Below are 51,144 nucleotides of genomic sequence, written 5' to 3'. Positions count from 1 at the left end.
ACTAGGACGGCACAAAACCGAGCATGGGTATTGAGTCAATTTGGGAATTTAAGAGGACCAGGTTTTAATAGCATTGATGAATTTCCATATGCTTCTACGCTTGAAGGTGGATGGCCATTTGCAAAAGGATGTGCGGTACCATTGAAAGAAAACTTGATTCAAGGCGGTTATCTGAGAGCACATTATTATGGAATTCTTCGAAAACCAATGACGCAATTCCTTGTGCTTCCTGTGCCCAGATAAATTTTGTATTTTATAGAAGAAATTGAGAAAGAAATAGGTGATACATGAAGAAGTATGAAGACGAGAGAATTAGTTTCTTTTATCCGGAAGAATTCAAAATAACTGATGTTAAGTCGAAATATGGTTCATATACTCTTATCAAAAGAAATAAAAAATTATACATTACGATCGATTTAATTTCTTCGGATGCTATCGGTTCCGTGAAGAGGGTAATTCAAAGTCAACCTCCTCCAGAAGTTAGTGATACTGCAAAAGTAAAATATATGGAGTCTGTTGTAATCGGTGAAAAACAAGGGATTGGACATTTCGCAGAAACATATGATCACTCACGTAATTTGTGGGGGAAAATATACCGAATTCTTTTTAAAAGTAATACAGGAGGTTTGTATATAGAAATTAGTAGTCGAGAAGATTTCATTATAGATTCATATAAAGATATATTGGAGTCTATCAAAGTTAAAGAATAATTATGACGGCCTGCATCGGCAGATTTCGCGGACGGTTCCGGGCTGCGGCACGGAATACAAGGGCTATGACAGTCATAACCGGCTGCTGTGGGAGATGGACTTCAAGGAGCAGGTGACGGGGTATGCTTATGATGCCCTCGGCCGTCTGGAATACAAGCGTTATTATGCGGCTGATGCGACGCCGGGCGATTTCTTCCGGAAGCGTTTTAACACGTCTTTGAAAATCTTGCTCTCGGGTTGTTGTTTCTCGATAATATGATCGTTGGGGGACATGTCCTTATTTTAGTATAATATTGTCCAGTGCCCAGGTTGCCTGTTTTGACATTTTGAGATTTGTTGACATATTTCCGTGAACGGTTACGAAAATTGTAACCGATACATGCATGAAGCCATCAAATCATATGATAAATATCTTTTTTTATCATGAAAGGGAACACATGGAACGCAGGCAGGCAGGTATTGACATTTCGCGGAGGGATTTTCTCAAAACATCGGCCGTGGCGACGTTTTCGCTGGCGGGTCTGCATAGCGCCTTTGCCGCAGGCTCAGACAAGATTCGAGTTGGCGTCATCGGCTGCGGCGGCCGGGGTATTTACGACTCGACCAATTGCGTCAAGTCGGCAGACAATGTCGAGATTGTCGCCTTAGCGGATGTTTTCCCCGAACGGCTCGCGTCATTTCAGGAGCATTTCAAGACCAACCTGCCCGACAAAATCAACGTTACGCCGGAGACTTGTTTTTCCGGTTTTGACGCTTACCGCAAGTTGCTGGCCTGCGAGCTGGACCTGGTGATTCTGACGACTCCGCCCCACTTCCGTCCGGCCTATTTCCGTGCGGCTATCGAGGCTGGTAAGCACGTCTTCATGGAAAAGCCCGTGGCAGTCGATCCGGTCGGCGTGCGGTCAGTCATTGAAACGGGGGCGCTAGCCGACCAAAAGAAGCTGACGGTGCTGGCCGGCACGCAGATGCGTCGTTTGGAACCGCTGGTGCAGATTATGAAGCGCATCCACGACGGCGATCTGGGGCAGATGACCAGCGGCCAGTGCTACCGCATCGGCGACGGCATGACCGGCTGGGGACCGACCCGACGTCTGCCGGAGTGGTCGGATATGGAATGGCATCTTCGCCGCTGGCTGTTTTATACGTGGCTGTCGGGCGATTTTATTGTCGAACAGCATGTCCATGACCTGGACCTGATGAACTGGGCGATGAATTCCCACCCGGTGCAGTGTATTGCCCTCGGCGGCAGGCAGGCCCGGACGGATGCGATCTTCGGAGACGTGTACGACCATTTCGCGGTCGAATATGTCTATCCAGACGATGTACGTATTGATTACAAGGGTGCCCAGATTAACAAGATCACCGCACGCCACGAACATCGGATTTTCGGTACCAAAGGCTCGGCATTGTTCGATTTCGGCCAGGCCAGCATTAAGGGCGAAAAGCCGTTCGTATTTCAGGGCGACATGCCTGACCCGTGCCTGCGTCAGCATGCCGCACAGATTGACGCTATTCGCAATAGCAAGCACCTTAACGAAGCAGTGCAGATTGCCGAAAGCACGATGACGGCGATTATGGGGCGGATGAGTGCCTATACCGGCCGGGCGCTGCGGTGGGACTGGCTGATGAAGGCTTCCAAGCTCGACCTGACGCCGGAAAGCTACACCTTCGGCCCGCTGCCTGAACAGCCTGTGGCCGTTCCCGGAGTAACCCAGTTAATCTAACCCGCAATCCGAGGACAGTACTTGTGAATGCAATGGACCGACGCGATTTCTTGAAATATATCGCTGCCATCGCCGCCGCTGCAGGACTGACCGCTGTGCCCGCAGCCGCCCAGCAAGCCAACACCCGAAATCCCCTGCTCAAGGCGGTGCAGATTCAGATGCTGCCGGGGAATTTGTCGGATGTGGATAAATTCAAGCTGGCCAAACGCTGCGGCTATGCCGGCGTTGAGGCTGTGCCGCTGGAGTCGCTGGAGGCGTGCAAAAAGCAGGCCGATGCGGCGCGTGAGGCGGGCATTACGATTCACAGTCTGCTGTACGGCTGGTGGCCGCCGTTTTTGAACAAGGACGATGTGGCAAAGAAGGCAGTCGCGGAGATGGAGCACGCTCTTCGCTGTGCCAGGGTAATGGGGGCCAGTGCCGTGCTGATGGTGCCCAGCCGGGTGACGGACGACTATGCGTATGGGGATGCGTACCGGGATTCGCAGTCGCTGATTCGCAAGCTGATACCGCTGGCCAAAGAGCTGGAGGTGGTCATCGCCGTGGAGAACGTCTGGAATAAGTTCCTGCTCAGTCCGCTGGAATTCGCGCGATATATTGATGAGTTGGACAGCCCCTGGGTGAAGGCCTATTTCGATGTGGGCAACGTCATTATTTATGGGTTTTCCCAGGACTGGATTCGCACGCTGGGCAAGCGGATCGCCAAGGTCCATTTAAAGGACTTCAAACGCGATGGGTATCAGTGGGTCGATCTGGGCGAAGGCGATGTGAACTGGAAGCAGGTCAGCGCCGCACTGAATGAGATCGGCTACTGCGACTACCTGACCCCCGAAGTCCGCGGCGGCGACGAAGCCTGGCTGATGGAGCTGTCGCAGAGAATTGATAAGCTGGTCAAGATAAGCTAAAACGGTATCGTTAAAAGTATAAAGTAGGGATGCAACTGGCCTGCTGCCCGACAATTGGTCCGGTATGAGTGAGAGTATAACCGATACGCAGATTCTTGTTTGGGCTGTTCAGCACGTCTGACAACCTGGACAATTAAACCCCTGCCCATTTTCAATACCAAGATTTCTTTTGTATAAGATGGTGGTTGTAACGATATTTCCAATATCCTCTTTTGACAGCTTTCCGTTGACGTCTGATGTCCGATCATGCCAGGCCGTGTGTGGCTCGGACTGGCGGCCGGACGAGAATGGGTCACCGGCAAGCTCGTCGGAGTTGGCCGTTGCAGCTGGCAAGAATTCAAGAGCCTCCTTCTTCCCCTGGGCCTCCGGCGTGGAGTGAACCCTTATAGAGCAACGCGATTTGATTGACGGTCTATTGACTCTTGATGGCTTTTATGGCCAGCTTGGCCATGAAGGCCGCCGGAAAATGCCTCCGTTGCGTCATAATTCATACGTCCTTTCTTCTCTAATTGCCGACTGAATTATACCACAACCACCATCTTATACCCTGGTACTAAATTCGGGGAGTAACCTACGGCACGAATCTGGCAAATTTAGGCACGCCCATTCATACATTAAAATCTTTGATGGGGCACTCCAACATCCAGACCACGATGGAGTATTACATTTTCAGCTCGGACGAGAATAAGAAAAAGGCTGTGGAGGGGCTGAATGGGATATTGGGGGAGTAAGAAATAACAGGAGAGCAGTCCATTGCTGAACTGCCCTCCTCCGATATAAATGACCTGTCAGCTCGATTAGGAGCCGAAGGGGTTACATCTACCGCTGAAACAAGATAAATTGATCAAAACTCTATCTGTTTATTTTTGGGGTACTTTGCTCAGGGGAATACCTAATGCTTTGGCGACACCCTCACCATAAGCAGGATCTGCCTTGAGGCAGTTTCCAATGTGGCGAATCTTGATCATTTCGGGAGCATCTCCCATAGCACGAGCCGTGTTGCCAAACAGGGCTTCCTGTTGTTGCTTACTCATAATCCGAAACAGTTTGCCGGGCTGGGTGAAGTAATCGTTATCGTCTTCGCGGTAATTCCAGTGATCGGCATTGCCGTTAATCTTGAGCGGGGGTTCGGCAAATTCCGGCTGCTGTTGCCATTCACTGTAACTATTGGGTTCATATCCTCGTGTGCTGCCGTAATTTCCATCCACCCGCATAGCACCATCACGATGATAGCTGTGGAAGGGACAACGGGCTGCATTGACTGGAATCAGATGGTGGTTGACACCGAGACGATAACGCTGAGCATCACCATAGGAGAAGAGCCGACCCTGCAGCATCTTGTCCGGCGAAAAGCCGATACCCGGCACGATGTTAGCAGGATTGAAGGCGGACTGTTCGACCTCGGCATAATAATTTTCCGGATTGCGGTTCAACTCCATGACACCGACTTCGATTAGCGGGTAATCGCTGTGATACCATACCTTGGTCAGGTCAAAGGGATGATACGGCAGTTTTTCGGCATCGAGTTCCGGCATAACCTGAATATACATTGTCCACCGTGGGAAGTCTTTTTTCTCTATGCTTTCATAAAGGTCACGCTGGTGGCTCTCTCGGCACTTGCCAATAATCTTCTCTGCTTCTTCATCTGTCAAGTTCTTGATTCCTTGTTGTGTCTTCAGGTGGAATTTGACCCAGTATCGCTCATTCTTTGCATTAATCATACTGAAAGTATGGCTCCCAAAACCATGCATGTGGCGATATGTAGCTGGGATTCCACGGTCGCTCATTACAATTGTTACCTGATGCAGGGCTTCCGGAAGGGATGTCCAGAAATCCCAGTTGTTCAAAGCACTCCGCAGATTGGTGCGGGGGTCACGTTTAACTGCATGGTTAAGATCGGGGAATTTCAGCGGGTCTCGCAGAAAGAATACGGGTGTATTATTGCCTACCAGATCCCAGTTGCCTTGCTCTGTATAGAACTTGATGGCAAAGCCCCGGATATCTCGCTCGGCATCAGCAGCACCACGTTCTCCTGCTACGGTAGAAAAACGAACAAACAAATCTGTCTTTTTGCCAATTTGAGAGAAAATCTTGGCTTTGGTATAACGAGTGATATCATGGGTGACGGTGAAGTTACCGTAGGCTCCGGATCCCTTGGCGTGCATTCTTCTTTCCGGAATGACTTCCCGGTCAAAATGGGCAAGTTTTTCCAGAAACCAGACATCCTGCAACAATTGTGGCCCCCGCGGCCCGGCAGTCAGGACATTCTGATTATCAGGGACAGGAGCTCCGGCATTGGTAGTTAATTTTTTCTTTTCTTCCATAAAATTACTCCTTTGCTTAGTCTAATTATGTTTTTTGCAACATTTTTTGCAGAAGCCCTCAATCGTAACACGCAAATTTAAGACTTCACAATTTTTGGAGATATCTTCCGGAACATCGATTCCGTCATAATAGTCTGATGTAAAATCGATTATGTCCCCGCATTTCTTGCATTGAAAATGATGGTGTTTTTCAAGTTTGGGATCAAACCGTCTGGCAGTTCCATATCCTTCGACCTGATCAATCAGCCCCATTTCCTGAAACGAGGTAAGGGTTTGATACACGGTGTCCAAAGAAAGATGATGGAAGGTGCTTTTGAGTCTGTTGAATATCTGTTCGGGTGAGGGATGGTCGGTTGATTTAAGCAGTGCTTTATAGATGACAATCTTCTGATGTGTTACCCGCATCCCATGCTCTTTGCACTTTTTGCGAAAAAAGAGAATTTCATCTGGTTCATTCTTTATTGTCACGTAATTCCTAATAAGGCATTATGACAGGATTGTCAAGTGAACTTTTGTATTTTTGGGATAAGGCGGACAATAAGAGAACATATCTATAGGCAAACTGGCAATGATAGGAAATACAGTAATGCTAATCAGCACTCATTTCCCACTCAAATTCATTCACTACTTTTTTCTTGGCGACGCAAAACATACGCATTGGAGCATTTTTAAGGGTAAAAAGGGAGTAAAAACAGGTGCATGGAATCTCCCTAAGGTGTTATATTGAAGGGAGTTAAGAGAAATGGGCAGGGGCGGATTTGAACCGCCGACACACGGATTTTCAGTCCGTTGCTCTACCAACTGAGCTACCTACCCCTCAGCGTTAAGCTGACAAGGTATAGTAGTGTATCGAAAAAAACGGAAGTTGCAAGAGTCTGTCTGTCAAAAAGTCCTATTTTTTATATTTTAATGGCTGTAAGTTGCCAGACGACGATGCTTAACAGAATTAAGGCCAACCCAATCAAGATTGTCAGCTTGAAAATGATAGGGAACAATCGATAGGGATTGCGATGATTGATACATTGTCCCTCCGGCTGGGGATCGTCACTGGTCAGGGGGGATTCTTTGTCGTCTACCAGACGGTATAAGGCTCGAATCATGGCATATAAGCTCAATGAGCCCAGATACATTACAGACCAAAGCAGTCCATAACTAGCAGCTCCTGCTCCGATTGCCCCAGCCGCAGTAAGGACATTGAGCTGTAAAGGCGAGATATTCCCGAGGATGCTGTTGAAGGCCTCATCTTTTGGCAATTCAGGCTCTATAATGTCCTCTGATACGGTTTCTACCAAAGCAATTTGTTCTGGAATGATACACGCTTCTTTGAGCTTATCCAAGGCTCCGGCCTGCTGCATCAGCTCGGTCTGCTGAGTCCGGTAATGGTGTTGTTTTTCCGGCAATTTCTGGAAAAACAGCACTGAAGCCAGGGCCGCCAGGATTGCTCCCAGCAGCGCCACACCCTGTATAATTGTTTTATCCTGTTTGCGTATCGTCATTTTGAGTCGGTCTTTAACTGTATCTATGTTAAAATATAGAAAATAGTCGGGCGGAAGAAAAATCCCTTAGATATGTGAATTAGGATTGGGATAGAAAGAGGATGCCCCGAAGTCTGCCCAAAGGCCGGCTTCGGGGCATTGCCTGCGCGGCTCTCCAGGAGAGCCACTTGTTATGACAAGCTCGCAGGCATAGGTCAGTTATAACACGTGATTAAGCCTTTTAACGGGGTAAGTTAAGGTCTGCTCTACAGTCGGTCCGCCCCATTCCGGCAGGCCATCGAAGATACTTTGACACTTTAATAGTCCCAAGCTACTCCTTGACCGACAGTTGGTTGAATATGTGTAACCAAGAATATGTATTGCAATTTCAGGTTTCACGATATTTATCTGCATTCATTCTGCTGATCATATCCACGTGCCATCCATTGGCTTGCGATGAATGCGAAATCAGCCAAATCCATTTTGCGGTCGTTGTTTAGGTCTGCACTTGGCTTATTGCCGCAAATTGGCGGCACTATCGGCAGTTCTTCCGAGTCGGGACCAGTTGTGCTGCCTTTCCTGGCAAGCGCCAACCGCTATCATGACTGATATAGAGATGTGTCCGTCATTGAGATTAGGTTTGCAGCCTTTGCTGTCGGCTGGGTTGCCTTTGTCGGTGCAGGAGCTGGTCTGGCCGTCCAGCTCCCATACCTGCTGGCCGTATTTTACAACCCCTCCGGCAGAAACCGATAATAGGCATCGTACTCCCGAAAACCGCCCGTGTCGGTAACGGCTTGAGGGCTACCTCAACGATTTGTCACAGGAACCACCGTTGGGTCGGATGGCCTTTGGAGCGATGTTACACGGCAGCATCTTTTTTAACGAAGTCCCTTAGGCTCCCGGCACAGGGGGGACTTGAATGTCTTCTGTCAGCCATTGTTCGGCCAGAATGGAAAAATCCTCGAGGGCAACGAGGCCGTCACGATTCAAATCCGCAGACGGACGCGTGCGAATATACGGATAGGTCTGATGTTCTCCCACCTCCCACAAATGCACAAAATCCCATCCGGCGTGAATGTAGGTTATGGCCTGTTTCATCTCGGCCGTGGGCTTACCGATGCCGCCGTTGCTGGCCATCTGGCCGCTGGCTTCGATGTCCCAGAAGGAATCGACAACGGTTGCGCTGTCGTTCAGGCCCACCAGACCGCCGATGTGGTGTGCCTCGGGACTGACCGCGGTAACCGAACCTGCTGCATAGCATTTTGATATGGTCGAGACAGCGCCGGGTTCGTGATGGATCCATCCAACCAATCCGCCGACCATTTCATACGGGGGTTCCAATTCCATAATGCTGGAGACGGAGGCCTGTGAATAGCAATAATTCAAACGTCCACCCCAGAGAAAACCAACCAGCCCGCCCAGATAGCGGCTGCCGACAACCCGACCCATCGTATAACATCCCCGAATCATATTGTACGCTCCGCCGGTAGCTCCGACAAGTCCGCCAACGTACGAAATCCCCTTGACGGTACCCTGGTATGCAACCGCTTCAAGCGTTACCGTATCGGTACGTCCTACCAGCCCCCCAACCCAATATCGGCCTTCCACAAAAGCGTTTTCCAGCCGGACATCCCGCACTTTGGCCCCGCCCCAAAGATAGCCGAATAATCCCACATTATCGACGCCCGGCTGAGAAATGACGGCATTCCGGATGGTCCAGCCGTCTCCGCAAAACTCGCCGGTAAATTTGATTGTGCTGTTGCCGACCGGTGTCAGCGTCAGGCCCGCCAAATCCAGAGATCCGGTCAGCTTGAAATGCTTGTCCCAATCCTGGGGTGTGGTCATTAAAACCTGCCAGTCGGCCGGGGTGGATATCCGATAAGGATTGTCGGCGGTTCCGCTGCCCCCGCCGCTGTAGATGCCCGCCCAGGTAATACTTGCCAGACATAAAAAGCCTGTGATGACGATTCTCTTCATAGCCTCTTTCTCCGATATTAAAGGAATACCCTGTTAAGAAATCAAAACACTGCCTCTGTGTTCTGCTGATTTATGGTCCGATATCCCCCGTTGCAATTCCCGCCAATAATGGGATAATTATACTATTTATCTCCTGAAAAATCAAGCAAAAAGTGGGGTTGGGACAGCTTTAATCCCTGGAACAACCGCTGTCCCCGTGTGGCAATTGGGCAGATAGCCTCCGGGGCCTGGCGGTCAGGCAATCCGAGATTTGGGGGCAATAGAAATGTTATACAAAACAAGGTGAGTTCAACCCGAATACAAGCTGAACTCACCTTGTTCATTTGGTTTTAGGAGCAGCCCATCGAGTTGCCGCAGTTGAAGCACTTGTAACAGGTGCCGTTGCGGACGGTGATGGAGCCGCAGACATCGCAGGCAGGGGCATCGTCCTGGAAGTGGTCAAACTGGGCATTGAACTGCTGCATGATTTGGGCATCGCCGGTGCCGGGTTCAGTGAGGACCGAATTGACCAGTTCGGCGACTTTGTCGGCTAATCCTTCACCACTGAAACGGCTGGACAGGGGCGATCCGGCCTTGGGTGTCGGGGCGGTTTCGCCATTACCGCCTTTTTCACCCGGGGCAACGGTTTTTTTCTGGATGGCCCGGGCCTGGTCGATTTTTTTGGCCAGATCCTGGGTCTTTTCGACAATCTGCTTGGCTGTTGCGGCAGCGGGGGATTCGGTGGCTGCTGAACCGCCGCGATTGGGGGTATTCTTCTCGGCATATCCGGGAATGAACTGACAGCCCATCCAGCAGAAGATATAGTCGATCAAGCTCTTGGCAAACGGAATATTTTTGTTGGAAGTCATCCCGGCCGGCTCAAAGCGTGCATGACGGAATTTTTCCACCAGGGTAATCAGCGGCACGCCGTATTGCAGGGCCATGGATACGCAGGTTCCGACGACATCCATCAGGCCGCCGACGGTGCTGCCTTCCTTGGCCATGGTGATAAACAATTCACCAGGCTGGCCGTCTTCATACAGGCCGACGGTGAGATACCCTTCGTGGCCGGCAACCGAGAACTTGTGGGTGATACTGTGACGCGTCTCGGCCAGACGTCGGCGGAACGGTCTTTGCGGGGCTGCTTCCTCGGTTTTGGCGGTTTTCTTGTCGGCTTTGTGGGCCTTGCTGTCGGTATTGACCGGCTGGAGCCGCTTGGACCCGTCGCGATAAATGGCGACCGCCTTAAGCCCGCGTTTCCAGCCTTCCATATAGGCCGACATAATTTCTTCGGTGGTGCTTTCCTTGGGCATGTTGATGGTCTTGCTGATTGCACCCGACAGAAACGGCTGAACGGCAGCCATCATTTTAATATGAGCCATATACATAATATGCCGCTTGCCGTTTTTAGGCTTAAAGGCACAGTCGAAGATGGCCAGATGTTCCGGACGCAGCTTGGTGGAAGTCTCCACGGTATCGTCTCGGTCGATGGTATCGGTGATTTCCTTGATGTCTTCGGGGCTGTATCCGAGGCGTTCGAGAGCCATGGATACGGTTCGATTGACCAGCTTAAGCATTCCGCCGCCGGCCAGCAGTTTGTACTTGACCAGAGCGATATCCGGCTCGATGCCGGTGGTGTCGCAATCCATCATAAAGCCGATCGTGCCCGTTGGGGCCAGGACGGTTACCTGGGCATTACGATAGCCATACTGGCTGCCGAGGGTGAAGGCCTGATCCCAGGCATTCTTGGCGGCATTGAGCATATAGTCAGGGCAATGGACTTCGGGGATATTGTAGGCATGTTCCCGGTGCATCGAGATGACATTGAGCATGGGCTGACGATTCTTTTCGAATTCGGAGAACGGGCCTTTAAAGGAGGCCAGCTCGGCACTGACACTGTACGCGGTGCCGGTCATGATTGCGGTAATGGCTGCTGCCCAGGTGCGGGCTTCGTCGGAATCGTATGGCAAAGCCAGGCTCATGACGAGGCTGCCGAGGTTGGCATAGCCCAGCCCCAGCGGGCGGAATTTATGGCTGTTTTCAGCAATTGCTGCTTCCGGATAACTGCCGTTGTCGACAAGGATTTCCTGGGCGATGATATAGAGCCGAATTGCCTGCTTGAAGCTTTCAATGTCGAAAGAGCCGTCTTCGCGGCGGAATTTCATCAGGTTCAGGGAAGCCAGGTTGCAGGCGGAGTTGTCGATGAACATGTATTCGCTGCAGGGATTGGATGCATTGATCGGACCTGAGTTGGGACAGGTATGCCACTTGTTAATCGTGGTATGATACTGCAGGCCGGGGTCGCCGCAGATCCGGGTGCCTTCGGCAATCAATTCCATCAGTTCGCGAGCGGAGTGCTCTTCGACGGGTTTACCGGTGGTAACTGAAATGGTCGTCCACTTGCCATCTTTTTCGACGGCTTCCATGAAGTCATCGGTGACACGGACCGACAGGTTGCTGTTCTGGAACATGACACTGTTATAGGCCTCATCGGGGCTGAAGCCTTCTTCGATTAAAGCCCAGACCTTTTTCTCTTCTTGGGTCTTGCAGGTGACGAACTCCCGAATGTCGGGGTGATGGATCTTCAGTGACTGCATCTTGGCAGCACGGCGGGTTTTGCCGCCAGACTTGATGACGGCGGCAATCTGGTCATAAACGCGCATGAAACTCAGCGGACCGGAGGGTTTGCCGCCGCCGGACAGCTTTTCCCGGCTGCTGCGAAGGGTGGACATGTCGGTGCCGGTACCGGAGCCGTGTTTGAAAAGCATGGCTTCACTGCGAGCCAGCCGCATGATGTCGTCCATCGTGTCCTGGACCGACTGGATAAAGCAAGCCGAAGCCTGGGGGAATTCATAGCTGCTGGGACAGGGCATGGGTTTGTTTAACTTCTGATCCCAATAGAAGTTATGTTCACTGCCCTTGATGCCGTACACATCATACAACCCGACATTAAACCACACAGGCGAGTTAAATGAGCCATACTGATTGACGCACAACCAGGTTAATTCATGATAGAAATTGTCTGCATCGGCATCGGTTGCAAAATACCCATCTCTTTTGCCGCGATCGGCAATCGCTCTGCAGACGCGGTGGATGAGCTGTTTGACCGAATTTTCCCGCTGGCCGGTGGACACATCACCATAAAAATATTTACTGACGACAACTTTTGTCGCCAATTGGCTCCAATTGGCCGGTACTTCGACATCTTTTTGTTCAAAAATAGCTTTGCCGTTTTCATCGCTGATTTTTGCGGTCCGATGTTCCCATTCAATCTGGTCAAAAGGATGCACGCCTGGTGTTGAAAAATACTGCTCTATTTTCAAGCCGCGTTTTCTTTGCCCTGTTGAGCCAACCCAGGGCTGAAAACCCGACACTGTGGTTCCTAAATCTGGTTTTGAAATCCGTTCTTCTGACATGGACGAGGCCTCCGTGTATACCACTATATATTGTTGTAATTCAGTGATCAATATCAATATGTTGCCAATAATTACTACGACATCATAACGTTCCAGGCTTGAGCTTCAAGCTGAAAAATCAAAAAAAATATGAGGTTTTTATTAGTCCTTGTTTTTAATGAACCTATGAAGAAAAAGTTTTTTTGTTTATTTTTTTTATCTGCCTGAAAAACCGCCTCAAAAAACAAGACAATCCTGATCGTAATTTCTTATCCTATTTGAAATAAAAGAGATACGCGAACTCAGATCGGCGGATGCTCAAAATCGTTTTAAACCAAAGCACAAGCGGATGATTTTTGGAAAAGAAGGGCGGGTTGAGGGGATTAATAGTAATTGTAATAGGTTTATTTCAGACTTATATAGTCTTGATATGCAAGTTTGGAAATCGGGTAAACGCCAGGATCGGAGTCTGGGGTATTGTAAGATAAGTATAAGTATAAGTGGAAAAATAGGTGCCGCTGTCTGTAGTCGCGTTATACCGGCTTGTATTGCAAATGAAAAAGACGATGTATTATGATGGTATATTATCGTTATCGTTGAACTTTTCAAAACGCTCTTATCCTGACCAGTTCTGCCTTGTTTCTCAATTCCCAGGTTTCCATGTCGGGCAGAATAGAACAACAACATACCGGGCAAAACAAGTTGCCGAAAAAAGATGGAACATCGGGAATTCTTCTGCTACAATAGTTTGACTATAAAACAGAAATGTGGAGTAAAGCATGGCCAGAAATTCAGGTTCAAATGGACGACGTGAGATGTGTAGTTTTTGCGGCCGTCCCAAAAAACAATATGAGGTGTTTGTCGAGGGCCCCGGCGGGGTGTTTATCTGTCCGGAATGCGTGGATTTGTGCTCGACAATTATCAAGCAGGAACAGCGTCGCGGCAAAAGTAAGGCCACGACCAAAGATGTTCCAAAACCCCGCGAAATCAAGGAATTTTTAGATCAGTACGTTATCGGTCAGGATGACGCCAAAAAGAAAATCTCCGTGGCGGTGCATAACCACTATAAACGGTTGCTGCATACGGACAGTAATGATAACGATGTCGAAATCGAAAAATCGAACATTTTGCTGATTGGGCCGACCGGATCCGGCAAGACCCTGCTGGCTCGTACTCTGGCCCGGATGCTCAATGTACCATTTGCGATTTGCGATGCAACAACTGTGACCGAAGCGGGTTATGTCGGCGAAGACGTCGAAAATTTCCTGCTGCGTCTGCTGCAGAATGCGGATTATGATATTGAGGCTGCCCAGCGGGGCATCGTCTATGTCGATGAAATCGATAAGATTGGTAAGACGACTCAGAATGTCTCAATTACACGAGACGTATCCGGCGAAGGTGTGCAGCAGGCTTTGCTCAAGATGCTGGAAGGAACCATTGCCAACGTGCCTCCGCAGGGCGGTCGCAAGCACCCCGAACAGGCCTATATTCAGATTGATACCAGCCAGATTATGTTCATTTGCGGCGGTACCTTTGTGGGGCTGGATAATATTATCAAAAAACGCCTGGGCAAACGGCTGATTGGGTTTGACAGCGAACAGGGCGGCAAGCGTGAGGATAAGAAAGTTGACTATAGTACGGTTATTAAACAAGTGACTCCGGAAGATATCATTGAATTTGGTATGATTCCAGAGTTTGTAGGTCGTCTTCCGATTATAACAGCTCTAACCGCTCTCGATGAGCAAGCCCTTGTGCAGATTCTGACCGAACCCAAAAACGCTCTGGTTCGCCAGTATCAGAAGCTTTTTGAGATGGAAGATGCCACGCTGGAGTTTACTCCGGAAGCACTTAAGTTATTGGCCCATAAGGCGATAGCGAGGGATACGGGAGCCCGTGCCCTACGGGGTATTATGGAAGACCTGATGGTCGAATTGATGTATCGTCTGCCGGAAGAGCCCAAGCCGGGGAAATATGTGGTTACGCCGGAGATTGTTGAAGGCAAAGTCGATTTATTTGGTAAAGGACAGAGCCTGAAAGAATCCGCATAAACGCGAAACGACAAATCACATCCATACAATGGCTGTTTAAACGGATGACATCATTGTCATCCGTTTTTTTTGTATCAAAAGCATACACTCGGAGTTTCCATCTTTTTTTTAGCCCCGCAAGAGGCTGTTTTTTAGGATTTAATGGTGGTTTGGGTAAAATGGCATAAGGGTTGCATTATGGAGTTTGGCCGGCATAGTGCGCCGATCATGTAAAAATGTTGAACAATGTAAGCAGACAGTGGTTCAAGGATGAGCCAAAACGATCTTTTTATTGACAATCTCGAAAAAGGCCCAGGCAGTTCGGAGCCGTTTGGTGCGGGTGTAAATATGCATCCGACACAAGACGAATTGTTTGTTGGCGATTTTTCGTTTATTAAAGATCTGACTGTCCAGACCTCGTCCCGCAAAAAAACAGGTGTATTAAACGCCAAAAGCAATCTGAATCCATTGTATGCTATTTTGGGAGTAAATGTCCTGATTACAATTGTGCTGGCTGGTATGATTTGGCTGCGTCCGGTGAGTGTTGTGGGGCCGGTCCCCGTCCAGGCAGAGCAGCCTCCACAACCCCTTTCTGAGCCGATTTCCGAGCCAGCAGTACAGACCCCGCAGCCGCAAGCAGCCCTGGTGATACCAAGTACTCTGACTGAAGGGGAACGTGCTCAGTTGCAGCAGGGGGTTTCATTAAAAACGGCAGATGCCTATTATGCGGCCAAAGACTATGCCAAGGCCTGTTATGTCTATCAGCAAATCAGTTCGAATCTGTCGCCGTCCACCCTTGAAAATGAATATCTTCTGGACTATCTGAAGCTCCGCATGGCGGTCTGTCTGCAGCGGCAGGGCGAAGCCGCCGGACAGGATGGCTTATTTAGCGCTGCGATGCAGAGTCGTTCGGCGATGGTGCGTGGGCTTGCCAGCTATTATATGGCGACAACCCATTACCAGAATCGTGAATATCTCTCGGCCCGCAAGTATGCCTATCAGACTGCGGCGCTGCTGAAGGCATTTGAAGGGATTTTGCCGGCCAGTCTTGAAGAAGACCTGTATTTCCTGGCGGCTGAATCGCTAAGCCGTTATGTAATGGGGCTTTATGCCAGCGTAATCGAGCTGCCCGGACATTTGTGGTCGGACAGTCTTGGTGATATCTGGCCCAGCGATATGGATCAGCCGGCCCTGTGCGAGATGCTGACCCATGCAGGCCGCAAAATCAGCGAAGGGGCTGGCACGCCGAGAATTGTGTATGATACTTATCGTACTGTCGGTTCACAATGGTCGATTGTTTGTCTCCAGAGTCCGCTGGAAGAGATCCTCGTTAAGATGGCGACCCAGTCCGGTACGGGGTTGAGGTGGAAGACGATTGATTTGGTGGTTCGCAGTCGCCCCGTCACGGCGTACCTGCTTTATGTGCCGCAACAATATGCCGCCGAAGTGGTCAGCGGGGCAGCTGGACTGATGTGGAAATTTGATGGTCAGACTGCGTATGTGATTAATCCGGAACACTACGATGACATCGACAGTTACCGGAAGGATCTGGTTGCAGAATCGATTTCCATGTGGCAGCGTTTTCTGCTGCGGTATCGCGGGGATCATCGGGCGCCCAATGCCCACTATGTTCTGGGGCAGATGTATCAGCTGGACCATCAGTATGCGGCCGGTCTGGGGGAATATAAGCTGATTCAGAGTCATTTTGGTCATAATCCGCTGGCTCCGTTTGCTTATCTGGAAGCCAGTAAAATCCGTACGGTGATGAAGGATTATGCGGGGGCCAGAACGGATTTGAATGAAATGCTGCTGCAGTATCCGGATTGCAAGGCAGCAGATCAGGCAACGCTTTATCTGGCTCAGGCCACCCTCGAAAGCGGGCAGATTGCTCAGGCTGCGGATTTATTCAAGAAAGTGTTTCAGTTGGACTTAAACCGTCCCGGCAAGATTGATGCGGCCTATGGTCTGGGACGCTGTGCCTATCTGCAGAAAGACTGGATGGCCGTCAGAGAATGGCTGGGACGGGCGATGGAGCTGATGACGGATCAAAATGATTCCCGCATTGTGTCGATGTGTTCGATGCTGGGAGCAGCCTATATTGAACTGGGACAATATCAGCAGGCTTCCCGGGCATTGCGTATGGCGCTGGGCAGCAAAATGTCCAACAGCGATTATGTGCAGATTATCCGGGAGCTGGCAGAGGCTGAGATGCGGCAGTCGAATTATCTGGAAGCACTGACGATTCTGGAAGGCATTCCGATGGATCGTCTGAATCAGACCGACTCCTGTGAGATTTTGATGACACGGGCCAAAGTACTGCGGTCGATCGATGCGGCGGAAGCTGCGGTGTCGCTGCTGCGGCGCAAGATAGAATTCATTGCCGATTCGCAGCTTCGGGCCTGGCTGACGCTGGAACTGGCCGAATGCTATTTTGTACAGGGCGATTATGCCCTGGCCCGCCGGGAGCTGAATGAAGTCATGGCTGATATTCAGGATGTCTATCGGGCTCAGCAGGCCGGGCTGCTGCTGGCACGAATTGCCGAAAAGCTCAAGCAGCCCAAACAGGCCGAAGCGATTTGTCTGACCCTGTTGGCCAACCCCGAAGGGGATTCCGAGATACGCAAACAAACATTTGAAATGCTGGGACGCTTGTATACCGAGCAGAAGGAATATGACAAGGCGGCACTGGCTTTTGCGGGTATCAGTCCGCAGGAGGTCAAGCCATGAGTATTGGATTGCATATCATTCTGTCGCTGAGTGTGCTGGTCTGTGGCAGTGTGGATGTTTCGGTCAATCCCAATCCGGATGTCATCGAAAAATCCGGTCAGCTCCAGCAGCAGATCAAAATGCTCCAGGTGTCGGCAATGGAGCCAAATCAGCCGGTTAAGCCCGGTATGCTCAAAGATATGATCCAGCAGCTCCAGTCGCTGCGGCTGCCGAAGCTGGCTGGCCAGGCGGCTTCGGTGCAGGAAGCGGCAACCGGGACAGACCAGGACCATACGGATTCGGCTCAAGCCAATTCCAGCAAGCCGATTCAGCCGTCTTCTGCTGCGGGGCCTGCTGACCCTAATCTGGCCTGGCTGGATCAGGTGACAACGCCGCTGAATGCAATTGCCGCCGCGGATGCCTTGTACCGGCTGGGTGATTTTGCCCGGGCCAAGCGATTTTACGACATGGTGACCGCGGATACCACAGGCTCTGCCCATTCGATTCGGTCCTGGGCGTTATATCAATCGGCCAATTGCCTACGCAAGCAAAATCCTGAGCGGGCTGTGGAGCTGTACAATCTGCTGATTGCAGAATTTCCCAATTCGACCTGGGCAGCGGCGGCCATGGCCCAGCGAAAAAAAATAGAATGGCTGAAAAAAAATCAGTTCGAACTGAACCAACGGATTACTGGCAATGACCCCAATGCCCTGTGAAACAGTGATGTCCAATGTGCTGATTCTTGAGCCGGATTCCCGTCAGGCCGCCCAGCTGCTGGAAGAGCTTGCGCGCCGCGGTATCCGGGGAACGGTTGCCGTCAGTGATACCCAGGCAACCAGCCGCATAGAGCACATCCGCTGGAATCTGATTTTTGTTGCCGAGTCGTTTCTGGACCTGTATTCTCACTGGACCCAGCGCATTCTCCGCACCATTCGGACTGCGACCCCGGAAGTCCCGCTGATTCTGGTGGCTTCGGAGGATTCCTCCCGCAAGGCACTGGAGGCCCTGCGAAAGGGGTATGCTGAATTTCTGGTTAAACCTGTGGATCGCCGCAAGGCCCAGGAAGTGCTGGACTGCTTTATTCCGGCTCATCGGTATGCAGCGATGGAATATATTTATCCAACCGGCACGGCGGTCTGCATTGCCGGCCAGAGTGCCGCACTGCGTCAGACTGTGGATTTGGCCAAACGTGCCGCGCCGACCTCTGCCCCGATATTGATTGAGGGCGAAAGCGGCACCGGCAAGGAATTGCTGGCCCAGTTGATTCATGAAAACAGCCGCCGCAGTGATGGGCCGTTCATCAAAGTCAACTGTGCGGCCCTGACAGAGTCGCTTCTGGAAAGCGAGTTGTTCGGCCATGAAAAAGGGGCTTTTACCGGTGCCCTGTTCAGCCGCAAGGGGCGTTTTGAAGCCGCGCACGGCGGTACGCTGCTGCTGGATGAAATCACCGAAACTCCGGCGGCGTTTCAGGCCAAATTGCTCCGAGCCATCGAGCAGATGTGCTTTGAACGGGTTGGCGGCAATGATCCGGTGCAGGTTAATGTCCGCATTCTGAGCACGACCAATCGTCCGATAGTCCGAGCGGTGGAACAGGGGACTTTTCGGGCTGATCTGTATTATCGGCTTAGCGCTATCCGTCTGATGGTGCCGCCGCTGCGTCAGCGGCAGGAAGATATAGTGCAGCTGGTCTGGCTGTTTGTCAATGAATTTGCCGCCGAATCGGCGCGCAGGATTACCGCCATCGACCGGCAGACGCTCCATTTGTTTGAGCAATACCGCTGGCCGGGCAACATTCGTCAACTGCGCAACATGGTGCGGTCGGCGATGATTCTGGGCAGCGGAGAGGTATTGAGCGTTCAGCAGATTCCCTGGCTGCTGGATGAGATTCGGGAAGGCCTGGCAACCGAAATGACTCCATTTCATCGTGAACCGGACTTGGCCGGGGTATCGCTGGAAGAGTTGGAACGCAGAGCGATTCTGGAGACGCTGGATCGTCACCAGGGCAACCAGGCAAAGGCGGCTCGTATTCTGGGGATTAGCGACAGAACACTGCGGGAGAAAATCAAACGCTATCGTGGACAGCAGGAACTGGCGTCGGCAGTGTTATGATAGGATGATCAATAAGGCGGGAGAAAAACCGACGTATGGCAGACGAAAAAGAAAAACAACAGGATAAACAGGCTGAGCAGGGCAAAGACTCTGCTGGCGGCAAGAAGATGGGAATTTTCATCTGGCTGATTCTGGGAGCTGTCGTGGTGGCAGGGGCTACCGGCGGATTTGCTCTGTCGCAATTACTGGGCGGTCAGCCTGCCTCTCCAGCTCCGACAGACAAGGCCCAAGAGGAACAAGAGAAGATATTTGATCCTGCTGCCGCCACACCGGGCCAAAAGAGCTGGCCTTATGACAAACTGGATCCGATTGTGGCCAATCTGGATGAACCGGGCGTTACTCGCTTTGTCCGGGTTTCAGTGATTCTTGAGATGAGTCCCCAAATGGATCCGGTCAAAGGGCCGGAATTTCTGGATGAAAAAAAGGTGCTTTTGCAGGACTGGCTGACCACGTATTTTGCCGGCCTGAGCCTCGACGACGTCCGCGGGTCGCGCAGCCTCAACCGGATCAAACGTGAGATTCAGGACCAGGTCAACCAGCTTTTGTTTGGTCATGATAAGTCCTATGTTGAACGGGTTTTGTTCAAGGAGTTTGCTGTTCAATGAGCCGCCCGTCGATTGCTGATAAAAGTATTTCCCGCCAGCGTCTGCTGCAGATGCTCAGCCGCCGTCGGCCGGAACCGCAAGACGGCCCGTCTGATGGTGCAGACGCACCGCTGTTTGACTGGACCTGTCCGCATCATTTCGGCCCGCAGGAATGGCTTTTGATGAAAAACCTCGGCAAGAAAATCGCTGCCTATATGGAAAAGGCGATGGAGCTGGTCTGTCTTGAGGAGCCGAAGGTTACCTTAAATAAGGTGGTGCAGGAATTTGCCTCGGTGATGGCCGAGCGGACCCTTCGTCAGGAAGCAACGCAGTATTTTCTGCCGCTGCAGGTCCAGGCTAAAGGGCCGGACGGTTTTGTGAATGTTCAAATCGAAGCCGCAACGGTGCTGGTGGGTCAGCTGCTGCGGGACAACGAAGCGGTCATCGGACAAAACGGCGAATTATCTGTCCTTGAGGAAACCATTCTTCAGGATGGCATCCTCATCCTTGCGGACGCGATTATTCAGGCCATCCAGGAATATGGCGAAATTACGGTCAAGCGGTCGGATCGCCTGGTTCGCGGCGACTGGCCGCTGGATGCCCGCCAATTGGAGGATCTGGTTGGTTTTTCATTTGATGTGGCATTTCCCAAGAAGACGGTGGAAATCGTCGTTCAGATGCAGGCGGAGTCTCTTGATCCGGCGGTGGGGATCATGCCCCGGATTCACAAGGCTGTCAATCCCGCCGAGTTAAGCAAAATGATTATTCGCCAGCTTTCGGATGTGCCGGTCGAGGTTACTGCACAGTTGTGTACGGGTTCGGTCCGGATGGAAGAGTTAATGCACCTGGAGGTGGGGGATGTGCTGGTGCTGGGTAAAAAAATCCAGGAACCGGCGGACGTACTGCTGAACAACCGGCTTTGTTTCCAGGCCTGGCCGGCAGCATGTGAAGGCAAACAGGCTCTGGTGATTGCCAATATAAAAAAATAATCTCGTAATGAAAACAAACAGGAATTGAGGACATGGCTCAAACGGACACTTTACCAAACCAAACCGCCCCGGAACAGGGAACTGAGGTTCGCAATGTCGAATACGAAGCCGTCAGTCCGACTGCCCCGACCGGTCAGGAAAATCTGGATTTGCTGCTGGAAATCAGCCTGCCGATCACCGTCATTATTGGCAAGGCGAAAATCCCGCTGAAGAAACTGCTTCAGCTGGGGCCTGGTGCCGTTTTGAGTCTTGACAAGAGCATTGGCCAGCCGGTGGAATTGTATGTGCAGGATATTCCGTTTGCCACGGCCGATGTGGTTGTGGTCAATGACAACTTTGCCGTACGCATCCGGGAATTACTGGGTACCGAGGAACAGAAACCGACTGCAGCGGGAAAATAACCTCAGCGAGTGAAAGCCGACATGCCTGCATCTGAAAAAAATAAAGCTTCAGTAAACGGATTGCTGTCCGGGATCGCCACCAACAGCAACCTGATTTTTGCCGTGCTGCTGGTGGCTGTGCTGGCGACGCTGCTGGTGCCGCTGCCGACGATTATCCTTGATGTTGGTCTGGCATGCAGCATTTCGCTGGGTGTGGCGGTGCTGATTATTGTGCTGTCCACCAATGAACCGCTGGAGTTGTCAACGTTTCCGTCGCTGCTGCTGATTACAACTCTGTTCCGCCTGTCGCTGAATGTGGCATCGACGCGTTTGATTCTGACCCAGGGAGATGCCGGCACAATCATTGAGACCTTCGGCAGCTTTGTTGCCGGCGGCAATCTCATCGTGGGCCTGGTGATGTTTTTGATTCTGGTGGTGATTCAGTTTGTGGTTATCACCAAGGGTGCCAGCCGTATTAGCGAAGTCAGCGCCCGTTTTGTACTGGATGCCATGCCGGGCAAGCAGATGGCCATCGATGCCGACCTGAACGCCGGCATTATTACGGATAAAGAGGCCAAGGCTCGTCGCGATGCGATTGTCAAGGAGAGTGAGTTCTATGGCGCCATGGATGGTGCCAGCAAGTTTATCTCCGGCGATGCCAAGGCCGGCCTGATTATCACGGCCATCAATCTGATCGGCGGGATTATGCTGGGCTGGACACGGGGCATGGATGTGGCAACAGCCCTGCAGCATTATGCGATTCTGTCCATTGGTGACGGTCTGGTCAGCCAGATTCCCTCGATTATTATTGCCGTCAGCAGCGGCTTCCTGGTCAGCAAGATTCGCTCGGACAACACGGTCAGCTTCGATATGACCCGGCAGATGATTCGCCATGCTCAGCCGATGATGATTAGTGCCGGTATCGTGGCGGCGTTTGCGTTTGTGCCGGGATTGCCGAAAATTCCATTTATTGCGATTGCGGGTGTTTTTGGTATTTTGTCCTATCTGCTGCGGGCAGAACATAAAAAGGAATCCAGCGCCCCCTCCGAGACGCCCGTGGAAACCACAGGGGATGATGCCGTGCCCCCGGAAGAAATGCTCCATGCCGATATTCTGTCGATTCTGGTGGGCGTACGGCTGATTAATCTGGTCGATCCCCGCCGCAAAAGTGGTGTCTTTGAGCGTATCGGTGCTCTGCGGAAAAAAATAGCTCAGAAGTATGGTTTTATCATGCCGCTGGTTCGACTGCGGGACAACCTGAACCTTGATCCGACGACGTATGAAATCCGCCTTTATGATCATGTGATTGCCTCAGGCAAAATTGAGCCGGATAAATTTCTGGCCATGGATGCCGGTGGGGTGCAGACGCCGATAAAAGGCATTCCTGCCAAAGAACCCGTCTATGGATTGCCGGCGCTGTGGATTAGTGAAGCGGATAAGGAAACCGCGGAAATCAATGGTTATACTGTGATCGACCCCGAATCGGTACTGATTACCCACTTGTCTGAGACCATTTCTCGTCATGCTCATGAATTTCTGACTCGTGAAGATGTTCAGCAGCTTGTCGAGCGGCTCCGTAAAAGTCAGCCATCCCTGGTGGGTGAGGTGGTTCCTGAAGTGGTATCGATTGGCCTGCTGCAGCGGGTTTTGCAGAATCTGCTCAAGGAAAACGTTCCTATCCGGGACCTGCCGCTGATTCTGGAATCGCTGGGCGAACACGGCGGCAAGAGCAAAAGTGCTGTGATACTCACGGAGTTTGTCCGCAAGGCCATCTCCCGCAGCATTACCGAGCAGTTTTCAACATACAAGGGGCTGGAAGCGATTACGCTCGATCCTGGGCTTGAACATTATCTGCTCGGCAAGGTCAGCCAGACCGCCGATGCGATTAATCTGTCGATTGCTCCGGATACGGCCGGCCAGATTACTCAGGCGGTGGCAGCGGCCTGGCGGGCAGCCATGGAAAAAGGCCTGGAGGGAGTCGTCGTGCTGTGCGATGCCCGTATTCGCTGCGGCCTGTATGCCCTGCTGAGCCGATCCATTCGCCGGCTGCCAGTCCTGGCATATGATGAAGTTGTGCCGGGCACGGCAGTCAATATCCTCGAAACAATCTCGGTTCATACGACCGAATTGGAATCCGCTGCGGCATTGGCAGCAGTATAGAGCGGAGTCAAATATGGATAGATCAATTCTGAAAACAGCACGGATTGCGGCAATTATGGCATTTTTTGTGATGGCGCTGGTCGGCTGGTTCAGTCATGGTGACCCCGCGGTTTGTGCCTGGCGAGGGGTGATCGGGGCAATCGTGATGTATGCTGCCGTTCGAATCGCAGGAGCAATGTTCATCAAAATACTCATTGATGCCATGGTGCGTGATGAAATGAAGAAAAACAATCACGGAGATAAATCGTGATGGATCCGCTGGTGGAACAACAAGCCCCGATGGCTCCGGAGGCTTCAGTCCAGCCCCTCGATTCGCGTGCGGCGCTGGCTGCCGAATTCCTTGAGCCGCAGTTGTCGGCGGAGCAGGCTGCCCGGATATACACCAGCCACAACCGCAAACAGCGGGAAGATGAGCTGATTGTCAAGTATCTGCCGCTGGTGCATAAGATTGTCAATAAAATCGTGACCTATCTGCAGCCGCCTCTGTCCAAAGATGATCTTGTGTCCGCCGGCACCGTCGGCCTGGTCAAGGCCGCCCGTGATTTCGACCCGTCCAAAGACGCCGAATTCAAAACCTATGCCTATATCCGTATTCGCGGGGCCGTGATCGATGAACTGCGAAGCTGGTCGTTTGCTCCGGCCAACATCAAAAAACAGTTCGACCAGGCCCAGGAAATCTCCAGCCAGATGCTCGAGGAGCAGGGGACCGTACCCGACGATGCGGACCTGGCCGATCGGCTCGGCATGACCACCGAAAAGATGTATCGCATGTTCGAAACCGCCCGTGCCAGGCATTTCCTGTCTATTCATGGCGCCGATGAAGAATCGCCCATGCTCGGCAATCTGCTGACCTGCGGCGGCTCTGGCGTCTCGGATGCCATCGAAATGGAGGAATTGATTGAAAAAATGACCCGGGCCATTCAGGAGCTTCCTGAAAAACAGCGTCGTATCGTGGTCATGTACTACCAGAAGGAGCTTACCATGAAGCAGATTGCCGAGGTGCTCGACATCACTGAATCCCGCGTCAGCCAGCTTCATGCCGCAGCCCTGTTCAAGCTCTCGGTGCAGTTGAAAGAGGAATAGGAACGTGCAGGAGCCTATATGATGGAAAATCAGCCGAACATGGAAATACGCACGCCGATGGAGCATGTCGAGCAGCTCGCCACCATTGGCCAGCAAAGCCAGGATAAACGCAAACCGCAGGGACGGCCTTCGGGACGATCCCGAAAACCGGATATTGATCAGATTCTGGAGCAGGAACAGCGGTTGCGTGAGTCGCAAAACGAAGGGCATATCGATTATCACGCTTAAACCACAGGATCTCCCTATGCTTGCCGGAACAATAGAAATTATTAAAAAAGATAAAATCAAACTGAGCGGAACCGTTCGCGTTATTCCCGGAGAAAGGAACGCCCCTGTCAGGCCAACGACTCCAAGAACGGTTCCGCCGGGGCCGGTTCAGGCTCGCATTGTTGAAAGCAGCAGGGACTATGCCATTATTGAAGTTGTATGTTCCTGCGGCTGTAAAACCCATATTCAATGTCAGTATGCGGCGGCCAAGCCGTAAAGGAGTATTCGTTATGAAAATCAACTATCTGTTGTTAGGCACCATTCTTGTTCTGGCTGGATGTCGATGGGCCCAGGAACGGATTATTCCGCTGAACACCCCTCAGACGGAAACGCCGAAAGAACCAGCTCCCTTGACCGTCCAGCAGGATTCCGCTTCCCTGGAACGACGTTTTACCAGTGCTGTGGATTCACAGCCTGATCCGGTGCAGACGATTACCCTGTGGGCTCAGCGTTATGAAGAAGCTTCTCGCCAGAATGAGCAGCTTCGCGAAAACAGCAGTAAGCTGGTTCTGGAAAACGCCCGTCTGATGCAGGAAAATGAAAAGCTCAAACTTGAGCTGGCCCAGTGCCGCAAGGATATGGAACAGTCCAATGCCCTGCTGGAGCAGGCTCATGTGGAATTGAGCAAATGGAAAGCCGATGTGCTGGGATTCCGTGAAGAAATTCGTCAGGCCCAGGCGGCCCAGCTTTCTGCGTTGACTCAAATTCTCCGGGTGCTGGGGGCTGAATCCGCTGCCGTTCAGACAGATTCGGCTCGGGAGACAAAACCATGAAAACCACAATCTTCTTGGCAACGGTGATGGCCGGATGTGCCATGATGGGCTGTTCCAGAGCCGTCGAACAAAAATCTGTGCCGCCTTCCGGGCATTTCTATCTGGATAAAACAGCAGACTTTTCCTCGGTTGGACGGGTGGCCATCCTTGAACTCGATAATCAGAGCGTCTCGCAGGCTGAATTACCCAGAGTCCTGACTCAGGAATTGAGCGACGGTATTGGTAAAAAACATCTGTTTAGTGTCCAGATAATATATAAAAGTGATACGGAGTGGCAAAGTCTCGAATTAAACCGGATTAAGTCCTTTTCGCTTCAGGATTGGGCGGCTGTTCGCAAGCAGTTGAAAGCGGATGCCCTAATTTTCGGCACCATCAGCCGTTATCGTTCCTATCCGCAGTTCCTGGTTGCTTTGAATATTAAAATGGTGGATTTGCGAGACGGAAAACTGCTGTGGGCGATTGAGGATGTCTGGGACAGTACCGATAAAAACACCGAATTGCGCATCAAGGAATTTTACGAAACACAGATGAGAACGGGCTATCAGCCGATGGAGTGGCAGGTTGTTTTAAACAGTCCCAAGGCCTTTCATAAATACGTGATTTATGAAGTGACCCGGACTCTTCCGGAGAATAAATAGGGATAATTCCGGACGCAAAAATGTCAAGTTCCACGGCCAAAGGTACGATAACATTATTTCACTAAAAATGACTGAATTTTCCTTTAGTTTAACCTGCCGACTGCGACAATAAACACGATATGAGACTGTTGTTTTTTGTTGCAGAAAGGTGAGGGGAATGACCTATATAGATCCAACAATAACCATTGCAGCAGGCACTGCGGCCAAAGCTGCGACTCCCGAAAGTAAGCGGAGTAAACGAAAAGATGCTGAAACCCCAGCCGTTGATCTGGGACAGGATTATAAACGGATTATCGAAAAAGCATTGCAGGATAATCCGGATATGGATCAAGGATTGATTCAGGAGGTTCGGGAGCTGATGCTCAGCGGGCAACTGGATACGCCTCAGGCAGCCAGGCAGGCCGCGAAAAAAATTATCGAATATGGCATCTAAGCAGAAGAATCAGAACCAGGGACGGTTCTGTAAAACTGGATAAAGGATTATCCAATTTCTTCCGGCAGGGCCGTCGCTTACGGCCCTTTTTAATGCGCATAGGTTCATGCCAGGACATCCAGAAACAATCCCACGGGATAGGGCTTTGGAGATTTGATTTCTGGTTTGATATCGACGATTTTATGGGACCTGGGGCGAACGAACCGCCGGGGGTTCTGATTTAAAAAATCATTCCTGTCCCGATGCGGGCGCTCATCCGCCGGCCGGCATGCTCCCAGCGGCCTGGATTCCAGGACTGTTATTTCAATATGTTTGGACATAAATCCCCTCTGCCAATTCTAACTGCAAGAGTATTGTTCCGGTCAGAACATAACGTAACTTTGTTTTCCCAAACAAATTATAATTCTATACGCAGTTTTCAGGCAATAGAAATTGTCGAAATCAAATCAAGGGCCGATAAAAACAGGGTTTGCAGTTTAGGACAGTAAATGGATTAAACTTGCAATTAATTGTTTTCTGTTCAATAATCACAGAAAAATGTTAAGAACTGAATCCGGTGTCCTATTCCGGGGTGGTGAGAAGTAACGCGATGCGAATCAAAGCCAAATGTCCGGTCTGCTCAGAAACGGTCGAACTGACCATCCATCATCTGGATCGGCGTCAGTATTGCCCTAAGTGCGGACGCATGTTCAAGATTCCGGATGCGGACAAACTGCAAAAGGCCATCGAGACCGCAAAGCAGGCCGGCAATTCCGTGATAGTCGATGAAAACGGACGAATATATGGATAATGCGGCGACGAATCCCGCAGACAATGCGATTGTTATAGATAAACTCACGCTGGAATACGGCACACAGGCCCTGTTCCGACGGTTCTCGCTGACTGTTCCGGCCGGGCAAAAAGTCCTGCTTGTCGGCAGCTCCGGCAGCGGCAAGTCATCTTTGGTTCGATGTCTGCTGGGTTTTGTCACCCCGCAGGAAGGCACCATCGCGATTGACGGCACCATCCTCGATGGCAAAACCGTCTGGTTCCTCCGCCGCAAAATCGGTTATGTCTCGCAGGAGCCGCAACTGGGCACCGGCAAGGTCAAAGACCTCATCCAATTACCTTTTACCTATCACGCCAACGCCCATCTGAAATATGATTCATGCCAGCAAGCCCGGCTCTTCGAGCAGTTTCGTCTGGGCGGGGCACTGCTGGATAAAGACATCAGCGAACTGTCCGGCGGCGAAAAGCAGCGGGTGGCTCTGGTGATTTCTCTGCTGCTGGGGCGGTCGATTTATCTGCTGGACGAAGCCACCAGCGCGCTGGATGCCCAGGCCAAAGCCGCGGTGCTCGATTATTTCAGACAGCGGCCGGATTTAACCGTACTGATGGTCTCACATGATACCGCCATCGCCGCGATTGCCGACCGCACCGTAACGATGCCGGCGGTCATAGCAGGGGAGGCTGCACGATGAATCCTGCCGATACCATTCATCCCATTGCTCTTGCAGCGGGCTATCTGATGCTGCTGATTCCGCTGGCGATTATCCATTGGTATCGTGTCCCGATGCTGGGCCAGACGATCTCTTCCGTCCTGCGGATGACCATCCAGCTTATCCTCGTCGGCCTGTATTTGCAGGTCGTCTTTCGCCTGAATAATCCCTGGCTGAACATGGCGTGGCTGCTGGTGATGATTACCGTTGCGGATTTATCCATCCTCAAGGGGGCTCAGTTTCGTTTCGGCCGGCTTGCGGCATGGCTGTTTGCGGCACTGCTGGTGGGCACCGCGATACCGTTGTTTATTTTTGTGGGGGTGATTCTGACCCGGCCGGAAATTCTCGACGCCCGCTATGTCATCCCGATTGGCGGGATGATTCTGGGGAATTGTCTGCGGGCCGATATCATCGGCATTCGCACGTTTTATCAATCCATCCGCACCGGGCAAAAGGCTTATGAGCTGGCCTTGTCGCAGGGGGCGACGATTGCCGAAGCCGTGCGTCCTTACCTGCGGGAAAGCATCTATCAGGCCCTGACCCCAACGGTGGCGACGATGGCCAATGTCGGCATCGTCTCATTGCCGGGCATGATGACCGGCGTGATTATTGGCGGCAACGACCCGCTGACTGCAATCGGCTATCAGATTGCGATTATGCTGTCCATCTTCACCGGCACGGCCATTACCGTCTTTCTGGCCATCCTCCTGTCCGCCCGCAGCGCCTTTACGCCCTATGGTATTCTGAAACAGGCTATCTTTAAATCGTAGGATGATAATGATAGATTAAATTGTAGGGTGGGCCATGCCCACGCGGTGGTTTTTATGCCCGCGCGATTTCATTCAATCCCTTCCAATGCCTGTTCCTCTCCCTTGACCTCAAACAAACTCCAATCAAAATGCTCATAAATACCCTGTTTGCAAAATCGGTGATAGGTCGAATACGGCCAATCTGCAACCTGTGCAACCAATCCGTGTTTAATCGGGTTGTAATGAATATAATGCACATGGTTCCAATAATCATCCCTGTCCTGAATCCGGTGTTCCCAAAACCGCCGCTGCCAGATTCCCAATTCACGTTTTTTCAATCGGGATTCGGTTTGTGCAAGCCCCGTTCCGCCGGCGGCAATATACCCTTTTGAAAATGTCCGTTTGATAAATGCCCACCGGGTCGAATAATCACAATCTCCCTCCGGCATCTTCCAGATGCAATGCAGATGATTTGGCATCAGGCAAAACGCTGGCATATCGAAAGGACGCTGGGCTTTAGCTTGACGGAAGGCCTCCTTCAAAATCGGTCGGGCAGCTTCTTCGGTCAAAAGCGAACGACGCTGATAGGTCACGACTGTGAAGAAATACCACGCCGCATTGATCTTTGCTCTGCGATAGTTCGACATAAAGAAAATTATATGCAATTACCCAAAGAACACAAGACGATAAATATTCCGCGTGGGCGTAGCCCACCCTACGAAAAATTGGCAATCCTCCGCGTGGGCATGGCCCACCCTACAGAAAATCGACAATCTTCGGCGTGGGCATGGCCCACCTACGAAAATCGACAATTATCCGCGTGGGCACGGCCCACCCTACGGAATTACCTGCCCATGTCTTGTCGATTTCATCCGGCGTATTTGACCGGGTCGGTCAAGCCTGCTTCGGCGAAGCCTTTGAGACGTAATTGACAGGAGTCGCAATGGCCGCAGGGCCGGCCCTGTTCGTCCGGGTCGTAACAGCTATGCGTCAGAGAATAATCCACCTTGAGCTGTGTGCCCGTCTGGATAATCTGTGCCTTGGTCATCCGGATGATGGGGGTGTGGATTTTGAATCGCCCCTTACCCTCCACGGCAATCGCGGTCGCCAGGTTGGCCATCTTTTCGAAGGCCTCGATATACTCCGGCCGGCAATCCGGGTAGCCGCTGTAGTCCATCGCGTTGACCCCGATAAAAATATCAAAGGCCCCCAGCACCTCCGCGTATGCCAGGGCATACGACAAAAAGATGGTGTTGCGGGCCGGCACATAGGTGATGGGTATCCCCTGCGACATATCCTGTCGGTCCTTAGGGACATCCAGTGCCGTATCGGTCAGGGCCGATCCGCCAATCCCGGCCAGGTCGATATCAATAATCCGGTGTTCCTTTGCTCCCATCGTGGTTGCCACCCGACAGGCGGCGGTCAGTTCCACCTCATGCCGCTGGCCATAACGGAACGACAGGGCGTAGCAGGTGAAGCCCTCATTCAGGGCGATGGCCAGCGTGGTGGCCGAATCCAGACCTCCACTGACCAGAACAACGGCTTTTCGGGTATTCGTTTGGGGCATTTGGGTCTCAACTTCTTGCAAAAGTCATAATTTTCAGTACAATAACCAATATTACTATACCAGTTTTTGAAAAAAAGGGCAATCGCATGAGCGAAAAACCGCAATTTGAGCTGTTTGATAACCCCCGGCCGGGACGGGATTATAAAATTACTATCCGATGTCCGGAATTTACCAGCGTATGTCCCAAGACCGGGCAGCCGGACTTTGGGGTGATCACTATTGAATACATTCCCGACCAGTCCTGTATCGAGCTGAAAAGTCTGAAGTTTTATATGCAGAGTTATCGCAATAAGGGTGTCTTTTATGAGCGTCTGACCAATGAGATTCTGGACGACCTTGTTGCATCCTGCAAGCCGCGGTGGATGCGGGTAACCTCGCAGTTTACCCCGCGCGGCGGGATTACGACGGATGTGACTGCAGAGTATCGCGCCGAGAAATAAAGGAGTACAACGATGCCGATTAGTTTCCATTGCGAATGCTGTAAGCAAAAAATCAAGGCGCCGGATACAGCCGGGGGCAAGTGGGGCAGTTGTCCTTATTGCAAGCACCGTTGCTATATCCCGCTGCCCAAATCGGAGGATGAGCCGGAACTCAAGCTGGCGCCCATCGACGAAGGTGAAGAAACTAAAATCGGGATGATGATGAACCAGACCTATGCCCTGACGCGGGAGCTGCTGCATCAAAAAGATATCCCGGCAGAGCCTGCCGGCGTTGGCGGTGACAAGGCGGTGGATGAAAAAGCCGTCATCAAGATGTGTATTCTGTATCTGCGGCAGATGGCGGATGCGGAACTGGACGGCGCGGAAAAGTCGATTGCCAAAATGAAGATTTATAAGCGAACGGCCCTGCGGGTGCTGGCGTCCATGGCCCGGGCGGAGAGACCCGAGCCGGAGTTGTCGGATATCCCGGATAAGATTTTACAGGGCCTGATTCACGACGCGGAAGCCAAGCTGTCGTCGTAAATGGGACCGACTGCATTGTCTGTGACCATGCCTGCACAATGGATTGTGTGGGCATTTTTTATTGCATTTTTAATTGGCCAATTCGTCGGGGTGTTCAAGCTGTTTTTTGACATAGTCGAGGAACTGGGCCGCATCAGCGCCGTTGGCGATACGGTGGTCAACGGACAGATTCAGATTCATGATCTTGCGAATCAGAATGTCCCCTTTGCCCGAGGGGATGGGAGTGCTGATGATACGGCCAACACCCAGGATGCTGCACTGTCCCGGCACTACAATCGGGATAAATGAATCAATTCCCATGCCGCCCAGGTTACTGATGGTGATGCATCCGCCGGCTAAGTCGTCGGCGGTTAGTTTGTTCTCTTTGGCGCGGGCGATGAGGTCCCGGGCGGCAGCGGCGATTTGCTCAAGCGTTTTGCTGCCGACATCCCGCACGACCGGTGCGACCAGTCCATGGTCGACAGCAATAGCAAGGCCGATATCGATGGTGGGCGACAGGATGATACAGTCGCGGCTCAGCTGGCCGGTCATGATAGGATATTGCTTCATGCCTTTGGCCAGTGCAGCCATAATGAAATCATTGAAGGAATATTTTTCCGCAGCGGTTTTGTTGAGACGATCCCGCAGGTCGGACAGGTCTGTGATATCGGCCCGGATATTCAGGTAAAAGCAGGGGATCTGCTGCTTGGATTCGAGCATTTTATCGGCGATGATTTTCTGCCAGCGGTTCAGGGGGATTTTGATCCCGGCGGCAATCTCCGGCAGGGGGGCTTTGGCCTCGGCAGGCAGGGTCTCAATGGTGCTTAGGGGGCCGGTTGCGGGGCGGATTTTACTCAACACTGAATCAACCGGGGATGAAGCCAAAACAGACTGGCTTGGAGCACAAACACCGGAATCCAGAGGTTGATTTGCCGCTAATTCGGCCTGCAACTGGTTCAGGATAGCAGGGTCGATGACTTCATTGGGCTGGCCAAGTATGAAAAGCGGAGCTCCGACATCAAGAGTCTGACCTTCGGCACAGAAAATATGGCGAATGGTTCCGGCGGCCGGGGATTCAAGTTCAAGAGTCGCCTTATCCGTTTCCAGCTCGCAGAGAATCTGCCCCTTGCCGACGGTGTGATTTAGGCCGACTTTTAAGGCGACAATTGTGGCCTGTTTCATCGCCTTGCCTAATTGCGGTAATCTGACTTCCTGTGCCATAATGATTCAATCCTGATTCAGCTTCATTTCCGGGGGGATGGACGTTCAAGAGCGAACACCCCTGCCCGCATGGGGTTAGAAACACGAAACATAGTCAAATCCCCTGGATTTTGCAAATCCTTTTTATTGTTTCTTGGCTTTGTTTTACACTGTGCATTCCAGCAGTGTCTTGGTTGACCAGAAATAGATACCTCTCGAGCAGGCTATATATGTATAATTGCTGTATGTCCATCTAAAATATCCAAAACAGAAAAATTTATTTTTCTCAAATATTTTAGCCTAATTTGGGTCAAGGTTTGGAATTAATATATGAGAGATGGTGGTTGGTTAGAGAAGGGTGATTATGGAATCGATAAGACAGGAGCCATCTAAGGATTTGCGGCATACGGAATACATCCGACTGCTGATGGCCAATCACAATTTGATTCTAACCTACATCCTCATGCTGGTTCCCAGCGTGCCGGATGCCGAAGATATCCTGCAGGAAACGGCGGCGGTATTGTGGGAAAAGTTTGACCAGTATGAGCCAGGTACAGATTTTGCATCGTGGGCGGTGACGATTGCCCGATATAAAATCATGCATCTCCAGCGAGAAAAATCCAATTCACGAATCAAGTTCTCCTCGTCTACCCTGGATACGATCTCGGAGTATCTGTCCAGTAAGGAACAAAATGACTTATCTCATGAGCTGCTGCACAAATGCCTGAACCGGCTCAATGACAAGGATCGCAAACTGATCATGATGCGGTATCAGCTTAATATATCGGTTAAGGAATTAGCCAAACGGATCGACAGGCCGGTGCAGGGATTATACAGCACATTAACCCGCATTCATACTTTTCTGATTGCGTGTGTCCAGCGGACTCAGCAGGAGGAGTTGTCGTGAACCATTTGAAAGACAATCATGAATTATGCCTTCTGGTTCTAAAATCGCTGGAGCAGAGCATCTCGGAGGAACAGACGGCGTATCTGGAACATCGCATTGTCAGCGATCCGGAGGCCCTGGATTATTACTGCCGGTGTATCAGGCTGTATGTCCAGTTGAAAAATCCGGGCTATCGACAGTATGCCCGACAAACGGATGGCGGTGAACACCTGCTGGATATCAATCTCTGGAATCAGTTGTCGGAATATGAAAAAAACGCACCGGTTGTCGAAAAGGTGCTGCCCGCTGCGGCTGCGGTGCCGGCTGCTGTTCCAGCGGCACCCAAATCCCGTCATTCCATTCCTCTCTATACGGCAATCGTTTCCATGGCAGCGCTGATTCTGATGATTGTATTTGTACGCATGGCTCCGCCGCCGGCCAGTGAGGTAGCGACGCTGACGGACAGTATTGATGCCAAATGGCTGGGATCGAATACGACATTCAGGCACGGCACGCGGTTGTCGACCCGGCGGGAACCTCTGGTTCTGGATAAGGGGTTTGCTGAAATTCTGTTCGATAATCAGGCCAGGATTGTCATTGAGGCCCCGGCCCAATTTGAGATTGCCACTCCCGATCAGGTCAACCTGATGTATGGTCGTGTTTATGCCAGCGTACCAAAGGAGGCGCTGGGGTTTACGATTTACACGCAGCATTCCAAAATTATCGACCTGGGAACCGAGTTCGGCGTGGATACGGCCCGAGATGGAACGGTTGAACTTCATGTCATCAAAGGACAGACCATGCTGATTGCTGGCAGCCGGTCTGAAAAAACCATGCACACGGTTACCAAGGGGAAAGCCTGGCGCATTTCCGGACTGACTGCAACGGTTTCAGAAATCCCCTGCAAGACGAATTCTTTTGTTCGCCGGATTGATTCCGACAACCATGACATCTGGAAAGGCCAGCAGGTGGTCAGCCTGGGCGATCTTGTCATGGGCGGCAGCGGTTTTGGAACCTCAACCGCTGCGTATGCCAATTTCGATCCGATCACCGGCCAGAAAAGCGATTTTCCTTACGGAGATTACCATCCTGCTCCCAACACCTATCGGACCATCCCGACCTGTCCCTTTATAGACGGCATTTTTGTGCCCAATGGCAAACATCAGGTTGTCAGCTCGGAGGGGCATGTGTTTGCGGATTGTCCCCAGACGACGGGCATCTTCCATAATGAACTGAGCTTTAATAACGATTCACGCTATTTTCCTGAGATTCAGGAACGCTATATGAAGACCCGCCGGCTGGATTTTGTATTCTCGTCGCTTTTTATGCATGCCAACCTCGGTGTAACGATTGATTTAAATGCGGTGCGGGCACACTTTGCTGGGCGGGAGATTTACCGATTTTGCACAACGGCCGGAACGGCGTATTCGGTCAGTTACGGAAAAATCATGGGCGTTGAGGAGGGGGCGCCTGCCAGTACTGAGTTTGATGTCTGGATTGCCGTGGATGGCCGGCTCCGTGCGAAGGCAGAAAAGGTGCGATGGGACAGCTTGATCAATCTGGATGTGCCGCTGACATCCAAAGACCGATTCCTCTCTATTCTGGTGACCGACGGCGGTGCGATTCGCGTGGCCGGCTTTAATGCCAATCATTATGATTTGTGTTTACTGGGAGATTCGAGGTTCGAAATCGAATCTGCCGATTAGCAAAGTCAATCCCAGTGCAGTGCGTTGCTGCATCGAGTGCATGATAGTGTCATCGACAGGTGAATATGATACACATAGGGAAAGGAAAAAGTCATGAGAAGCAAGGTATTGATTGTGTTATGGTGTGTGTGCCTGCTGGCCCCGATGGCTGCAGCCAAATGGGTTCGTTTTGAGGCTGAGGATGCGATCCTGTCTGGCCCGAACGCACGCATCGATCTGTATGCAGATGCTTCCGGAGGAAAAGGGGTATTTCTTGTCAATGCAGACCCTGCAGGTACGATTGATTATGTCGTAAATGTGCGTGAGCCGAATACTTTTCCGATGCGCCTCGGTTTTTACGCCAACGGGACTGCGGATCAGAAGTACGATTTGATTTATGTCAATGATATGACGACCCCCTTTGTGGACCAGAACTGGAACTGCGGTTATTACTGGGATCCCTATCCCCGCCCCAGCAGCAAATTTGAGAGCTTCCGCAATTCGATAGTAACCTATGGAACGCAGGTCCAGTTTCAGCTTTTAAGCCGCTGGTGGGCCGCCTGGGATGATGCCAAACGGGATATTCCAATGGCTGTGAACCTGGTTGCCGGCAAAAATATCATTCGTATTAAATCCGGCTGGTCACACACCACCCACGATTTTATCGAACTGGATTTGCCTGAGATGGCCTCTGCTCCAAACCCGGCGGATGGAGCTATGGAGGTTCGCAGCAGTCAGACGGTGTTGAGCTGGACCAATCCGGCCGGCGTAATCCGGAATAAAATTTATTTTGGCCAATTGGATTCAGAACCCAATTACCTGGATTATCAAACCCGATTAAGCCAGGTGATTACCCTGAATAATCCCGGACTGTCTCCTTCGATTGCCCTGCCCGCTCCCCTGGTTGACGGCAAAACCTATTATTGGGTGGTAGATGGGTATGATGCTCCCGGCGGTGACCCCAATTTTCCGGGGGTCATCTGGAGTTTCCAGACACAGTTTAATGCCGCTCCGGTGGTCACTATTGAACAGCCTTATCCTTATCTTGGACAAGGCGGGATTCCGGGCCAGGTCATCGTCTCTCTTGATGCAACGGTTGTGGATGACGGCCCGATTGTCTCGTATGCCTGGACACAGCTTGCCGGTCCCGCTACGGCGGTAATCCAATCTCCCGCCTCGGAAGATACCGCCATTACGATTATCGAAGAAGGTCATCCCTATCAATTCCAGTTGACGGTTAGTGACGGCCAGCGCAGCAGTGTTGGTGTAGTTGAATTTCATGTGGATGACACAGTCTGTGAGGCCGCACTGAGGAGGCCCAATACCCACAATACAGCCGATATCAATTATGACTGCCTTGTGAATCTGGGAGACTTTCAGGCGATGGCGTCGGCGTGGCTGAACTGTATTGATACCGTAACCAACTGCAACTAACGGGTTTGATTAGTGCATAGATTCGTGAAAGGGAAATACTATGAAAAGCCTATTATTGATAATTCTATTGTGCCTTGTCTCACTTCTGCAGGCAGGCTATATGGATACGGACAACTATTATGTCCTCGAAGATCATGAATTAGCCGCCTGGAACGGAGCTGAGGCCGCGGGGGTAACACTGAATGTCGTCTTGGATACCTGGAGTTCCAGCAATATGAATAACACTAGCAGCCAGTGGTGGATGCAGTTTAATCCGACCGATGATTCCCTGCTGCCTAATGTTATGACCGGTATTAATATCAAAGGGTGGAAGATGACCGTGACCAACATCGGCACAGCCCAATTTACCATCATTTTGGGGGCAAGTACCCCGTTCAATGGCTGGTGGCAGACGGGACCCGGCGTGGGGGTAGAACCTGGAGAAACCAAAACCGTCACTATTGATATTAATGACACCTCCGGGATTCCCAATCAGAAGGATTGTACCAACCTGCTGATTATTTTCCAGTCCGGCTCCAAAATGGACTTCAAATTCAAAGTCCTGTCGGCGCACACCTATGCCTATGATCCCAATCCCTTCCATAACACCGAAGCCGATCCGACCGTATTGACCGAACTGAGCTGGAAGAATATCGACGGCGTTACAGCCAATGATGTCTATTTCGGCACGGCTGAGCCTAATCCCGCCGATCCGAATTACGATGAATGGACCGAAGTACTGCCCAAAATCAAGACGATTCTGAATCCCGCTGCGGTCCAGACCCTTGCGTTAAGTGAGCTGCCGCCTTTGCAGGATAACACGGTCTATCACTGGGTTGTGGATTCCTATCGGGGAACGGTACCGCCTGCAGAACCCAATTTCCCAGGTCAGCACTGGCAGTTCACGTCGTACATCAATCAGCCGCCAGTGGTCAGCCTGGGCAACGATCGGGTTGTCTGGCTGGGTCAGGATGGCATTCCGGGGCAGGTGAATGTAACGCTGACGCCGCTTGTCAGTGATGATGACAGACCGGTTCCGCAGGCCAGTCTGACGTATTCGTGGGCCAAAGCAAACAATTCCAATCGTATTGACGACCTGATCTTTCCTGTGTCCAATAAACCCTCGCTGACTCTTCCGTTTACGCTGCCGGGTGTTTATGATATTAAATTGGATGTCAATGATACAAAATTAATCGGTACCGATACCGTTCGCATCACGGTCGGGACTTCGGCCTGTGATGCGGCTCGCCGGCTGCCGAATGCTCCCTGGTTTGACGGAGCGGATTTGGACCAGGATTGTCAGGTTGAGATGAATGATCTGATGATCCTGGCTTCAAACTGGCTGAACTGTGCCGATTTCATTACCCATTGTCAGTAGCCAATTGCGGTTTGTGTAGCTATCAAGCTGTGGCTTAAATATAATTAGGAATTGGTATGGCGGGCGGCATTGGGCTGCCCGTCCTTATGAAAACCAAACCATTTGTTTCGGAGGAAAGAAGATGAAAAAGTCCGTTTTACTGTGTTTAGCTGCGATACTGTGCCTGAGTCTTGCCTCGGGGGCCGCTACCGTCAATCTGGGCAACTTTGAAGGGACTATGGACAACTGGGTGATGCAGAATACGGCCACCGGGACCTACTCCACCTTCGGAGTAACCAATGGCAGTAGTTCGCTGGAAGTGCTTTTCCCGGGCGGCTGGGGTACGATTATGAAGCTGGATATGAAATCCCAGATGGATGTGCTGAAAAATATGGAAGCACTCAGCCTGGATCTTACCACGCGAAATGACAATAGCCAAATTCCTAACTGGTGGCTTCAGGTGATTCTTATCGTCAATAGTGAAACCGGCGGCTGGCAGGACCTGGGCAATCAGTATGGAGCGGTACCGTGGAGTCCCAGAACGGATACGCTGACCTGGACGATTCCCCAGAGCATCCGTGATAATTTCGTCCAGAATGGTGCCGGCGGCTGGGCCGAATTATTTATCGTAACCAACTCCGGCGGCGGTACCCTGTGGCTGGATAACATCAATGCCACCGTTGCCGTCATCCCCGAACCAGCCACACTGTCGATACTCGGACTGGGTGTGTTGGCTGTGCTCAAACGCCGCAAAGCATAAACCTATTATCTGTCCCTGCGGGCATAGTCTGGTTTAAGAGGACTGCCGAACAGACCTTTGCATCTGGCAATGGGGATGCGAAAGTGTCTGTTGTTCGGACTGCTCAAGCGTTGGAGCCTGTGGTTTCGGCAACAGGTTCATAGGGGAACAACAGATGGAAGGCGGCGCCCTGATGGGTGCCGCGGCTTTCAGCCCAGATACGGCCGTTCATGGCGTTAATGGTGTTGGCGCACCAATGCAGGCCCAAGCCCTCGCTGGCGGTCTGCTTGGTGGTATGGCCTCGCTGGAAAATCTGGTTGAGCTGGTCTTCGGTCATGCCAAGGCCGTTGTCCTGCACCATGAGATGAAGGACGCGTTTCCCGACCAGGGTATCCAGACCGCCGTTGATGGTGATGATGCCATTCACGCCGGCGTTCCGGATCGAATCGATGCTGTTGGCCAGCAGGTTGCATAGGATGTGGGTCAGGGCGACGCGGTTGCTTTTGAGCGGGGCAATGTTGTTGAGTCCGGGATCGATGCGGATGTCAATATCCTGGCGGGACCCTTTGGGCAGCATGGCGATGCAGTCGTGGAGTATTTCAGTAATTTTGAATTGTTCGATCGCATCGGCGCTGCGGCTGAGCCGGTCGGGCTGAATCAGACTCTGTTCGATCTGGCCGATGGGGTCGGCGATATTCTGGAGGCCGTCTGCGAGCCGACCCATGGTTTCGGCCAAAGTCTGTTCGGCCATGGACATAAATTCTTTCAGTTCGTTACGTCGCTGAGGCGGCAGGTCAGGCGTATCGAGTTCCTGACGGACCTGGCGGATATGCTGCAGCGGCAGGTCCTGAATCTGCTGGTTGAGGGACTCGATTTCAATACGCAGGGACGTCAGAGAAGTGCGGACATTGTGCAGGATACCAGAGGCCAATTCCGCGATGCCGGCACGATAGGACCGTTCCATCAGGTCCACGCGGGCCTGGTGAAGCTGGGCTACCATTTGATTGAATGAATCGGCCAACGAAGCGATTTCATCCCGACTGGTCAGATGAAGACGGCGGGTCAGGTCGCCGGAACGGCCGATTTCAAGGGCAAAATGAGTGACGGTGCTGAGGGGGTTAATAATAATTGTTTCGAGTATAACCAATAACACTACCAGAATCACCACTCCGCCGGCCAACAATGAAAATTGTGCGAAACGGACGGCGGCAAGACCTCGGCTTGTGATATCCCGGGGAGTTTTGGTTTTGATGAGCAGAGAGTGGTTCTGATAAATATCAGGGAATGTCCTGTACACTGCAACGATATTATCATCCGCAGGTTTTTCAAGAAAAGAGGATTCCGGAGTCGGCAGTTGGGATAAATACGGCTGCAGGGCCTGCTGTGTGGCCGGCGACGCCAGACTCCACCATTCAAACTCCACCTGGGTCTGCTTACTGAGCGGATTCATCATCTCATCATTAACCAGGCGGGCCATGATCAGTGTGCCGACAATCGGGGTAGTGTTGAGATTATTCGTGATTGGACGTGAGCTAATCATCAGAGGTCCGGCGGAAGTCAGAAGGACTCCGGCCACGGAATGTTCCGGTTCGGGATGGTTAATCAGTGTGGTATTGCGACATAGCTTTGCCGGGGACAGTTCTTCGATTTCCAGCGGAGTGATTTCCTTTTCACCGAGTTTGACGACCTGGCCCCACACATAGTTGCCTTTGGCGTCAAGAAAGATCATGGCATTCAGATGCTGAGTCAGAAATACTTCGTCGGAAATGGTTTGTTGGATGAAATCCTCTTTTTTTCCTTGAACGTAAAGGGCGGTGTCATCCCAGGCAGACCAGTCGTAACAAAAGCGATTCAGATGCTCTATTTCGTTTTTCAAAGCCAGAATGCAGCGGTCCATGTTGATTTGGGCGCGGTTGTTTTCCACCGCTTCGAAGCTGGGCAGAATGATCCACTTCTGAACGGCCAGGTCCACGAGGCCATAACAGAGGCCTGCAATCAGCAGCATTGATACAATCTTATTGCGCAGTAACATGAGCAGTCTTTTTCAAAGGTTGTTTTATTCCCGTGCGAATTTCAGCAGTCCTTCAGCAATCTTATCCAGGGGCATAATCAGTTCGGCTCCGCCTTTGGCGATGGCTTCCTTGGGCATGCCAAAGACCACGCAGGTTTCTTCATCCTGAGCGATGGTGTGAGCCCCGTTTTGCCGCATGGCAAGCAGACCCATTGCCCCGTCGTTGCCCATGCCTGTCAGAATCGCCCCAACGGCATTCGGGCCGGCGATTTTGGCGACGGAGTTGAACAGCACTTCCACACTGGGTTTCTGGTGACAGACAGCAGGGCCGTCTTTGATGTTGACATAATAGATGGCACCAGATCGCTGGAGTACCATGTGATAGCCGCCGGGGGCAATCAGCACCTGACCGGGCAGAACACGGTCGCCATCCTGGGCTTCCTTGACATGAACGGCACATTCGGAGTTGAGCCGGTCGGCAAAGGATTTGGTAAACTGGGCCGGCATATGCTGAACAACCACGACACCCGGTGATGTGGCTGGCAGGGCGGTCAGGACGCAGGTCAGAGCCTGAACGCCGCCGGTGGAGGCTCCAATGGCCAGGATTTTCTGTGTGGTTTCGACCATATGGGAGGCGGCGGTGGTGTTGGCTTTGGCGGGAGCTGCGGTCCGTGCCGGCATCGGACGAATGGCTTTGGAGGACATGGAATGGATGATGTCGGCCAGTGTTTTGCAGGCATCGCCGACGCTGTAGGATTGGCCGGGTTTGGCGACGACATCAACGGCTCCTGCCGCCAGCGCTTCGATGGCGGTTTTGCTGCCTTTGGGGGTCAGAGAGCTGAAGATGATAACCGGCATGGGGCGATGTTCCATAATTTTCTTGAGAAAGGTGATGCCATCCATGCGGGGCATTTCGACGTCGAGAATCAATACATCCGGCTGGAGGTTGATGATTTTGTCGCGGGCAATATAGGGGTCCGGAGCCGTGCCGATGACTTCAATTCCCGGTTGGGTATTGAGTTCTTTGCTGAGCACTTGACGTACAATGGCCGAGTCGTCCACGATTAATACTTTATGTAGTTGAGTGGTCACTGTCATGATCGTATCCTTAAATAATTTTTTCGATGCCGTTGGCCTTGATGGTCACTGTGCCGTCAGCGATATTGAGATACATATTCCGGGGGACATTGCCGCCGACTTCCTGCCCTTTGATCATGATGCCAAACTGCCAGAGCAGTTTACGGGCGGCCAGAAAATTACGGTTGCCGATTTCAAAACCTTTGGGACCGTTGTCCATGGCGGCTCCGCCTGCCAGTTTGGCAATAATGCGTCGGCGGTCAGCCCCGGCGGAAACCAGATGATCCAGCAGGAGTTTCATCCCGGTATCGGCAAACATCAGCGGTTCCCGGGCAGCCCGGGCCGGGTCCATCGTTGACGATGGCAGCTGATAATGAATCATGCCGCCGATGCGAATGGCGGGGTCGTAAAAGGTAGCTGCGATGCAGGATCCCAGTGAGTAAGTCACCAGAATGCTGTCTGGGTCCCTGGAGACGCGGGCGTCGGAGACCTGTACCGTGATATTTCGTGAGGTGCTTAGCATCCTGGCCTTAATCCTTTCTGTAGATGGTTGGCTGTACGTAACGGAATTTGTGGGTAATACCCGTCAGGGATTCCGAGTGGCCTGTGAACAGGTACCCGCCGCGATCCAGTACGTCCCAGTAGCGGTTGACCAGCTTCTGCTGGGTGGGCTTGTCGAAATAAATCATGACATTTCGACAGAAAATAAAATCCAGGGGGCCTTTGAATGGCCAGGGCTCCATCAGGTTCAGGTATTTAAAGACAATCATCTTCTTGAGGACCGGACTGACCTGGTACATCGGCTGACCATTGCAGCGGACTTTGGACAGATACCGGTTTTTAGCCGCAGGCGGTACAGGAGCGATGCGTTCAGCATCATAAATGCCTTCGGCGGCTCGTTGCAGGACACGGCTGGAGATGTCGGTGGCCAGGATTTTGATGTCCCAGCCGTCAGCCGGCTGGAGGCTTTCCAGCAGGGTGATGGCGATGGTATAGGGTTCTTCACCCGATGAGCAGCCGGCGCTCCAGCAGCGGATTTTTTTGACAGAGCCGGTTTTGCGGCTGGCCAGTTCCGGCAGAAGTGTTTGAGCGACAAAATCAAAATGCTGTGATTCCCGGAAAAATGAGGTCAGGTTGGTACTGATGGCGTCGGTCAATTCGGTGAGTGCGGTTTTGGAGGAATCCGACAAAACATATTTGTAATAGTCGGCAAAGCTGGAAAAGTTTTTCTGCCGCAGCAGCTTGCCCAGCCGGGAACGCACCAGTTCTTTTTTACCGTCATGCAAATCAATGCCGCAGTGTTCATACACCAGCGCACTGATCTGGTCAAATTCCTGATCAGTCAGGACCAGATTATCTTGTAAGACAGATAGTCCGAGCATAGGGAACCTCGCTTAATACATTTGCGTTTGAGCCAATGCAATCAGGCCGGGGATATCAAGAATAAGGCTGACTCTGCCGTCTCCCATGACGGCACCGCCGGACACCCCCTTGATATTGCCCAGGCCGCTGATGCTTTTGATAACAACCTGCTGCTGGCCCAGCAGATCATCAACCTGCAGGCAGCACTTGCGATTGCCTTCTTCGACCACGACCAGAAGCCCTTCGGTCGGATTCTGTCGGGCATCAGCAACATGAAACAGCTTATGCAGCGGAACCAGAGGCATCAGCATGTCGCGGATTTTGACCATCTGGGCCCGATTCTGCACGGTAGAAATCTGATCTGCGGTCGGACGGATGCTGTGCACAACGGAATTAATCGGAATAATATAGCGTTGCGAACCGAGGGTCACAATCTGACCATCAATGATAGCCAGGGTCAGCGGCAGACGGATCAGAAAAGTCGTTCCCTGGTCGAGTTGGGTTCGAATATCGATTTTACCACCGATGGATTCGATGTTCTTGCGAACCACATCCATGCCGACGCCGCGGCCGGAGACATCGGTGATTTTGTCGGCGGTTGAAAAACCGGCCATAAAAATCATCTTGTAAATTTCATCATCGGACAAATCCTGGCCTTTGGCAATCAGCCCTTTTTCAATCGCTTTCTTGAGAATTTTGTCGCGATTGAGACCTCGGCCGTCGTCGGTGATTTCAATGATGATTGAACCGGCCTGATGATAGGCTCGCAAATAGATATGGCCGGTCCCGGATTTGCCTTTGGCTTTGCGTTCTTCGGCGGTTTCCACGCCGTGATCGACGGAGTTGCGCATCATGTGAATGAGCGGGTCGGTGATTTTATCCACGATGGTGCGGTCCAGTTCCGTATCCTCACCGCTGGTGACAAAGTCGATGGTCTTGCCGGCCTTACGAGACAAGTCCCGGACAAGTCGGGCCATTTTCTGGAAGACGCCCTGCACAGTGACCATCCGCATCGACATGGACAACTCCTGAAGCTGCCGGACGATTTTGTTCTGATGGGCGACTTTACGGTATAAATCACTGTCATTATTGCAGGATTTGCTGACTTCTTCGGCGATCATCAACTGGGCGACCGCCAGTTCACCGGTCATGTTGATCAGGTCATCCAGGCGTGTGGTACTGACCTTGATTTTCTCTTCAGCCGCTTTCGCTGCGGCGGCGCCAGGGGTTTCCTTCTCGCCAGCCAGCATGGCATCGAGTTTATGGTCTTCAGTTTCCTTCAGCGGTTCGCAAGTCGGTTCCGGCTTGGGCTGTTTTGCTGCCGCAGTCGCGTCGGTGATGTTCCCGCTGGTACAGTCATGCAGGCGGGCAATCAGGGCATCGACATTGCCGGGTGTTTGATAGGCGGTGTTCTGTCCGGCAGCCGTTTCCATGGCCGCCAGCATGGTTTTGAGCATATCGATCGATGCGAAGGTAACATCACTGAAGGGGCCTGTGAGCTTCACTTGTCCCTTGCGGGCCATATCCAGCAGATTTTCGGCAGCATGGGCCAGTTTATTGGTGTCGGTCAGATTCAGAAACCCGGCCATGCCTTTGATGGTATGGAAAGAACGGAAGATCTTATTGAGCGTTTCGGCATCCTCGGGATTGTTTTCCAGCTCCAGCAGGGCGGCCTCAGCGTTTTCAATGTGTTCTTTGGATTCGTTAATGAAGTCCATAATCAGCGGCAGATCATCTTCGGTGAAGGTGATGGTGGCTGCAACCGATTCCGCAACAGGGGCGGCAGCGGGTGTGGCTGGGGCCTCAGAACCGGGCTGTGATGCTGTGATTGGTTCGGAGCCGGCGTGGCTGGACTCTCCTGCGGCAAGGTTTTCGAGGGTGCTGATCATGGCGGCCAGTTCGGCAGGCGGCTGATAACTGCCGGCCTGAGTGGCGGCGGCTTCAAGACTGGCCAGCATGCCTTTGAGCATGTCCACCGATGCCAGGGCCGCATCGCTGGCATCGCCAATGAGTTTAATCTGTCCCTTGCGGGCCATATCCAGCAGATTTTCTGCCGAATGGGCCAGTTTATTGATGTCGGTCAGATTCAAAAAGCCTGCCGTTCCCTTGACAGTATGAAACGCCCGGAAAATGCTATTGAGCGTTTCTTCGTCTTCGGGATGATGTTCGATTTCCAGCAGAGCCGATTCAGCGTTTTCGAGGTGCTCGCGGGATTCGTTGATAAAATCCATAATCAGCGGCAGGTCTTCTTCGTTCAGGGATGGGGCGGCGGCCTGGGCAGGGGGCTGGCCGGCGGTGCGATCGATTTCAGTCAGCAGAGTCTGCAGATCGCTGACCATGTGACTGAGTGTATCGACGCAGTCGGTTTGTCCCTGATTCTGCTGACTCAGTGCGGCATTGATTATGCTGGCGGCATTCGCACCAAGGCTCTGAAAGCGGGCGACAACAGATTCAGGTCCGTGATCCAGATTGCTGGCGGCGGAAACGATTTGTTCAAACAGCGTTCTGAACTGCTCCATGTCGCAGGCCTTCTCGGCATCCAGCAGCATAACCTGACTTGCTGCCTGCTCAATGAGATTCTTCAGCATTGCCTTGTTGTCGCTCATATCCACTCCTGTGTCTGTCCTGTAATCTTAATCTCGTGATGCGGCCCGGGGCGGCTGTGCTGTCATATCCGCAAGAAATGGCGGAAGCTGACAGATTTGGCCGGCCAGAGTCGATCCATCGGTCGAGAGTATTTTCTTGAAGATGTCAAAAACGGTTATCAGTCCGGTTACCTGCTGCTGTGAATCCAGTATCACCAGGCAGCGAATGGCATATTTGCACAGTGTATCGATAGCCGCCCAGAGGGGGGTTTCCGGCCGGATGGCACGGACGGGGCGGCTGACAAACCATTTGACGCGGATTTGGAAGGTGGCATCATCCTGGGGACGGCGATAATGTGCAAAAATGGACTTGGTATAGGGACTGATTGCCGCGGCGGTATCGGACCGCGACAGAATCCCTTCAAGCTGTCCATTTTTGCCGGCCAGCAGATAACTGGTGTTGTGCTGCTGCATCAGCAGAATGGCCTGCTGAATGCTGGCGTCCGGGTCAATCCAGACAGCGGGGGTGCCGACCAGGCTTTGCACCGGGCAATTCAAATCCAGGGTTCCCAAGGGGCCGGCGGTTGTCGGGTATGAGCAGACCAGGCTCGGTTGTCCGGAACCGACAAGCTGTTCTATGGCTTTGGAGACCGGGCTGGCTTGCGGCACCTGCTCGACAGTCTCGACCTGAACCACCGGTTCTGCGGGGGCTGTCTGCGGCGAGTTGGCAGAGGGGTCACCGGCAACCCGAGTTGGGTCTGGCGTGGTGGGGGCCGGAGACGTTCCCTGTGAGAGTGCAGAGGCCGTATCCGGGGCCGGTGTTTTATCGGCGTTGTCCGCTGCGGCCTGGGGTTCGGATTGGGGTTGGGGGGCCGGTTCGTCTGCGGCCTTGGGTTCGAGTGTTTCAATCGGAAACACTGCCGCACACTGTACCGGTTCGAATGCTCCGACTTTGATTTTGCTTAAAATCATCAGGCATTCATGGTCCGGTTCCATCTGAATCGATTCTTTGGGATTCGTCCAGAGCGGGCCGATATATACATTGACCTGCTTGAGATGCTTGTGTCCGGGCAGGCTTTGTCGGAAGATGCGGTCCCAGGAGCCGGTCATCAGATTGCCCAGTTCCTTAATTGCATCGGTCAGGGCCTGGGCATCTTTGAGGGCACCGGTCTTGACCTGTTCCTGAATGCGTTTTTCCGGCAGCATGACAACAATCCCCGACAGGATAAACAGGGCCGCCTGGTCGAACCAGATGGCACACTGGCCGTTGATGGTTCCCTGGGCCTGAAGGGTATTGATGGATGTAATTTTGCCGAACTCTTTCTTAAGCTGTCCGACATTGCCGCGGAGGACTTTCTGTTCAGTAGTCTGCATCGAACAGTCGAACATCCCGGCAATGTCTTCACAGAATGCATCAAAGGCACGCTGTGTCAGCCCTTCCAGTTCGGTAGCCAGTTGTATCTGCTGCAGGGGCATATTGGGCTCAATTCTGGGCTTGTTTATAATACATGGAAAACGTGACAGGGAAGATTTCATCCAGCGTGGTGTTGACCTGTCCTCGCGTAAAGTCCTCCCCGGGCATCGGGAATAACTGCCGTCCCGACACGACGGTAGGGATGGAGACCTGCAGATCGGTATAGGTGTTTTGAATGCGGTGCTTGATGCTGCCCATCGTCATGTTGGCGACTTCTCCGACGGCATCACCGACTTCCGACAGGCTCAGTTGATCGCCGCTGTCCATGCCAAGCATATTGGCGGCAATGCTTCGGGCGCAGGCTTCGGACAGGCAAATAGTCAGACATCCTTCCAAGCCGCCGCGGAAGGTAATGGAGCCCATCAGGGCGGCGCCTTCAGGCGAGCTGTCCTGGGGTTCAGAACCGGCAGGCTCGATATCCATAAAGATCATGGTTTCAAAGACTTCTCGGGCTGCATCGAGAATGGTCTGTTCCATTGTCATTTGTTCCAGCATGTGTTTTCCTTTCTTGCGATGGTTTACAGTCCGATTTCGGTTAGTTCATAAAGGGGCTCAGTTTTTCCTGAAAGCGTTCCGGAGTGAAGGGCTTGGTAATATAGCCATTGGCTCCGCTGCTCATCAGATTATCAATCAGGTCCTGGCTGCTTTCCGTGGAAACCATGATGATTTTGGTGTTTTTGCTGCAGTCCATCTGGCGGGCCTGCTTGACAAATTCCACCCCGTTCATCTCCGGCATGTTGATATCGCACAGCACAATATCAACGGCTGAGCCTTTCATTTTTTCCAGCGCCTCGGCCCCGTTGCCAGCCTCTTCCGTACGGTCGAATTCCAGCCCGGACATACGGATGGTCTTCATAATGATTTTTCGCATCGTGGCTGAGTCGTCCACAATCATCAGCGATTTTGACATAACTTACTCCTTGTCCATGAAATACATGCTAAATTGGTTGATTTTTTGTCAGTTCTGCCACAGCATCGGATTGAACCACACGGTCAATATCCAGCAGGACCTTGATGCCGTTGTCGGCCTTGCCGATGCCGAGGATAAAATCGGCCCGAACAACAGCCCCCAGCTGGGGGGTCTGCTCGATATCTTTGCCCTCCACATAGAGGACTTCCTGAACACGGTCCACAATCAGCCCGGCATGATGCATCCGGTTATTGAGGCTGACTTCGACGACGATAATGCAGGTCTGGTCAGTGACCTCGGCGGCAGGCATCTCAAACCGCAGACGCAGATCCAGAACCGGGATGACCTGGCCCCGCAGGTTGATGACGCCTTTAATATAGGCCGGCGTTCTGGGCATGGGAGTGATCGGCACATAGCCGATGATCTCACGGACCTTCAGGATGCCGATGCCGTACTGTTCCTGTCCGAGGGCAAAAGTCAGGTATTTGCCTTCAAGGCCGGTGTTTTTTGTTTCTGTGATGGTTGCGGTAGTCATATCGATCGTCCTCAATGAGCCTTAGCGTACTCTGTTCTATCCGTTAAATGCCTTGAAATCATGGTCATCCAGCGGCAGCATGCTGGCAGGGGATGTTTTCGTTGTATCCTGCCGATTGGGTGTTCCGTCAGCAATCTGATGGAAAAGATGATCACTCAGGCTGGGCTTGACCGTTTTTTTGACGGATGCCGACGGCGTTTTGGAGCCTGTCTGCAAGGTGTGATTGATCTGAATACCGACCAACGCAGATAATTCCTGGACAACGTTTTTAAGCAGTGATGCCTGATGATTCAATTCCTGGCTGGCACTGGCCGATTGCTCGGCATTGGCGGCATTCTGCTGGGTGACCTTGTCCATCTGCGATACGGCGGTATTAATCTGATCCACGCCCTGAGCCTGTTCCTTGCTGGCCGCGGCAATTTCAGCAACCAGATCGGTGGTTTTGGCGATTCCGCTGACGATTTCATCCAGGGCTTTCTGGACCTCACTGCAAATCTGGACGCCGTTGCGGCTGTGATTGACCGACTGCTCAATCAGGTTGGTTGTGTTCTTGGCGGCTTCGGCTGACCGCATGGCCAGATTTCGGACCTCTTCGGCCACGACGGCAAATCCCTTGCCGGCTTCCCCGGCCCGGGCCGCTTCGACGGCGGCATTGAGGGCCAGCAGGTTGGTCTGGAAGGCGATTTCATCAATCACCTTGATGATTTTGGCCGTTTCGTCCGAACTATTACGGATATCGTTGATGGCATTGGCCATCCGCTTCATCGAATCGGCTCCATGGTCAGCAGCCTTGCGGGCCTCGGAGGCCAGGGTGTTAGCCTGCGTGGCATTGGCGGCGTTTTGTTTGGTCATGCTGGACATTTCTTCCAGGCTGGAGGAGGTTTCTTCCAGACCGGCGGCTTGTTCGGTAGCTCCCTGTGCCAGCGACTGGGAGGCAGAGGAAATCTGTTCGGAGGCACTCGCCAGCTGCTCAGAGCCTTCGGCAAGCAACCCCACGATGGAATTGAGTTTCCCGGTCAGTTTGCCGGCGATCAGCAGCCAGCAGGTTAGCGTAACAGCACACGATACCAGCATCAGGATTCCCAGTTGGATGCTGGCCGAATGGCCGGCTTTCTGCATTTGAATCTGGCCTTCCTGGAATTCGTCCAGATAGGAACTGGCACCAATAACCCAGTCCCAGGGACCAAAATACGCAATCCGGGCGATTTTCATCCGAGCCTCAGTATCGCCGGCATTTTTCCAGGGATATAACTGTTCAGCAATCTGGCCGGGTTTGAGGGCGATTGCCTTCGTGCAGATTTCCTGAATGAACGCAGTGCCACTGGCGTCTTTGGCGTCCCAGATATTCTCCCCATCGCGCTTGCCGTCTTTGGAGATGACATAGTTGCCCTTGCTGTCGAGGACAAAGATGTAGCCGGTTTTGCCGACCTGGACATCCATAATGGCTTTGCGAAGCGAGGCAACACTTTCCTGCGGAATGCCAAAATACAGGGCGCCGATGACTTTTTTCGATTCATCAAACAGCGGTTCGTAGGCGGTAATATACCACTTATTGACGACAAAAGCCCGTCCGATATAGGATTTCCCTTCCGACAGCGCCGTGACCACTGGATTGGGACTGCCGTCAGGCTGAGTGCGCGGGATAAATGTGCCGATGGCCCGTTTGCCTTCGAGGGTCTCCACGTTGGTGCAAACCCGCAGCATATCTCCCGCATCGTTCATTCGCTGGAAAATAGTGCAGGTTCCACCGACCAGATTTTTCACTTTATCCACCACTGGCGACGATTCCTTGATATCCGTATTCTGTCCCAGCCAGGTCTGACCGACCATCATCTTGGGCAGTGTCACTGTCTGTGATGCCTTGGTATTTTGATTGATGCAATTCCAGGTGACTGTTTCGGAAGACAGGCTGATGGGTCCTGTCAGACTGAGTGTTTCTTTAGCGACATTCAGACAGTATTTGAGGTTTTGTTCAATCGATTCCTGCTGGGCCTGGCACATCGCGTACACATTTTGTGCGATATGGTCCAGGTCGGTTCGGGCGGCACTATCTGCCTGTTCCGTGGCGAAGGTAATCATGCGCTTGTTCTGATACAAGGTGACTGCCCCTGCAATCAGCAGCGGCACCACTGTCAAGACGGTCCCTGTAATCAGCAGTTTCGTCCTCAGTGTCAGTTTTGCGTACATAAGGCTCTCCCAAAAAGTATATTAAAATCGAATGACGGACGTTTCCGTCGTAGTCTGGCAAAGGGATATGCCTGCGCTAAACTGGGGGCGGTTTCTCGCGGAGGACCCCAACCGTTCCGTTTTTTAGCACAAGCTGGCTATGCTTGCCCGGCCATCAATGTGCCCATACCTTCCAGAACACGGTCGATATCCAGCAGAATCTTGATGGAGCTGCCGGCCTTGCCGATACCGAGAATAAAATCGGTATTGACATCCGTGCCGAATTGCGGGGCATCGTCAATGTTTTCCTGACCGATATCCAGGACTTCCTGAACCCGATCCACAATCAGACCCGCATTGAAGGATCGCCCTTC

Annotated in this window: 50 protein-coding genes and 1 tRNA gene; 30 read left to right on the top strand and 21 right to left on the bottom strand. The window is 52.1% G+C overall.

Annotation, left to right across the window (positions count from 1 at the left end):
- From ACQ9LF_RS12600 to ACQ9LF_RS12580, 5 genes are all read left to right on the top strand, one after another.
- Positions 1-243: NucA/NucB deoxyribonuclease domain-containing protein (locus tag ACQ9LF_RS12600; RefSeq protein WP_462489764.1), on the top strand; the 243-nt coding region annotated here is incomplete at its 5' end.
- 44 nt (positions 244-287) lie between these two features.
- Positions 288-710, top strand: coding sequence for a hypothetical protein (locus ACQ9LF_RS12595; RefSeq protein ID WP_462489763.1), 423 nt, complete (start codon positions 288-290; stop codon positions 708-710).
- A 437-nt stretch (positions 711-1,147) separates the two neighbouring features.
- Positions 1,148-2,434: a Gfo/Idh/MocA family protein gene (locus ACQ9LF_RS12590; RefSeq protein WP_462489762.1), complete on the top strand. Its 1,287-nt coding sequence runs from the start codon at positions 1,148-1,150 to the stop codon at positions 2,432-2,434.
- A 32-nt stretch (positions 2,435-2,466) separates the two neighbouring features.
- Complete coding sequence (locus ACQ9LF_RS12585) at positions 2,467-3,336, top strand: sugar phosphate isomerase/epimerase family protein (protein WP_462489767.1); 870 nt, start codon at positions 2,467-2,469, stop codon at positions 3,334-3,336.
- Between the two features lie 557 nt (positions 3,337-3,893).
- Complete coding sequence (locus ACQ9LF_RS12580; RefSeq protein ID WP_462489766.1) at positions 3,894-4,067, top strand: tyrosine-type recombinase/integrase; 174 nt, start codon at positions 3,894-3,896, stop codon at positions 4,065-4,067.
- Positions 4,068-4,196: 129 nt separating this feature from the next.
- Here ACQ9LF_RS12580 and ACQ9LF_RS12575 read toward each other — a convergent pair whose 3' ends face one another.
- The 6 genes from ACQ9LF_RS12575 to ACQ9LF_RS12550 form a co-directional block, all read right to left on the bottom strand.
- A complete protein-coding gene (locus ACQ9LF_RS12575) occupies positions 4,197-5,660 on the bottom strand; it encodes a catalase (RefSeq protein WP_462489761.1) in 1,464 nt (487 codons plus the stop codon).
- Between the two features lie 21 nt (positions 5,661-5,681).
- Positions 5,682-6,065 carry a Fur family transcriptional regulator gene (locus tag ACQ9LF_RS12570; RefSeq protein WP_462489760.1) on the bottom strand — a complete coding sequence of 128 codons (384 nt, stop codon included), beginning with the start codon at positions 6,063-6,065 and terminating at the stop codon, positions 5,682-5,684.
- A 338-nt stretch (positions 6,066-6,403) separates the two neighbouring features.
- A tRNA-Phe gene (locus ACQ9LF_RS12565) sits at positions 6,404-6,476 on the bottom strand.
- An 83-nt stretch (positions 6,477-6,559) separates the two neighbouring features.
- Complete coding sequence (locus ACQ9LF_RS12560) at positions 6,560-7,117, bottom strand: hypothetical protein (protein WP_462489759.1); 558 nt, start codon at positions 7,115-7,117, stop codon at positions 6,560-6,562.
- Positions 7,118-8,026: 909 nt separating this feature from the next.
- Positions 8,027-9,112: a hypothetical protein gene (locus ACQ9LF_RS12555; RefSeq protein WP_462489758.1), complete on the bottom strand. Its 1,086-nt coding sequence runs from the start codon at positions 9,110-9,112 to the stop codon at positions 8,027-8,029.
- 329 nt (positions 9,113-9,441) lie between these two features.
- On the bottom strand, positions 9,442-12,507 hold the full coding sequence (locus tag ACQ9LF_RS12550) for a vitamin B12-dependent ribonucleotide reductase (protein ID WP_462489757.1): 3,066 nt from the start codon (positions 12,505-12,507) through the stop codon (positions 9,442-9,444).
- 758 nt (positions 12,508-13,265) lie between these two features.
- On the opposite strand from ACQ9LF_RS12550, the gene clpX reads away from it, so the two are divergent.
- The 15 genes from clpX to ACQ9LF_RS12475 all read left to right on the top strand — a co-directional run bounded on the left by clpX (position 13,266) and on the right by ACQ9LF_RS12475 (position 26,635).
- Complete coding sequence (clpX, locus tag ACQ9LF_RS12545; protein WP_462489756.1) at positions 13,266-14,534, top strand: ATP-dependent Clp protease ATP-binding subunit ClpX; 1,269 nt, start codon at positions 13,266-13,268, stop codon at positions 14,532-14,534.
- 249 nt (positions 14,535-14,783) lie between these two features.
- On the top strand, positions 14,784-17,240 hold the full coding sequence (locus ACQ9LF_RS12540; protein ID WP_462489755.1) for a tetratricopeptide repeat protein: 2,457 nt from the start codon (positions 14,784-14,786) through the stop codon (positions 17,238-17,240).
- On the top strand, positions 17,237-17,935 hold the full coding sequence (locus tag ACQ9LF_RS12535) for a tetratricopeptide repeat protein (RefSeq protein ID WP_462489754.1): 699 nt from the start codon (positions 17,237-17,239) through the stop codon (positions 17,933-17,935). The genes ACQ9LF_RS12540 and ACQ9LF_RS12535 overlap by 4 nt, the downstream gene beginning before the upstream one ends.
- Positions 17,916-19,328, top strand: a complete 1,413-nt coding sequence (locus tag ACQ9LF_RS12530) for a sigma 54-interacting transcriptional regulator (protein WP_462489753.1) — start codon at positions 17,916-17,918, stop codon at positions 19,326-19,328. Before ACQ9LF_RS12535 ends, ACQ9LF_RS12530 begins: the two co-directional genes overlap by 20 nt.
- Before the next feature lie 35 nt (positions 19,329-19,363).
- Positions 19,364-19,933 carry a flagellar basal body-associated FliL family protein gene (locus tag ACQ9LF_RS12525; protein ID WP_462489752.1) on the top strand — a complete coding sequence of 190 codons (570 nt, stop codon included), beginning with the start codon at positions 19,364-19,366 and terminating at the stop codon, positions 19,931-19,933.
- Positions 19,930-20,901, top strand: a complete 972-nt coding sequence (locus ACQ9LF_RS12520; protein WP_462489751.1) for a FliM/FliN family flagellar motor switch protein — start codon at positions 19,930-19,932, stop codon at positions 20,899-20,901. The genes ACQ9LF_RS12525 and ACQ9LF_RS12520 overlap by 4 nt, the downstream gene beginning before the upstream one ends.
- 32 nt (positions 20,902-20,933) lie before the next feature.
- On the top strand, positions 20,934-21,302 hold the full coding sequence (locus ACQ9LF_RS12515; RefSeq protein ID WP_462489750.1) for a FliM/FliN family flagellar motor switch protein: 369 nt from the start codon (positions 20,934-20,936) through the stop codon (positions 21,300-21,302).
- Between the two features lie 21 nt (positions 21,303-21,323).
- Positions 21,324-23,441, top strand: a complete 2,118-nt coding sequence (flhA, locus tag ACQ9LF_RS12510; protein WP_462489749.1) for a flagellar biosynthesis protein FlhA — start codon at positions 21,324-21,326, stop codon at positions 23,439-23,441.
- Positions 23,442-23,454: 13 nt separating this feature from the next.
- On the top strand, positions 23,455-23,691 hold the full coding sequence (locus tag ACQ9LF_RS12505) for a hypothetical protein (RefSeq protein ID WP_462489748.1): 237 nt from the start codon (positions 23,455-23,457) through the stop codon (positions 23,689-23,691).
- Entirely contained in the window at positions 23,691-24,524 is an 834-nt protein-coding gene (locus tag ACQ9LF_RS12500) for a sigma-70 family RNA polymerase sigma factor (RefSeq protein ID WP_462489765.1), read from the top strand. Before ACQ9LF_RS12505 ends, ACQ9LF_RS12500 begins: the two co-directional genes overlap by 1 nt.
- Positions 24,525-24,542: 18 nt before the next feature.
- A complete protein-coding gene (locus ACQ9LF_RS12495) occupies positions 24,543-24,752 on the top strand; it encodes a hypothetical protein (protein ID WP_462489747.1) in 210 nt (69 codons plus the stop codon).
- Between the two features lie 16 nt (positions 24,753-24,768).
- A complete protein-coding gene (locus ACQ9LF_RS12490) occupies positions 24,769-25,008 on the top strand; it encodes a hypothetical protein (protein ID WP_462489746.1) in 240 nt (79 codons plus the stop codon).
- A gap of 13 nt (positions 25,009-25,021) precedes the next feature.
- A complete protein-coding gene (locus tag ACQ9LF_RS12485; protein WP_462489745.1) occupies positions 25,022-25,564 on the top strand; it encodes a hypothetical protein in 543 nt (180 codons plus the stop codon).
- Complete coding sequence (locus ACQ9LF_RS12480) at positions 25,561-26,202, top strand: hypothetical protein (protein WP_462489744.1); 642 nt, start codon at positions 25,561-25,563, stop codon at positions 26,200-26,202. The genes ACQ9LF_RS12485 and ACQ9LF_RS12480 overlap by 4 nt, the downstream gene beginning before the upstream one ends.
- 157 nt (positions 26,203-26,359) lie before the next feature.
- Positions 26,360-26,635, top strand: coding sequence for a hypothetical protein (locus ACQ9LF_RS12475; RefSeq protein WP_462489743.1), 276 nt, complete (start codon positions 26,360-26,362; stop codon positions 26,633-26,635).
- A gap of 104 nt (positions 26,636-26,739) precedes the next feature.
- Here the strand turns inward: ACQ9LF_RS12475 and ACQ9LF_RS12470 are convergent, their stop codons facing one another.
- A complete protein-coding gene (locus ACQ9LF_RS12470) occupies positions 26,740-26,955 on the bottom strand; it encodes a hypothetical protein (protein ID WP_462489742.1) in 216 nt (71 codons plus the stop codon).
- Positions 26,956-27,224: 269 nt separating this feature from the next.
- Here ACQ9LF_RS12470 and ACQ9LF_RS12465 point away from each other — a divergent pair, with 269 nt between their 5' ends.
- Genes ACQ9LF_RS12465 through ACQ9LF_RS12455 form a run of 3 tightly spaced genes read left to right on the top strand, consistent with a single transcriptional unit; the run spans position 27,225 to position 28,883 of the window.
- On the top strand, positions 27,225-27,425 hold the full coding sequence (locus ACQ9LF_RS12465; protein WP_462489741.1) for a hypothetical protein: 201 nt from the start codon (positions 27,225-27,227) through the stop codon (positions 27,423-27,425).
- Positions 27,400-28,095, top strand: a complete 696-nt coding sequence (locus tag ACQ9LF_RS12460) for an ABC transporter ATP-binding protein (RefSeq protein ID WP_462489740.1) — start codon at positions 27,400-27,402, stop codon at positions 28,093-28,095. Before ACQ9LF_RS12465 ends, ACQ9LF_RS12460 begins: the two co-directional genes overlap by 26 nt.
- Complete coding sequence (locus ACQ9LF_RS12455) at positions 28,092-28,883, top strand: ABC transporter permease (RefSeq protein ID WP_462489739.1); 792 nt, start codon at positions 28,092-28,094, stop codon at positions 28,881-28,883. Before ACQ9LF_RS12460 ends, ACQ9LF_RS12455 begins: the two co-directional genes overlap by 4 nt.
- A 68-nt stretch (positions 28,884-28,951) precedes the next feature.
- Here the strand turns inward: ACQ9LF_RS12455 and ACQ9LF_RS12450 are convergent, their stop codons facing one another.
- Both ACQ9LF_RS12450 and queC read right to left on the bottom strand, forming a co-directional pair.
- Positions 28,952-29,509, bottom strand: a complete 558-nt coding sequence (locus tag ACQ9LF_RS12450; protein ID WP_462489738.1) for an REP-associated tyrosine transposase — start codon at positions 29,507-29,509, stop codon at positions 28,952-28,954.
- Between the two features lie 221 nt (positions 29,510-29,730).
- A complete protein-coding gene (gene queC, locus ACQ9LF_RS12445; RefSeq protein ID WP_462489737.1) occupies positions 29,731-30,429 on the bottom strand; it encodes a 7-cyano-7-deazaguanine synthase QueC in 699 nt (232 codons plus the stop codon).
- Positions 30,430-30,515: 86 nt separating this feature from the next.
- On the opposite strand from queC, the gene queF reads away from it, so the two are divergent.
- Together queF and ACQ9LF_RS12435 are read left to right on the top strand one after the other, a co-directional pair.
- Positions 30,516-30,869: a preQ(1) synthase gene (gene queF, locus ACQ9LF_RS12440; RefSeq protein ID WP_462489736.1), complete on the top strand. Its 354-nt coding sequence runs from the start codon at positions 30,516-30,518 to the stop codon at positions 30,867-30,869.
- A gap of 12 nt (positions 30,870-30,881) precedes the next feature.
- Positions 30,882-31,391, top strand: coding sequence for a hypothetical protein (locus tag ACQ9LF_RS12435; RefSeq protein WP_462489735.1), 510 nt, complete (start codon positions 30,882-30,884; stop codon positions 31,389-31,391).
- Positions 31,392-31,460: 69 nt separating this feature from the next.
- Here ACQ9LF_RS12435 and ACQ9LF_RS12430 read toward each other — a convergent pair whose 3' ends face one another.
- Positions 31,461-32,591 (bottom strand): dihydrolipoamide acetyltransferase family protein, encoded by a 1,131-nt coding sequence (locus ACQ9LF_RS12430; protein ID WP_462489734.1) that lies wholly within the window; start codon positions 32,589-32,591, stop codon positions 31,461-31,463.
- 343 nt (positions 32,592-32,934) lie between these two features.
- On the opposite strand from ACQ9LF_RS12430, the gene ACQ9LF_RS12425 reads away from it, so the two are divergent.
- The 5 genes from ACQ9LF_RS12425 (at position 32,935) to ACQ9LF_RS12405 (ending at position 38,671) form a co-directional block, all read left to right on the top strand.
- Positions 32,935-33,477: a sigma-70 family RNA polymerase sigma factor gene (locus ACQ9LF_RS12425; RefSeq protein WP_462489733.1), complete on the top strand. Its 543-nt coding sequence runs from the start codon at positions 32,935-32,937 to the stop codon at positions 33,475-33,477.
- On the top strand, positions 33,474-35,162 hold the full coding sequence (locus ACQ9LF_RS12420; RefSeq protein WP_462489732.1) for a FecR domain-containing protein: 1,689 nt from the start codon (positions 33,474-33,476) through the stop codon (positions 35,160-35,162). Before ACQ9LF_RS12425 ends, ACQ9LF_RS12420 begins: the two co-directional genes overlap by 4 nt.
- A gap of 93 nt (positions 35,163-35,255) precedes the next feature.
- Positions 35,256-36,575, top strand: a complete 1,320-nt coding sequence (locus ACQ9LF_RS12415; protein WP_462489731.1) for a PKD domain-containing protein — start codon at positions 35,256-35,258, stop codon at positions 36,573-36,575.
- A gap of 100 nt (positions 36,576-36,675) precedes the next feature.
- Positions 36,676-37,932 carry a hypothetical protein gene (locus ACQ9LF_RS12410; protein WP_462489730.1) on the top strand — a complete coding sequence of 419 codons (1,257 nt, stop codon included), beginning with the start codon at positions 36,676-36,678 and terminating at the stop codon, positions 37,930-37,932.
- A gap of 121 nt (positions 37,933-38,053) precedes the next feature.
- Positions 38,054-38,671, top strand: a complete 618-nt coding sequence (locus tag ACQ9LF_RS12405; protein ID WP_462489729.1) for a PEP-CTERM sorting domain-containing protein — start codon at positions 38,054-38,056, stop codon at positions 38,669-38,671.
- Positions 38,672-38,774: 103 nt separating this feature from the next.
- Here ACQ9LF_RS12405 and ACQ9LF_RS12400 read toward each other — a convergent pair whose 3' ends face one another.
- The 11 genes from ACQ9LF_RS12400 to ACQ9LF_RS12350 all read right to left on the bottom strand — a co-directional run.
- Positions 38,775-40,682, bottom strand: coding sequence for a CHASE4 domain-containing protein (locus ACQ9LF_RS12400; RefSeq protein WP_462489728.1), 1,908 nt, complete (start codon positions 40,680-40,682; stop codon positions 38,775-38,777).
- Positions 40,683-40,706: 24 nt separating this feature from the next.
- Positions 40,707-41,759, bottom strand: coding sequence for a protein-glutamate methylesterase/protein-glutamine glutaminase (locus tag ACQ9LF_RS12395; protein WP_462489727.1), 1,053 nt, complete (start codon positions 41,757-41,759; stop codon positions 40,707-40,709).
- Between the two features lie 10 nt (positions 41,760-41,769).
- The gene (locus ACQ9LF_RS12390) at positions 41,770-42,261 is read right to left on the bottom strand and encodes a chemotaxis protein CheD (protein ID WP_462489726.1); all 492 of its coding nucleotides are present in this window, start codon (positions 42,259-42,261) and stop codon (positions 41,770-41,772) included.
- A gap of 7 nt (positions 42,262-42,268) precedes the next feature.
- Entirely contained in the window at positions 42,269-43,120 is an 852-nt protein-coding gene (locus ACQ9LF_RS12385) for a CheR family methyltransferase (protein ID WP_462489725.1), read from the bottom strand.
- Between the two features lie 12 nt (positions 43,121-43,132).
- Positions 43,133-45,706: a chemotaxis protein CheA gene (locus ACQ9LF_RS12380; RefSeq protein ID WP_462489724.1), complete on the bottom strand. Its 2,574-nt coding sequence runs from the start codon at positions 45,704-45,706 to the stop codon at positions 43,133-43,135.
- A 27-nt stretch (positions 45,707-45,733) separates the two neighbouring features.
- On the bottom strand, positions 45,734-47,161 hold the full coding sequence (locus tag ACQ9LF_RS12375; protein WP_462489723.1) for a CBS domain-containing protein: 1,428 nt from the start codon (positions 47,159-47,161) through the stop codon (positions 45,734-45,736).
- A 7-nt stretch (positions 47,162-47,168) separates the two neighbouring features.
- Positions 47,169-47,654: a chemotaxis protein CheX gene (locus ACQ9LF_RS12370; RefSeq protein ID WP_462489722.1), complete on the bottom strand. Its 486-nt coding sequence runs from the start codon at positions 47,652-47,654 to the stop codon at positions 47,169-47,171.
- Positions 47,655-47,694: 40 nt separating this feature from the next.
- Entirely contained in the window at positions 47,695-48,069 is a 375-nt protein-coding gene (locus ACQ9LF_RS12365) for a response regulator (RefSeq protein ID WP_462489721.1), read from the bottom strand.
- Positions 48,070-48,097: 28 nt separating this feature from the next.
- Positions 48,098-48,604 carry a chemotaxis protein CheW gene (locus ACQ9LF_RS12360; protein WP_462489720.1) on the bottom strand — a complete coding sequence of 169 codons (507 nt, stop codon included), beginning with the start codon at positions 48,602-48,604 and terminating at the stop codon, positions 48,098-48,100.
- A 36-nt stretch (positions 48,605-48,640) separates the two neighbouring features.
- A complete protein-coding gene (locus tag ACQ9LF_RS12355; protein ID WP_462489719.1) occupies positions 48,641-50,791 on the bottom strand; it encodes a methyl-accepting chemotaxis protein in 2,151 nt (716 codons plus the stop codon).
- Positions 50,792-50,928: 137 nt separating this feature from the next.
- Positions 50,929-51,144 (bottom strand): chemotaxis protein CheW (locus tag ACQ9LF_RS12350; RefSeq protein ID WP_462489718.1); only part of this gene is annotated, 216 nt, incomplete at its 5' end.

The sequence above is a fragment of the Anaeroglomus insulsum genome (genome assembly GCF_050689095.1).
GTDB lineage: Bacteria > Planctomycetota > Phycisphaerae > Sedimentisphaerales > Anaerohalosphaeraceae > Anaeroglomus > Anaeroglomus insulsum.
This window is presented reverse-complemented; position numbering and strand designations above follow the sequence as displayed.

Coding starts and splice junctions, on each gene's coding strand:
- ACQ9LF_RS12595 (WP_462489763.1), top strand. CDS start 288: ATGAAGAAGTATGAAGACGAGAGAATTAGTTTCTTTTATCCGGAAGAA.
- ACQ9LF_RS12590 (WP_462489762.1), top strand. CDS start 1,148: ATGGAACGCAGGCAGGCAGGTATTGACATTTCGCGGAGGGATTTTCTC.
- ACQ9LF_RS12585 (WP_462489767.1), top strand. CDS start 2,467: ATGGACCGACGCGATTTCTTGAAATATATCGCTGCCATCGCCGCCGCT.
- ACQ9LF_RS12575 (WP_462489761.1), bottom strand. CDS start 5,660: ATGGAAGAAAAGAAAAAATTAACTACCAATGCCGGAGCTCCTGTCCCT.
- ACQ9LF_RS12570 (WP_462489760.1), bottom strand. CDS start 6,065: ATGCGGGTAACACATCAGAAGATTGTCATCTATAAAGCACTGCTTAAA.
- ACQ9LF_RS12555 (WP_462489758.1), bottom strand. CDS start 9,112: ATGAAGAGAATCGTCATCACAGGCTTTTTATGTCTGGCAAGTATTACC.
- ACQ9LF_RS12550 (WP_462489757.1), bottom strand. CDS start 12,507: ATGTCAGAAGAACGGATTTCAAAACCAGATTTAGGAACCACAGTGTCG.
- clpX (WP_462489756.1), top strand. CDS start 13,266: ATGGCCAGAAATTCAGGTTCAAATGGACGACGTGAGATGTGTAGTTTT.
- ACQ9LF_RS12540 (WP_462489755.1), top strand. CDS start 14,784: ATGAGCCAAAACGATCTTTTTATTGACAATCTCGAAAAAGGCCCAGGC.
- ACQ9LF_RS12535 (WP_462489754.1), top strand. CDS start 17,237: ATGAGTATTGGATTGCATATCATTCTGTCGCTGAGTGTGCTGGTCTGT.
- ACQ9LF_RS12530 (WP_462489753.1), top strand. CDS start 17,916: ATGACCCCAATGCCCTGTGAAACAGTGATGTCCAATGTGCTGATTCTT.
- ACQ9LF_RS12525 (WP_462489752.1), top strand. CDS start 19,364: ATGGCAGACGAAAAAGAAAAACAACAGGATAAACAGGCTGAGCAGGGC.
- ACQ9LF_RS12520 (WP_462489751.1), top strand. CDS start 19,930: ATGAGCCGCCCGTCGATTGCTGATAAAAGTATTTCCCGCCAGCGTCTG.
- ACQ9LF_RS12515 (WP_462489750.1), top strand. CDS start 20,934: ATGGCTCAAACGGACACTTTACCAAACCAAACCGCCCCGGAACAGGGA.
- flhA (WP_462489749.1), top strand. CDS start 21,324: ATGCCTGCATCTGAAAAAAATAAAGCTTCAGTAAACGGATTGCTGTCC.
- ACQ9LF_RS12505 (WP_462489748.1), top strand. CDS start 23,455: ATGGATAGATCAATTCTGAAAACAGCACGGATTGCGGCAATTATGGCA.
- ACQ9LF_RS12500 (WP_462489765.1), top strand. CDS start 23,691: ATGGATCCGCTGGTGGAACAACAAGCCCCGATGGCTCCGGAGGCTTCA.
- ACQ9LF_RS12495 (WP_462489747.1), top strand. CDS start 24,543: ATGATGGAAAATCAGCCGAACATGGAAATACGCACGCCGATGGAGCAT.
- ACQ9LF_RS12490 (WP_462489746.1), top strand. CDS start 24,769: ATGCTTGCCGGAACAATAGAAATTATTAAAAAAGATAAAATCAAACTG.
- ACQ9LF_RS12485 (WP_462489745.1), top strand. CDS start 25,022: ATGAAAATCAACTATCTGTTGTTAGGCACCATTCTTGTTCTGGCTGGA.
- ACQ9LF_RS12480 (WP_462489744.1), top strand. CDS start 25,561: ATGAAAACCACAATCTTCTTGGCAACGGTGATGGCCGGATGTGCCATG.
- ACQ9LF_RS12475 (WP_462489743.1), top strand. CDS start 26,360: ATGACCTATATAGATCCAACAATAACCATTGCAGCAGGCACTGCGGCC.
- ACQ9LF_RS12470 (WP_462489742.1), bottom strand. CDS start 26,955: ATGTCCAAACATATTGAAATAACAGTCCTGGAATCCAGGCCGCTGGGA.
- ACQ9LF_RS12465 (WP_462489741.1), top strand. CDS start 27,225: ATGCGAATCAAAGCCAAATGTCCGGTCTGCTCAGAAACGGTCGAACTG.
- ACQ9LF_RS12460 (WP_462489740.1), top strand. CDS start 27,400: ATGAAAACGGACGAATATATGGATAATGCGGCGACGAATCCCGCAGAC.
- ACQ9LF_RS12455 (WP_462489739.1), top strand. CDS start 28,092: ATGAATCCTGCCGATACCATTCATCCCATTGCTCTTGCAGCGGGCTAT.
- ACQ9LF_RS12450 (WP_462489738.1), bottom strand. CDS start 29,509: ATGTCGAACTATCGCAGAGCAAAGATCAATGCGGCGTGGTATTTCTTC.
- queC (WP_462489737.1), bottom strand. CDS start 30,429: ATGCCCCAAACGAATACCCGAAAAGCCGTTGTTCTGGTCAGTGGAGGT.
- queF (WP_462489736.1), top strand. CDS start 30,516: ATGAGCGAAAAACCGCAATTTGAGCTGTTTGATAACCCCCGGCCGGGA.
- ACQ9LF_RS12435 (WP_462489735.1), top strand. CDS start 30,882: ATGCCGATTAGTTTCCATTGCGAATGCTGTAAGCAAAAAATCAAGGCG.
- ACQ9LF_RS12430 (WP_462489734.1), bottom strand. CDS start 32,591: ATGGCACAGGAAGTCAGATTACCGCAATTAGGCAAGGCGATGAAACAG.
- ACQ9LF_RS12425 (WP_462489733.1), top strand. CDS start 32,935: ATGGAATCGATAAGACAGGAGCCATCTAAGGATTTGCGGCATACGGAA.
- ACQ9LF_RS12415 (WP_462489731.1), top strand. CDS start 35,256: ATGAGAAGCAAGGTATTGATTGTGTTATGGTGTGTGTGCCTGCTGGCC.
- ACQ9LF_RS12410 (WP_462489730.1), top strand. CDS start 36,676: ATGGATACGGACAACTATTATGTCCTCGAAGATCATGAATTAGCCGCC.
- ACQ9LF_RS12405 (WP_462489729.1), top strand. CDS start 38,054: ATGAAAAAGTCCGTTTTACTGTGTTTAGCTGCGATACTGTGCCTGAGT.
- ACQ9LF_RS12400 (WP_462489728.1), bottom strand. CDS start 40,682: ATGTTACTGCGCAATAAGATTGTATCAATGCTGCTGATTGCAGGCCTC.
- ACQ9LF_RS12395 (WP_462489727.1), bottom strand. CDS start 41,759: ATGACAGTGACCACTCAACTACATAAAGTATTAATCGTGGACGACTCG.
- ACQ9LF_RS12390 (WP_462489726.1), bottom strand. CDS start 42,261: ATGCTAAGCACCTCACGAAATATCACGGTACAGGTCTCCGACGCCCGC.
- ACQ9LF_RS12385 (WP_462489725.1), bottom strand. CDS start 43,120: ATGCTCGGACTATCTGTCTTACAAGATAATCTGGTCCTGACTGATCAG.
- ACQ9LF_RS12380 (WP_462489724.1), bottom strand. CDS start 45,706: ATGAGCGACAACAAGGCAATGCTGAAGAATCTCATTGAGCAGGCAGCA.
- ACQ9LF_RS12375 (WP_462489723.1), bottom strand. CDS start 47,161: ATGCCCCTGCAGCAGATACAACTGGCTACCGAACTGGAAGGGCTGACA.
- ACQ9LF_RS12370 (WP_462489722.1), bottom strand. CDS start 47,654: ATGCTGGAACAAATGACAATGGAACAGACCATTCTCGATGCAGCCCGA.
- ACQ9LF_RS12365 (WP_462489721.1), bottom strand. CDS start 48,069: ATGTCAAAATCGCTGATGATTGTGGACGACTCAGCCACGATGCGAAAA.
- ACQ9LF_RS12360 (WP_462489720.1), bottom strand. CDS start 48,604: ATGACTACCGCAACCATCACAGAAACAAAAAACACCGGCCTTGAAGGC.
- ACQ9LF_RS12355 (WP_462489719.1), bottom strand. CDS start 50,791: ATGTACGCAAAACTGACACTGAGGACGAAACTGCTGATTACAGGGACC.